Origin of the sequence: Dyadobacter sp. BE31, assembly GCF_031457695.1 — a bacterium.
In the GTDB taxonomy this organism is placed as follows: Bacteria; Bacteroidota; Bacteroidia; order Cytophagales; family Spirosomataceae; genus Dyadobacter.
Genome location: NZ_JAVDXA010000002.1, coordinates 403,699 through 461,369, shown reverse-complemented (window position 1 = coordinate 461,369; position 57,671 = coordinate 403,699). Strand labels below are relative to the sequence as shown.

51 protein-coding genes (2 of these 51 only partly in view) are annotated in these 57,671 nt (G+C 52.8%); 32 read left to right on the top strand and 19 right to left on the bottom strand.

Translation table 11 applies throughout. The features are described 5' to 3' along the window. From J2Y43_RS10810 to J2Y43_RS10795, 4 genes are all read right to left on the bottom strand, one after another. A protein-coding gene (locus J2Y43_RS10810) for a ferritin-like protein (protein WP_309982252.1) crosses the window boundary here: on the bottom strand, positions 1-787 show its 5' portion. The gene continues 692 nt to the left of window position 1, outside the view; 787 of the gene's 1,479 nt are visible here — the first part of the coding sequence; its start codon is at positions 785-787; its stop codon lies off the left edge, out of view. Positions 788-995: 208 nt separating this feature from the next. Then, entirely contained in the window at positions 996-3,002 is a 2,007-nt protein-coding gene (locus tag J2Y43_RS10805) for an ATP-binding protein (protein WP_309982250.1), read from the bottom strand. Between the two features lie 333 nt (positions 3,003-3,335). Continuing rightward, positions 3,336-3,929, bottom strand: a complete 594-nt coding sequence (locus tag J2Y43_RS10800) for an NAD(P)H-dependent oxidoreductase (RefSeq protein ID WP_309982248.1) — start codon at positions 3,927-3,929, stop codon at positions 3,336-3,338. A gap of 73 nt (positions 3,930-4,002) precedes the next feature. After that, positions 4,003-4,680, bottom strand: coding sequence for a flavin reductase family protein (locus tag J2Y43_RS10795; RefSeq protein WP_309982245.1), 678 nt, complete (start codon positions 4,678-4,680; stop codon positions 4,003-4,005). Between the two features lie 181 nt (positions 4,681-4,861). On the opposite strand from J2Y43_RS10795, the gene J2Y43_RS10790 reads away from it, so the two are divergent. Next, entirely contained in the window at positions 4,862-5,380 is a 519-nt protein-coding gene (locus J2Y43_RS10790) for a GNAT family N-acetyltransferase (protein ID WP_309982244.1), read from the top strand. Between the two features lie 4 nt (positions 5,381-5,384). Next, positions 5,385-5,807 (top strand): MarR family winged helix-turn-helix transcriptional regulator, encoded by a 423-nt coding sequence (locus J2Y43_RS10785; protein ID WP_309982242.1) that lies wholly within the window; start codon positions 5,385-5,387, stop codon positions 5,805-5,807. Positions 5,808-5,826: 19 nt separating this feature from the next. Here the strand turns inward: J2Y43_RS10785 and J2Y43_RS10780 are convergent, their stop codons facing one another. From J2Y43_RS10780 to J2Y43_RS10770, 3 genes are read right to left on the bottom strand one after another with little or no spacing between them, the layout of a single operon-like run. Then, on the bottom strand, positions 5,827-6,273 hold the full coding sequence (locus tag J2Y43_RS10780; protein ID WP_309982240.1) for a nuclear transport factor 2 family protein: 447 nt from the start codon (positions 6,271-6,273) through the stop codon (positions 5,827-5,829). Then, positions 6,270-6,698, bottom strand: coding sequence for a hypothetical protein (locus J2Y43_RS10775; RefSeq protein WP_309982238.1), 429 nt, complete (start codon positions 6,696-6,698; stop codon positions 6,270-6,272). The genes J2Y43_RS10780 and J2Y43_RS10775 overlap by 4 nt, the downstream gene beginning before the upstream one ends. A 26-nt stretch (positions 6,699-6,724) precedes the next feature. Next, positions 6,725-7,555, bottom strand: coding sequence for an epoxide hydrolase (locus J2Y43_RS10770; protein ID WP_309982236.1), 831 nt, complete (start codon positions 7,553-7,555; stop codon positions 6,725-6,727). A gap of 183 nt (positions 7,556-7,738) precedes the next feature. On the opposite strand from J2Y43_RS10770, the gene J2Y43_RS10765 reads away from it, so the two are divergent. The 6 genes from J2Y43_RS10765 to J2Y43_RS10740 all read left to right on the top strand — a co-directional run bounded on the left by J2Y43_RS10765 (position 7,739) and on the right by J2Y43_RS10740 (position 15,864). Beyond that, positions 7,739-8,248 (top strand): GNAT family N-acetyltransferase, encoded by a 510-nt coding sequence (locus J2Y43_RS10765; RefSeq protein ID WP_309982233.1) that lies wholly within the window; start codon positions 7,739-7,741, stop codon positions 8,246-8,248. A gap of 27 nt (positions 8,249-8,275) precedes the next feature. Then, entirely contained in the window at positions 8,276-8,755 is a 480-nt protein-coding gene (locus J2Y43_RS10760) for a group II truncated hemoglobin (protein WP_309982231.1), read from the top strand. A gap of 87 nt (positions 8,756-8,842) precedes the next feature. Beyond that, entirely contained in the window at positions 8,843-9,421 is a 579-nt protein-coding gene (locus J2Y43_RS10755) for a sigma-70 family RNA polymerase sigma factor (RefSeq protein ID WP_309982228.1), read from the top strand. A gap of 159 nt (positions 9,422-9,580) precedes the next feature. Then, entirely contained in the window at positions 9,581-10,588 is a 1,008-nt protein-coding gene (locus J2Y43_RS10750) for a FecR family protein (RefSeq protein WP_309982226.1), read from the top strand. Positions 10,589-10,752: 164 nt separating this feature from the next. Further along, positions 10,753-14,238 (top strand): TonB-dependent receptor, encoded by a 3,486-nt coding sequence (locus J2Y43_RS10745; RefSeq protein ID WP_309982225.1) that lies wholly within the window; start codon positions 10,753-10,755, stop codon positions 14,236-14,238. Positions 14,239-14,268: 30 nt separating this feature from the next. Then, positions 14,269-15,864 (top strand): RagB/SusD family nutrient uptake outer membrane protein, encoded by a 1,596-nt coding sequence (locus tag J2Y43_RS10740; RefSeq protein WP_309982223.1) that lies wholly within the window; start codon positions 14,269-14,271, stop codon positions 15,862-15,864. Between the two features lie 87 nt (positions 15,865-15,951). Here J2Y43_RS10740 and J2Y43_RS10735 read toward each other — a convergent pair whose 3' ends face one another. After that, positions 15,952-16,458 carry a DUF1569 domain-containing protein gene (locus tag J2Y43_RS10735; protein ID WP_309982221.1) on the bottom strand — a complete coding sequence of 169 codons (507 nt, stop codon included), beginning with the start codon at positions 16,456-16,458 and terminating at the stop codon, positions 15,952-15,954. A 127-nt stretch (positions 16,459-16,585) separates the two neighbouring features. Here J2Y43_RS10735 and J2Y43_RS10730 point away from each other — a divergent pair, with 127 nt between their 5' ends. The 9 genes from J2Y43_RS10730 (at position 16,586) to J2Y43_RS10690 (ending at position 27,565) form a co-directional block, all read left to right on the top strand. Beyond that, entirely contained in the window at positions 16,586-17,581 is a 996-nt protein-coding gene (locus J2Y43_RS10730; RefSeq protein WP_309982219.1) for a helix-turn-helix domain-containing protein, read from the top strand. 68 nt (positions 17,582-17,649) lie between these two features. After that, positions 17,650-18,024: a BlaI/MecI/CopY family transcriptional regulator gene (locus tag J2Y43_RS10725; protein WP_309982217.1), complete on the top strand. Its 375-nt coding sequence runs from the start codon at positions 17,650-17,652 to the stop codon at positions 18,022-18,024. Then, on the top strand, positions 18,011-19,489 hold the full coding sequence (locus tag J2Y43_RS10720; RefSeq protein ID WP_309982214.1) for a POTRA domain-containing protein: 1,479 nt from the start codon (positions 18,011-18,013) through the stop codon (positions 19,487-19,489). Before J2Y43_RS10725 ends, J2Y43_RS10720 begins: the two co-directional genes overlap by 14 nt. A 112-nt stretch (positions 19,490-19,601) precedes the next feature. Beyond that, positions 19,602-19,988, top strand: coding sequence for a BlaI/MecI/CopY family transcriptional regulator (locus J2Y43_RS10715; RefSeq protein ID WP_106593925.1), 387 nt, complete (start codon positions 19,602-19,604; stop codon positions 19,986-19,988). A 12-nt stretch (positions 19,989-20,000) separates the two neighbouring features. Continuing rightward, complete coding sequence (locus J2Y43_RS10710; RefSeq protein ID WP_309982211.1) at positions 20,001-21,647, top strand: M56 family metallopeptidase; 1,647 nt, start codon at positions 20,001-20,003, stop codon at positions 21,645-21,647. A 94-nt stretch (positions 21,648-21,741) separates the two neighbouring features. Then, positions 21,742-24,186 carry a TonB-dependent receptor gene (locus tag J2Y43_RS10705; protein WP_309982209.1) on the top strand — a complete coding sequence of 815 codons (2,445 nt, stop codon included), beginning with the start codon at positions 21,742-21,744 and terminating at the stop codon, positions 24,184-24,186. A gap of 20 nt (positions 24,187-24,206) precedes the next feature. Continuing rightward, positions 24,207-25,205, top strand: coding sequence for a 2-hydroxyacid dehydrogenase (locus J2Y43_RS10700; RefSeq protein ID WP_309982207.1), 999 nt, complete (start codon positions 24,207-24,209; stop codon positions 25,203-25,205). Positions 25,206-25,319: 114 nt separating this feature from the next. Further along, positions 25,320-26,117: an SDR family NAD(P)-dependent oxidoreductase gene (locus J2Y43_RS10695; protein ID WP_309982205.1), complete on the top strand. Its 798-nt coding sequence runs from the start codon at positions 25,320-25,322 to the stop codon at positions 26,115-26,117. A 326-nt stretch (positions 26,118-26,443) separates the two neighbouring features. Further along, on the top strand, positions 26,444-27,565 hold the full coding sequence (locus J2Y43_RS10690) for an alpha/beta fold hydrolase (RefSeq protein WP_309982203.1): 1,122 nt from the start codon (positions 26,444-26,446) through the stop codon (positions 27,563-27,565). Positions 27,566-27,581: 16 nt separating this feature from the next. On the opposite strand, the gene J2Y43_RS10685 is transcribed toward J2Y43_RS10690, so the two are convergent. After that, complete coding sequence (locus J2Y43_RS10685) at positions 27,582-28,766, bottom strand: thioredoxin fold domain-containing protein (RefSeq protein ID WP_309982202.1); 1,185 nt, start codon at positions 28,764-28,766, stop codon at positions 27,582-27,584. A 78-nt stretch (positions 28,767-28,844) separates the two neighbouring features. Here J2Y43_RS10685 and J2Y43_RS10680 point away from each other — a divergent pair, with 78 nt between their 5' ends. Then, the gene (locus J2Y43_RS10680) at positions 28,845-29,219 is read left to right on the top strand and encodes a hypothetical protein (protein ID WP_309982200.1); all 375 of its coding nucleotides are present in this window, start codon (positions 28,845-28,847) and stop codon (positions 29,217-29,219) included. A gap of 48 nt (positions 29,220-29,267) precedes the next feature. Here J2Y43_RS10680 and ggt read toward each other — a convergent pair whose 3' ends face one another. The 6 genes from ggt to J2Y43_RS10650 form a co-directional block, all read right to left on the bottom strand. After that, positions 29,268-30,992, bottom strand: a complete 1,725-nt coding sequence (gene ggt / locus J2Y43_RS10675; protein WP_309984264.1) for a gamma-glutamyltransferase — start codon at positions 30,990-30,992, stop codon at positions 29,268-29,270. 61 nt (positions 30,993-31,053) lie between these two features. After that, entirely contained in the window at positions 31,054-32,448 is a 1,395-nt protein-coding gene (locus tag J2Y43_RS10670) for a Gfo/Idh/MocA family oxidoreductase (RefSeq protein WP_309982198.1), read from the bottom strand. A gap of 68 nt (positions 32,449-32,516) precedes the next feature. Continuing rightward, entirely contained in the window at positions 32,517-33,299 is a 783-nt protein-coding gene (locus J2Y43_RS10665; RefSeq protein ID WP_309982196.1) for an NIPSNAP family protein, read from the bottom strand. Positions 33,300-33,312: 13 nt separating this feature from the next. Next, positions 33,313-34,488, bottom strand: coding sequence for a serine hydrolase domain-containing protein (locus J2Y43_RS10660; RefSeq protein ID WP_309982194.1), 1,176 nt, complete (start codon positions 34,486-34,488; stop codon positions 33,313-33,315). A gap of 102 nt (positions 34,489-34,590) precedes the next feature. Next, the gene (locus J2Y43_RS10655) at positions 34,591-35,769 is read right to left on the bottom strand and encodes a helix-turn-helix domain-containing protein (RefSeq protein ID WP_309982192.1); all 1,179 of its coding nucleotides are present in this window, start codon (positions 35,767-35,769) and stop codon (positions 34,591-34,593) included. Positions 35,770-35,973: 204 nt separating this feature from the next. Next, a complete protein-coding gene (locus J2Y43_RS10650) occupies positions 35,974-36,795 on the bottom strand; it encodes an AraC family transcriptional regulator (RefSeq protein ID WP_309982190.1) in 822 nt (273 codons plus the stop codon). Between the two features lie 100 nt (positions 36,796-36,895). Between J2Y43_RS10650 and J2Y43_RS10645 the strand changes: the two genes are divergently transcribed. From J2Y43_RS10645 to J2Y43_RS10635, 3 genes are read left to right on the top strand one after another with little or no spacing between them, the layout of a single operon-like run. After that, complete coding sequence (locus J2Y43_RS10645; RefSeq protein ID WP_309982188.1) at positions 36,896-38,314, top strand: TolC family protein; 1,419 nt, start codon at positions 36,896-36,898, stop codon at positions 38,312-38,314. 36 nt (positions 38,315-38,350) lie between these two features. Next, positions 38,351-39,403: an HlyD family secretion protein gene (locus tag J2Y43_RS10640; protein ID WP_309982186.1), complete on the top strand. Its 1,053-nt coding sequence runs from the start codon at positions 38,351-38,353 to the stop codon at positions 39,401-39,403. A gap of 4 nt (positions 39,404-39,407) precedes the next feature. Then, the gene (locus J2Y43_RS10635) at positions 39,408-40,991 is read left to right on the top strand and encodes an MFS transporter (RefSeq protein WP_309982184.1); all 1,584 of its coding nucleotides are present in this window, start codon (positions 39,408-39,410) and stop codon (positions 40,989-40,991) included. A 43-nt stretch (positions 40,992-41,034) separates the two neighbouring features. Here the strand turns inward: J2Y43_RS10635 and J2Y43_RS10630 are convergent, their stop codons facing one another. From J2Y43_RS10630 to J2Y43_RS10620, 3 genes are read right to left on the bottom strand one after another with little or no spacing between them, the layout of a single operon-like run. After that, on the bottom strand, positions 41,035-42,474 hold the full coding sequence (locus tag J2Y43_RS10630; RefSeq protein WP_309982182.1) for an efflux transporter outer membrane subunit: 1,440 nt from the start codon (positions 42,472-42,474) through the stop codon (positions 41,035-41,037). A gap of 2 nt (positions 42,475-42,476) precedes the next feature. After that, complete coding sequence (locus J2Y43_RS10625; RefSeq protein ID WP_309982180.1) at positions 42,477-45,620, bottom strand: efflux RND transporter permease subunit; 3,144 nt, start codon at positions 45,618-45,620, stop codon at positions 42,477-42,479. 27 nt (positions 45,621-45,647) lie between these two features. Further along, positions 45,648-46,781 carry an efflux RND transporter periplasmic adaptor subunit gene (locus J2Y43_RS10620; protein WP_310226484.1) on the bottom strand — a complete coding sequence of 378 codons (1,134 nt, stop codon included), beginning with the start codon at positions 46,779-46,781 and terminating at the stop codon, positions 45,648-45,650. A 319-nt stretch (positions 46,782-47,100) separates the two neighbouring features. Between J2Y43_RS10620 and J2Y43_RS10615 the strand changes: the two genes are divergently transcribed. From J2Y43_RS10615 to J2Y43_RS10570, 10 genes are all read left to right on the top strand, one after another. Continuing rightward, positions 47,101-48,195, top strand: a complete 1,095-nt coding sequence (locus J2Y43_RS10615; protein ID WP_309982176.1) for a histidine kinase — start codon at positions 47,101-47,103, stop codon at positions 48,193-48,195. Next, positions 48,192-48,947: a LytTR family DNA-binding domain-containing protein gene (locus tag J2Y43_RS10610; protein ID WP_309982174.1), complete on the top strand. Its 756-nt coding sequence runs from the start codon at positions 48,192-48,194 to the stop codon at positions 48,945-48,947. The genes J2Y43_RS10615 and J2Y43_RS10610 overlap by 4 nt, the downstream gene beginning before the upstream one ends. Positions 48,948-49,111: 164 nt before the next feature. Continuing rightward, entirely contained in the window at positions 49,112-49,360 is a 249-nt protein-coding gene (locus J2Y43_RS10605; protein ID WP_309982172.1) for an acyl carrier protein, read from the top strand. A 15-nt stretch (positions 49,361-49,375) separates the two neighbouring features. Then, positions 49,376-50,584, top strand: coding sequence for a cytochrome P450 (locus tag J2Y43_RS10600; protein ID WP_309982170.1), 1,209 nt, complete (start codon positions 49,376-49,378; stop codon positions 50,582-50,584). A gap of 6 nt (positions 50,585-50,590) precedes the next feature. Further along, positions 50,591-52,000, top strand: coding sequence for an MBOAT family O-acyltransferase (locus tag J2Y43_RS10595; RefSeq protein ID WP_309982168.1), 1,410 nt, complete (start codon positions 50,591-50,593; stop codon positions 51,998-52,000). After that, a complete protein-coding gene (locus J2Y43_RS10590; RefSeq protein WP_310226481.1) occupies positions 51,997-52,986 on the top strand; it encodes a hypothetical protein in 990 nt (329 codons plus the stop codon). Before J2Y43_RS10595 ends, J2Y43_RS10590 begins: the two co-directional genes overlap by 4 nt. Before the next feature lie 52 nt (positions 52,987-53,038). Then, positions 53,039-53,635: a sigma-70 family RNA polymerase sigma factor gene (locus J2Y43_RS10585; RefSeq protein WP_309982163.1), complete on the top strand. Its 597-nt coding sequence runs from the start codon at positions 53,039-53,041 to the stop codon at positions 53,633-53,635. Then, positions 53,632-54,111, top strand: coding sequence for a hypothetical protein (locus tag J2Y43_RS10580; protein WP_309982161.1), 480 nt, complete (start codon positions 53,632-53,634; stop codon positions 54,109-54,111). The genes J2Y43_RS10585 and J2Y43_RS10580 overlap by 4 nt, the downstream gene beginning before the upstream one ends. A 20-nt stretch (positions 54,112-54,131) precedes the next feature. Next, on the top strand, positions 54,132-54,554 hold the full coding sequence (locus J2Y43_RS10575) for a hypothetical protein (RefSeq protein WP_309982159.1): 423 nt from the start codon (positions 54,132-54,134) through the stop codon (positions 54,552-54,554). 22 nt (positions 54,555-54,576) lie between these two features. Continuing rightward, entirely contained in the window at positions 54,577-55,971 is a 1,395-nt protein-coding gene (locus J2Y43_RS10570) for a S41 family peptidase (RefSeq protein WP_309982158.1), read from the top strand. Here J2Y43_RS10570 and J2Y43_RS10565 read toward each other — a convergent pair. Next, a complete protein-coding gene (locus J2Y43_RS10565; RefSeq protein WP_309982157.1) occupies positions 55,938-57,290 on the bottom strand; it encodes a TlpA disulfide reductase family protein in 1,353 nt (450 codons plus the stop codon). The genes J2Y43_RS10570 and J2Y43_RS10565 overlap by 34 nt on opposite strands. 248 nt (positions 57,291-57,538) lie before the next feature. Between J2Y43_RS10565 and J2Y43_RS10560 the strand changes: the two genes are divergently transcribed. Next, positions 57,539-57,671: the beginning of a hypothetical protein gene (locus tag J2Y43_RS10560; RefSeq protein ID WP_309982156.1), read on the top strand. Its footprint extends 614 nt past the window's final position; 133 of the gene's 747 nt are visible here — the first part of the coding sequence; it begins with the start codon at positions 57,539-57,541; its stop codon lies beyond the right edge, outside the window.

Below are 57,671 nucleotides of genomic sequence, written 5' to 3'. Positions count from 1 at the left end.
CGCGCGAGAGCAGCGGCGCCACCAGCACGTCGGGGCTCCTGGTGAACCTGTCTTTCACACTTCCTCTCTCGCCACCGGCATAGCCCCGGCCCCATTCGTCGAATTTGGCCTGGTATGGATAAGTCCCCGGCTGAAACGCATCGTCCGGGATCACGTCGGGGTCTTGGATCAGTTGCAGCAAAACCTTGAAAAGCGCGCCCACCGTGTGCGGGTCCGAAGCTTGCGCGTGCACGGTCTCATTGATTTCCTTCGCCACGGGATCGTCGCTGCTCAGCCATTCCGCTGGCGCCTCGGCATATACGTACTTGGCCAGCGACCGGAGCGTGAATTTTTCCAATGTGAAAGGGAACGGATAAAAGGGTACATCCCAGGGATAGCTCTCGCGACCGAAGTTCAGCGGCGCCCCGATGATCTTCAATACGTTCTGAACGGATATAAAATGTCCCATCTCTTCCTTGGCGATCCCCAGCACAATATTCTTCCAGTTATGTACCCGCTCGCGGTATGTTTCGGGGATCTGCGGCCCGCCAATGCTGTAAGCCGCATACAGGTATTGCAGCATCAGCCCGTGTTCGATCTCCGCATCGACGTGCAGCAGCATGGTGATATAGTCTTTTCCTGTAAACTGCTGAGGCACTACAAACGGCATTTCCTCGGGCTCGGCGACAGCGTCAGTCGCTGAACTGTCTGTCAGGCCTTTGAGTCGGGGTTCGTTGCGTTTCTGATTGGCCCTGGCCCATTCCAGGATCGGATCCATGAAAGATTTTCTGAGTTGTTTTTCGTCCATGATGATAAATTTTGTGAAACAGGTAGGCAATACATTTCCAAACCGTTGCAGGTGCAACGGTTCACTGAAAAGGCAATCTGAAAGGAATTTAGTGGGGCGCTAAAAAAGCTACTTCGAAGTAATTCTATATGCAAAAAGCAAATAGTTACATAACCTACCCTTGAAAGACTATTATTTTTTAAAGAATGGAAAAAGGATTATTAAGCGGTCAATCCGGCAACTCCACGAAAAAGGTGGTTCCAATGCCGCTAATGGATTCGAACCAGATCTTGCCGCCGTGCGCTTCCACAATTTGCTTGCAGATGGAAAGCCCGATCCCGAAGGACTGCTCGCCAGCCGTCCCTACCCGCCTGGCATCGTTGGTCGAAAGAAAGATGTGCCCTTTGAGATCATCCGGAATCCCGATACCGTGGTCCTGAACGCTGAGCAACGTCAGGTTCGAACTCTTTTTCAAATTCACATTAATGGCACTTTCCTGCGGCGAAAACTTAACGGCATTGCTCAGCAGATTGGAAAACACGCGCCATATCTTTTCCCGGTCGACGGGCACCATGGCTTTCTCGTAATCGTAGTGGATCGTCTGCCGTTTTTCCTTTCCCTTGTAGCTCAGCATATCAATACAGGATTGCACAATTTCCGCCAGGTCTTCTTCGCTTTTGCTGATCCGCTTCTTATCCGGTCCCGACTGCAATATCTGCCCGATCAGCCCGAACGCCAGTTGGCCCGACTGCTGAATCGCGTTCACGAGCATGGCCTGCTCTTCGGACGGAGACTGGTCCCAGAAGAGTACATCCGCACCGGAAATCATCGCGGCAATGGGGTTCCGCAAATCGTGCGCGACGATCCGCAGCATTTTTTCTTTTTCCACCTCCGACTCTTCCAATGCATTGACGGTGTCCTGCAATGCGATATTGCTTTGGGTGATCACGCCGTTCAGTTTGGTTACCGCATGCAGGTTGGCAATGGCCTTACGGGTATTTCGCCAGATCAGGTACACAATAACGGCCATCGCAAAAGTGAGTAGTACCGAAAATTGGAGGATCAAATCTTCCCGTTCGTCCTTTTGGGCAGCCAGCTCTATCTCATGCTCGCGCTGAACCTGTTGCAGCAAATGCCCGACGTTATTTTTGCTTTGCGCATTTCTTTTCAGCTTCCCGTTGCGCTCCGCTTCCACATTGCCCAGGAGTAGTTTTGCCGCTTCCTGAAAATTACCGCGGCCATATGAAATAGAGGCCTGCATAGTCCGGTACAAACTGTTCGAAGCCGGGTTACTGGCAGCACCGGGTAACCGCCTCAGCGAATCCAGCTGGGCTTGTGCCTTATCATACTCCTTCGAATCGATGTAAATTTGCGCCAATATCTGGCGCGACTCCCGCTCGACGTCGATAGACCAGTCGATGTTCGGGTCGTGTTCGAGGCATTTTTTAATCAATCGCTCAGCGGTACGGTTATCGCCTTTCAATGCGTAGGTCTCTGCCTTGTTCCTCAAAATGACGATCCGTGCAAACCGGATAAAATTCTGCTCCTTCGGAAACCGCGCGGCATTCCGGGCGATAAACTTGTCGGCCTGGTTAAAGTAATCGAGCGCCTTTCCGGGTTCGTTAATCAGCATATATGCGATGCCGATATTCCGCATACTGCCCTGTTTTTCAATGAATTCCAACTGAAAGTTCTCGGGCTCCCTGCATTGCGCCAACTCCTCCAACTCGTGCTTCCAGTATTCAATGGCCTGATAGTAGTTCTCCTCCTTGAACGAAATATTGGCGATCCTGCTGCTATACCGCGCGCATTCACATATTTCTCCCATCGACAGCAGAAATGACTTGCCTTTGTAATAGTTACGGTAGGCTTGATAATACTCCTTCTGTTTCAGCAAATCATCTCCTTTTAACAGCAGGGCCTTCGAATAATCGATCGGATTTTGCTCGCGGACGCGCGTGGATGCGAAGAGGCCGAGCAGACTGTCGGTATAGGCGAGCGCAGCAGCGTCCATCGTGGAATCGCGGTGGCTCAGCACCTTCATGAATTTGAAATAGAGAATGCTGTCGTGAATGTTCTTTTTGGGGAGCGCGGCCATGAACGAATCGAGGCTGGCGATCGCTTCCCGGCTGCCGGTTATCCGCGAGGTACGGTCGAGGCTGTCGATCCAGGCTTTCAACTGAACGTCATGCCCGGTTTTCTCCGACTTCCGGCACCCCGTGAAGCCCGTGGTCAAAACAATAAAAATCAGAATAATCCTACACTGTAAACGGGGTAACAGCAGGCTACATGGGTTGTTCATCGCTTTCAGATAGGTTTCTCTTTTACAATGATACCGGGAGATACAAAAGCACCATGCGTTTTGTACAATTTACCCCTGTTTTCCAGTAAGTTGATGGACAGATCATGAGCGAAAAGTCAGCAAAAATCTACACAATTCGTACTGAAAAATTGTAGAAAGAATTCATTCCGGCAAGCAAATCAAAAGGCCGGCAGCTATCCCGAAAGTGGAATAACAGCCGGCCTTTTGACTACCGCTCTGATTATCAACTCTATGCCTCGCAGGAGCTTAAAGATTTTGCAAAATTGCCCCATAATCGATTTCGGGCATTCCCATCGCCGTACCTTCCACCCGGTAAGTGGAAACATCCGTAATGCCAGTGTAAGCACCGAGTACTGCTTTCACGTAGGATTCTATAAATTCGTGACCGTCAGGCCAAAACGCCTGCCTTCCACCCGATGCTATCGCCAGGTATACCTTCTTGTTCTGAAAGCAGCCTGTTCTTGAACCATCTTCGTTGAACCGGTAGGTAAGCCCCACGCGCACCAGCTGATCGAGCCAGGCTTTCAAGGGCGCGGAAATGCCCAGGTTATGCATCGGCGTGCTGATGACAATGATATCCGCCGCGTCGATTTCGCTGAAAATGGCGTCGGCATAATGCAGCAAATGCCTCCCTTCGTCCGATATCGCATCCGCAGGCTTGTAGAACTCCCCGATGAGCTTTTCGTCCAGAAACGGCGGGGGCATTCGGGTCAGGTCCCGTTCTGTGACCATGCCGATCTCCTTTCTGTCGGTTAGTTTTTTGATGATTGCTGCGCTCAGGCCCCGGCTGTACGACTGCGCGCCCCGCGCACTGGATGTAATGTGTAATGCCCTTTTCATTTTGTGATGACTTTTTATCCCCATGACGACCCGCATTTCGAAACGGGGACAAAAGAGCAGCCGGAAATACCGACTAACTCACCATCCCTGCCGCCAAGGCCGATTCCGTATCATTGGTCCGATACAACTGCTCCGGAACGGACGCCAGCTTGGAAGGGTGTACCTGCGCTCCCAGGCCGTAAAACTGCTGAAAGCTCATCATAAGCGGTCTCCATTTATCGGGATCAACATGATTGGGATTCTCGTCGGAGACGATCGACTCATCCAAATGAACCCGGAGAATTTTCAATTCGAGCGTCACGCTCCGGATGTTCCCGATACCTGTTTCGGCCGCAAAAGGATGAATCGCCACGAACGCGGCTTCCAAATGCACGGGGCATTCTAAAACCCGCGGCGCCTTCACGATCGTGGATGCGATGGGGGTCAAACCGGCCCTGCCGAACTTATCGGCTTCATGCTCGTAGCCCTTCAACACTTTCCCCGCGGGCACGGGGTTGCTTCCCGTCAGGAGCGCAAGCCTGTCGACCGCCCCCACCTGATCCACCGACGGAAGGTTAAGTACGCATTCCTTCGTCCGCAGGATGTTTTCCGTTGTCTTCGAATGGGCCGCAATGCCGATCATACAGCGGTAGCCGAGCCAGAACACCGATGAAATGGGGGCAAGGTTAAAGGTATCGTCGTCGTTGGTGGTGCCTACTAACACGACCGGCGTACCAAAATACAGAATGGACGGGTTGCTGATGTGATGCATTTTCTGGTTGTTTTTTCTTCAAAACAGGCCAATATTTTATCGCCTGCAAACCCGTTTCTTGCGGCAATTCCATTTCCATATAGTTGACTTTGTCAACTATATTCCTCTCCTTTGTACAGCCGAGCCAGTTTCCATTGGACCGTCGGCCAATTTTCAGCACAATTCCATGTTAATCAAACCAATGAATTCACCCCATTCAACAAATCCGCTTCTGTCGGATGTTACAATAAGAAACACGCTCAGGCCAGGCGACCTCGGGCTGATCGCTTCCATTCATGGTGATATTTACGCCGAAGAATGTGGCTATGGTTTGAATTTTGAGGCTTATGTTTTGAAAGGCCTGGGTGAATTTGCGCAGCAATACGACCCTGTAAAAGACAAACTATGGATTTGCGAGCACGAGGACCGGATTGTGGGTTGCCTGGTTGCGCAGCACCGAGCCGACGCCATCCAGCTCAGGTATTTCATTTTTTTACCCAAATACCGGGGTATCGGCCTGGGCAAGAGATTGATGGGCGAGTTTATGGACTTTATGACGTCCTCGGGCTGCAAACACGCTTACCTTTGGACGACGGAGGAGCAGCAATCGGCAGTAGCATTGTATGAGCGATATGGCTTTGTGCTTGCCGAACAAAAGCAGTCCAACGCATTCGACAAGGTATTGACCGAGCAGAAATACGAATTAATATTAAACCAATAGGACCATGACAAACCAGCAAATTCTGGAAATCAGGAGTTTCAACAGATTCTATACCGATTTGCTTGGGTTGCTCGACAGTCACCTGCTGGATAGCCCCTATTCGCTCGCCGAAGGTCGGATACTGTTTGAAATCGCTTCGCATGGCGAGTGCCGGGCGTCGGATATCATCGAAACGCTGAACATCGACAAAGGCTATCTGAGCCGCATCCTGAAAAAGTTCGAAAAAGAAGGACTGATTGAGCGAAAAGCATCCGAAAACGACAAACGCGCCTCGCTGCTTTCGCTCAGTCAGTCGGGAATTAAGGTTTTTAAACAGCTGGATTCCGCCTCCAACCAACAAATTGAAAAGATCGTCTCCCGTTTAGGTCAGCCGGAATTAGAAGCGCTGGTGGGATCGATGACGCAAATCCTGCAAATCTTACGGTAGGCTGTATTACCCTTTGTTCTCAGAGTACGTCGGTGATCATTTTATTAACCAGCAACCACTTTCCACCAATTTTGTGAAAGGAAAGGTATTCGTGGTATAGGAAATCGTACATTCTGACCCTTACCTCCGCTATGGCGATGGAGTTGGTAACCCTTATATCGAGAACCTCTCCTTGAAACGGCTTACCCGACGCTTTGGGACTCTGGCGATGGGCCACGCCATCCAGATATTCAGTCAGCGTTTTAGCATATGGTTGTCCTTTCACATCGCCCCACAGCAAGATCCCCGGGTGATATATGTCGCGAAGCTGTTCCACACCACCGTTATAAATTCCATTGAAATATTCGCTTTCCAATATTCTGGATATGATCAGTGAATCTTCTTTCGACGTTTCCATTTTCTTTTGTATTTGGGCCTCGCCGCTGTATTGCAACAGCAGCAAGGCGATGAATACTAACTGCTTCATTTTTCAGCTTTTCCGCGAAATGATTGAAAAGCATTGCGTAACTCCTCGGCAAAAACCTCTGGTTGCTCCCAGGCTGCGAAATGCCCGCCTTTCTCCAATTTATTGAAATAAATCAGTGTAGGATACGCACGTTCGGCCCAGCTCCGAGGCACAGCATAAATTTCATCGGGAAAGGCACTCACCGCCACGGGAATTTTCAAGCCTCTCGGATCGAAGAAACCACCCCTAGCGCCCTGGGAAGCCTCCCAGTAAAGCCGCGCGGACGAGATGCCGGTGCGGGTGAGCCAGTACAGGGTGATGTTGTCCAGGATATCATCCCGGGTAAGCCCCTCCTCTTTTCCGTCGAATACCCGTGCTATGAGTTTGTAGCTCCGGTCGTCGTGATCGAGCATCCAAGCTGCCAGACCTATCGGCGAGTCATCCATCGCGTACAAAGTTTGGGGCCGCAGGCTCATTTCGCTGGCGTAGCCCAATCCTTTTTTGTAAAAAAAATCCAGTTGCTGATAGGCGTTCCGTTCGTCTGCAGAAAGCCCTTCGGGTAGGGTGCCGCGACCAAGGCCTTCGAAATTTCGGCCGGGACGGTGGCGGCCATATTGGTATGGATGCCGAGCAGCCCCGGAGGAGCGATCAGCGCCATGTTTTCGGAGACTGCATTGCCCCAGTCGCCGCCCTGCGCTACGTATTCCTTATAGCCCAGCCGCTCCATCAGCGTGATCCACGCTTTGGCCACGCGAACCGGGTTCCATCCGAGTTCCGCAGGTTTGCCGGAAAAACCATGACCCGGGATCGACGGGATCACAACGTCAAACGCGTCTTCCGCTTTACCGCCGTATTGCACGGGATCGGTCAGCGGGCCGATGATTTTGAGCTGCTCAATCACCGAGCCCGGCCAGCCATGCGTAATGATGACCGGCAATGCATTTTTATATTTCGACCGGACGTGGATGAAGTGAATATCCACGCCATCAATATTGGTGATGAACTGTGGCAATGCATTCAACCTCGATTCGATGTAACGCCAATCGTATTTTGTCGCCCAATATCCGGCAAGCGCCTTCATGGTGGCGCGTTGCACACCCTGGGTTTCATCGGTAACGAGTTCTTTATCGGGCCACCTCGTGGCCTTGATCCGGTGTTTGAGATCCGTGAGTTCCGCATCGGGAATATGGATCAGATATGGGCGGACGGATGCATCATCAGATTGTCCTTTTTGGGCTGCGACCGGCGCCACTGTCACCAGCCCTGCGGCCAGCAATCCTGCGGCGATTATTTGCTTTTTCATATTGCTTCATGTCTAAATTGTGACACAAAGGAATAGTAGAAACACCGGCTCATTACGTGACCTATATCACAATTCTTTGACGCTCAAAAGCACTGGATTCCAGTCGGAACGGCTACTACCGATGCCGGATTTCCAGCACTACCGTGAGTCGATTTTGCCGCTACGAACGGAAAAGTGATACATTTGGAAGCTAAACGTTCCATTCCCGCTGAAATGACCATCCGTCCTTACCAGGCTTCCGATTATTCCGGGTGTATCCGGGCTTTCGAAGGCAATCATCCCGAGTTTTTTGCAGATCATGAAAAGGCTGAGTTTCAGGAGCTGCTCAATGGCCTTTCGGAGTCAAATAAAGAGGAGCCTGTTTGCTATTATGTAGTTGAAATAGAGAATCAAATAGCGGCTTGCGCGGGATTTTACTTTCCCGACAACCAACCTGCCACGGCCGGGCTTGTATGGGGTATGGTGGCTCGGGAGTTTCATCGGAAGGGCATCGGGAAGCAGCTGTTAACCTTTCGTTTAAACAAAATCCAGGAGCTTCGCCCGGGTGCGTCCGTCATCCTCGACACCACACAGCTGAGTTTTCCATTCTTTGAAAAGCTGGGGTTTCGCATTACCCAAATCACCAAAGATTTCTACGCACCGGGCCTCGACCGCTATGACATGATCCTGGCCCCCCCGGTAGTTCCTGTATAAGTAAAACAATACTCCCAATCATTTGCCATGACTCCAAACACCTCATCAATCCCCACCTTATTCGACTGGGCCGGCGGAATGCCTGTTTTCGAAAAACTGACTCGCCTGTTCTATCAAAAAGTCCTGAAAGACCCGGTTCTGGAACCGGTCTTCAAACATATGTCACCCGACCATCAGTTACACGTGGCGCATTTTCTCGCCGAAGTACTGGGTGGGCCGGAATGGTATAGCACCTCGGAAGGCAGTCATTTCAAAATGATCCAAAAGCATTTGGCCAAACATCTTACCGAACAACATCGCCAGCGCTGGGTTTCGCTGCTCTTGGAGACGGCCGATGAAATCAAGCTACCCGACGATCCCGAGTTCCGTTCCGCATTTGTCGCCTACATCGAATGGGGCACACGGATCGCGGTTATTAACTCAAACAGCGACGACCTGCAAATGAACCCCGACGAACCGATGCCTAAATGGGGATGGGGCGTGCCCGGAGGCCCCTACCTGGGATGATGGCTAACCTCGCAGAGATAAAATGTGAATATCAAACCAAAAAATATAACTTTGTCAAAAATGTAAACTTGACACCTCTTCACTAAAATGTCGGATAGCGGACGGGTCACTGACCAGCAGTTGCTGGAAGCTTTATGCTCAGGTCAGGAATGGGCATTTACCGCTGTTTACGACCAGTACTGGTATCCGATGTACAAGGCCGCCTTTCACAAAATCGGGCAGCGACACATTGCGGAGGAGATCGTGCAGGACATTTTTACACGCCTCTGGAACGAGCGTGCCAACCTCAGGACCACCACACTGAACTACTACCTTTTCTCCGCCGTGCGGTTCGAGGTTATAGACCACATCCGGAAGGCCGGGCCGAGAAGCAGGTACCTGGCCTATTATCAGGCATTTGCAAGCCAGCACGAACATTATACCGAAGACGAGGTCGCCTACAACGAGTTACTGCGCAACATCGACGAAGGCCTCAAACCGTTCCCCGCCAAAACCCGCGAAATGTTCAAATTGAGCCGGGTCGAAAGCTGGACCGTCGCCCAGATCGCAGAGTTCATGAATTTGTCGGAAAAGACGGTCGAGTACCACCTGGGAAAGGCTTCCAAGGCGGTCCGCGAGTACCTCAACGAAACCTTGCTCCTGCTCCTCCTCAGCATTTTCTCCTGATTTCCATTTCCAAAGGCGTTGCATTTTTTAAGGAACTTTGGCGCCCTACCATTCATTTTACATAAATTTTCCCAGTTATTTTAAAAACATTCAGGGACTATCCGTGATCAATACGGTTTAGGGATTGGATCAGCAAAAGCATCCTGAGCCCCTGAACCTATGAGCTACGACGAAATTGAAAACTTGCTTTTAAAGTACCGCGAGGGTAAATGCACTCCCGCGGAAAGAGACCGCATCCATGCCTGGTACGACCAGGTACAAAGCGGCGCACCGCAAACCGAACTCTCGGAGAGCGAAAAATCGGTCCTGAAAGCACGGATGTGGAGCGCTATCCAGCACGAAAGAAAAACGGCCGGACGGATCAGCGCATTTTTGCCGCGCTTGTCGCCCGCCGTGGTGCGTATGTTTGCGTCGGTTGCGGCGGTATTAATTATCTCGCTGTGGTTGCTCGAAACAAATCGGGAAGGCCCGGTTTCCGCCACTAACAATACCACCCGGCCGATGCTCGTCAAACTCGGCGATAGCAGTGAGGTAACTCTCGCTCCCGGAGCCGGACTCATTTACGCCCGTCAGTTTTCGGCCTCGAAGCGCGAAGTGCAGCTCAAAGGCGACGCTTTTTTTAGTGTTACCAAAGACAGCCTCCGCCCGTTTTTTGTGTACAGCGGAAAGCTCGTAACGCGCGTGCTCGGAACCAGTTTCTCGGTAAAGGAAGCAAAAAAAGAGCGCCAAATGCAGGTTGAAGTGGTATCCGGAAAGGTCTCCGTATTCGAAAACGAAAACGTCGGCACCAAAGAACCTGCCTCCCAAATGAAGCACCCGTTACGCAAAGGAGTCATTCTGACCCCGAACCAGCGCGTGACTTACTTTGAGAGGAGCGGAGATTTGACGACGAGCCTCGTGGACAAGCCGGTACTGCTCTCCACCCACACGGAGCTGCGCCCGGCGATTTTCAAGAACATGGTATTACCCCAAGTGATTCAGTGGCTGGAAGATGCTTACGGGGTAGATATCGTAGTGTCGGGCGAGGCCGTGAACGAATGCAGATTTACCGGGGACCTCACCAATATGTCACTGTTTGACCAGCTGGACCTGATTTGCCAGTCCAATGACGGCTCTTACCAGGTTCAGGGGACGCGCATTCTGGTTTCTGCTCCCGGCTGCAAGTGATTTTTGTTTAACCTAAATACCGTCGTATGCATTAAACCTGTCCCGAAGTCCAAAAAAAGAAACCGGCAGAAAGCTACCCTGCCGGTCAGTACTGTCCCACTGCCGGAAATCCGCCAAGATGCGGCAGCAGGGTATTCATTAGTTATAAAAAACCTTTCTAAACTATGAAAAAAAACCGATACCGAAAAAACCGGGCATCGCTTTGCTTGCTCATGAGAATTTCTTTGACTCAGCTTATCTTTTCAATCGTCTTTTCCAGTCTCACGTACGCCGCGCACACCAGCAAGGCGCAAGAGGTATTGGAACGGAACGTCACGCTTCACGCCGACAAGGTGGAACTGGCAACGATACTCGACCAGTTGGAGCAGAAAGCGAATGTAAAATTTGTGTACAGCAATAAGGCCATCCGCGCCGGCCGTCAGGTCGCGATCCACGTCGTCAACCAGAAACTGGCGGCTGCATTGCAGACCTTGCTGATACCTCTTCAGATATCCTACCACGTGACCCCGTCGGGACGTATCCTGCTCAAAGCCAACAAGGAACTGCAAACCAAAAGTGCCGGGCACCCCTCCGAACAAATGAAGGATATGCTGGCGCACGTGCTGAAAGGTAAGGTAAGCGACGAAAACGGCGGAGGCCTTCCGGGTGTGAGCGTGCGCCTGAAAGGCACTCAGCTCGGAACATTGACCGACGCTTCCGGCAACTTCGAGTTCGAGGTTGGCGATCAGGAAGCCGTACTGATATTCAGTTTTGTAGGCTATAAAACGCAGGAAGTCGCGACAGGCGACAGGGCGGTGATCAACATATCGATGGTCCCGGACGACAAGTCGTTGAACGAGGTAGTCGTAATCGGGTACGGAAGCTCGCGGAAGCAGGACGTGGTAGGTTCGGTGGATATCGTTGCTTCGAAAGACGCCGGCGCCACTACTGCTACCAACCCTTCGCAGCTGCTGATCGGAAAGTCGGCGGGTGTGCAGGTGCTGCAATCGAATGGAACGCCCGGCTCCGACGCCCAGATCCTCATTCGCGGTACGGGGTCTTTCACCGGTGTTGATCCTTTGTATGTGATCGACGGTATCCAGGGCAGCAAAACGATGTTCAATACGCTGGCAACGCAGGACATTGAAAACATTACGATCCTAAAAGATGCTTCGTCCACAGCCATTTATGGCTCGGCCGCTGCCAATGGTGTAGTGATCATCACTACCAAAAGAGGCAAATCGGGCGCACCGCGTATCAATTTCAATACGCAATGGGGCGTTGCCAAAGCCTGGAAGACGCTGGATTTGCTCAATGCTTCGCAGTACATCGACCTTTTGAAAGATTTCGCGGCTACTACCAATTCGGCCCTGCCCGCAAAGTTCAATACGTCGGAAGTAACCACCGACCGTACCGACTGGCAGAAAGAGATATTCAGATCGGGACTCGTTTCGCAAAACGATTTGAATATCAGCGGCGGCAGCGAAAAAGTGGCTTATAATTTTTCATTGGGTTATATCAAACAAAACGCCATTGTCAGAAACTTCTCCAACAGCAGGCTGAACGCCCGTTTCGCATTGGACGAAACCCTGGGCCGCTTCCATTTGGGGCAAAGCCTGAACATCCGCTATACGAAGGACGACGGCCAATTAGCCAGTATTTCCGACGCGGTTTACTATGCGCCCTACAAACCTATTTTTGATCCAACAATCCCGGGCGGCTACTCCAATACAACCAACGTCGACGATTTCAGCAATGGGAACAACCCGCTTGCGGCTATTAACCTGAACCACCCCATTAATACCGGGTTTGTGTTCTTTCCTCAGGTTTTTGCCGAAGTGGATATCATTGCCGGTTTGCGTTTCCGCACGCAGCTTTCGGCCGAGATCGGCGGCGGCAAGAGCCGGAGTTATCAATATGGCTACACTGGGGGTAACAACCTGACCAACCCGCAGCAAGCAACGCTGGGTTTCAGCAACTATTCCTTTTACACGCTCGAAAATTACTTTTCCTATAATAAGGTATTTGGAAAACACAGTGTTTCGGCAACGCTCGGTAACAGCTACCTCGACCCGGGGAATTCGTCGGGCCTGAATGCAACCGGCACCAAAATCCCGAACGACGCCATTCAGAACATCAGCGTAGCGCAGTCACAGGCCGTTACCGGCTCCAACTATGGCTATGCGCGCTCGTCGGTGATCTCCTACTTTGCACGCCTGGGCTATACTTTCGACGACAAATACATTCTTACGGGAAGCTTCCGCCGCGACGGCGCTTCGAACTTCGGTGCCAACAACCGTTTCGGGAATTTCTATGGGCTCGGCGCTGCCTGGCGCTTTGTGGATGAAGACTTTGTCAAGAACAGCCTCAATTTCCTGAGCGATGGCAAGGTACGGTTCGGATTGGGCAGAACGGGTAACAACACCATCCCGACCACCGGCGTCACATCCGTACTCACTTACAGCGGTGCCCCAAATGGTAACCTGGTGTATTCACTGGGCACCAATGAAGGATTTTATCCCGGTACGACCATCAACACGCTGTCCAACCCGAACATCCGCTGGGAATCGACCGACCAGACCGACATCGGCCTCGACCTCGGGTTCCTCAGCAACCGTTTGAGCGTTACCGTCGACTGGTACAACCGCAAAAGCTCCGGATTGCTTGTGAGCGTGCCGGTTTCCGGAAGTACCGGCGCATCCGCCAGCGGCGGGCAACCCAGCAAATATGCCAATGCAGCCAGTGCGCAAAACAAAGGCGTCGAGTTTTCGGTCGGCTACCGCGATCAGGCCCGGGGCGGGTTCCAGTACAATGTGAGCGCGAACCTGGCCTACAACAAAAACATCGTCAACTCTCTTGGAAGCGAATTTGCCGCGCCTATCCAGGCGGGCGCATTCAGCAACCTCCCTACATTTACCTACACGGCTGCGGGCTCGGCGATCGGGTCGTTTTTTGGTTATGAAGTTTCTCACGTAGCCAAAGACCAGGCGGAAATCGACGCATTGAATGCCAAAGCGGCTGAACAGGCCGGCGACGCCACTACCAAATATCAGGCGGGCCTGCTTCCCGGAGATTTTATTTTCAAAGACCTCGATGGCGACGGCAAGGTGACTTCCACCGACCAGAAAATCCTGGGTAACCCTATCCCGAAAATCGTGTACGGTTTCAATGCAGGTGTGAACTACAAAGGCTTCGATCTGAATGTGGTCGTCTCGGGTGTTTCCGGTTTGAAAATTGTGAACGCATTTAAGTTCGTGACGGAAAATGAATCCACGGGCCACAATGCTTCTACCGAAATTCTGAAAAGATGGCGCAAACCCGGCGATGTGGCCGAGCTTCCGCGTGCGGGACAGAGCGCTACGGGCGATGGTAACCTGCGCCCTTCCGACTGGTGGCTCGAAAACGGCTCCTACCTGCGCCTGCGCAACGTGACGCTGGGCTATACCCTACCCAAAGGCGTGATCGAAGGCATTGGCGGTGGCAAGGTGTTCAAAAGCATCCGCGTGTATGCGGCAGCCCAAAACCTTCTGACCTTCACCAAATACAAAGGGTATGACCCTGAGGTGAGCACCCAGAACGGCGGCAGCTTCATCTTCTCGCGCGGTATCGACGACCGCCAGCAGTTGCCGCAGCCAAGAACATTGCTTTGCGGCTTGCAGCTTGGGTTTTAATGGTTAGAAGAAAACTTACTTGAAGTGAACATGAAAAAGATCATATATTTTCTGACAGGACTGATTGCCGCTTTCCAGCTGGCCGGATGCGATGAATCCAAACTGGACCTGGAAAGCCAGAGCGCCTACGATTACAAAACCTATTTTACCTCGTCCGAAGGGCTTAATCAGGCGGTTATCGCCACCTACGCCACATTGCTGCACAATGGCCTCTGGGCGCGGGAGTACTACTTCATTTTCGATTTGCTCGGATACGAAGCCAAGAAAACGACCAACCTGCAAGGCGACATGGCCCAGCTGGCCGATTATTCGTTCGGCACAAGCCAGGCGCAGATCAGCCAGCTTTGGAATAGCCTTTACCGGCTGATCCTCCGGTCGAATGTAGTAATCGACCGGGCGGGTGTGTGGAACCCCACCGCCGCCGCCGACCAGCAGGCTGCGAAGCAATACATTGCCGAAGCACGGTTCCTGCGGTCGTACGCCTACTTCAACATTGTGAACTTGTGGGGTAAGGCACCGCTGATCACCGCTTACGACAGCACCGTTGCCAACAACTACCCTTCCCGGTCCTCGGCAGAGGCGATCTGGGCGACGATCGAAAACGACCTGAAACTGGCTGCGGCCGATTTGCCGGTGACTTACGATGCCGCCACCGGCCTCGGCAGGGCAACCAAAGGGGCAGCCGTAGCATTGCTGGGCAAATCCTATTTGTACCAGAAAAAATGGGCACAGGCCGAAACCACATTGGCGCAGCTGACAGCGGCTCCATTCACCTACTCGCTCGATCCGTCGTATGAGAACCTGTTCAGCTCGACGAACCAGAGCAGCCCGGAAAACATTTTCCAGATCATGAATGCCAAATGGACCGACTGGGGCATTGGTAACCAATACTACGTGTTCGGCGGACAGGAAACGTGGGGCGGCAAGGCCACCCACTCCGACCGTGCGCAGGAATATGGTTTCAAGGACTGGTTTAATGTGTATGTGCCTACCACGACCGTCAAATCATTCCAGTATCCCCACCCGGCCACCAGCGCCAACTACGTGGACCCGCGTGCGAAGTTTACGTTCTATGGCAGCAAGGAGAGCGGTGGCGACACGCAATACTGCCAGAAATGCGCAGGCGGCGCGATCGACTTTCCGTTCAAGGCGGACGATCCCCAGGGATATTATGTTTGGAAAAAATACCAGTATTACAATGAAGTAGCCTCCTACGGCGGGCCGCAAAGCTCGATCAACGGGCAGGTAATCCGCTTTGCCGATGTGTTGCTAATGCTGGCCGAGGCACAAATTCAGCAGGGGAAAACCGGCGCCGACCCGCTGGCACTGATCAACCAGGTTCGCAAGCGCTCGGGCGCCGTCGCGTACACGTCCCTGGGCGCGCAGGCCGACGCGATGAAGCTCATCATGCGCGAACGCCAGGTCGAACTTTGCGGCGAACAAAGCCGGTATTTCGACCTGATCCGCTGGGGAATTGCCAAGCAGACGATCAACGCGCAACGTGCCGCCGAGCCGGGTGACGGCAAGCAGCCTTTCCAGGACAAAAATGTCCTTCTGCCGATCCCCGACGTAGAGAAAAACTACAATCCCAACGTGGCCAAAGACATAGCTAACGGCTGGAACTAGTCGGTACACAATCCTGAAAAACCACAGTGCAAAGGAGCTCAGCTTCCCAAGCGCTGTGGTTTTTTATTGCCTATGGATCGGCATTGCTCATCGGGAAGCGAGCCCGGAAAGCTGGTGCTGGGTGGGATTTGTCAAAGGATCGACGGCGCCGAACTGCCGTAAATGGTGGTCCGAATGCTTGTAGGCAAATATCCCGATTTGCTCCCGCGTCATCTTGCCGAAAAAATCATGAATGAAATCCGGATTGGAAAAGTGCTCGTACGCGGTGATACACCGGATCCAGATTTGCTTTTGCCGTTCCAGGTCGCCGTCCAGCTCTTTGACGATAAAGTACCGGCTGGTCGGGGCGTTCTTTTGAATGGGCCGGTCGTCTTTCACGAACGTTTTCAGGGCCATTCTGCCAAAAATCCACCCGATTAATTGCTGTTTGTACTTCGGTTGGTGAACGCCCAGTACCCACTCGTCCCAGATGATACAATGCTTCGTCATTTGGTATACATTCATTTTACCCCATTGCGCCGCATTGCTTTTTTCGAGTGACTGGATCCTTCTGATCAATTCTTCCCGGGTGGCTGCATCAAAGATCGTTTTCATAGTTTGTTTTTGTTTTGTGATAATGCAAAACTAGCGGTGCCCGAAAAGTTGACGCGCGTGTAAAAATGACAATCAAGGGTGTATTTTGTGCCATCTTTGTCATAGCTTTGAATAAACCTGCTAACCTATGCGTACCAGACACATTTCCGTAATCGTGTATGAAGATGTGCTTTTGACGGCCCTGTCAAGCACCGTCGCCTTGCTGGCTGGCGCAAGGGATGCGGTCGTCAGGAGCGGCAAAATGGCCCCGTTTGAAATAGACCTGGTAAGTGTACACGTTCACGATGTGCAGCTCAATCTCCCTGTTCAATTTCATTGCGGGAAAACGCTGGCCGACGATTTTGAAACGGATGTGATCGTGATCCCGCCGATGAATACCGAGGGTGCCGATATGGACCAGCTGCTGCTTAAATACGGCAAGCTCACCAGCTGGCTGGCGAAGAAGTACCACCGCAAGGCACAGCTTATCAGCCTTTGCACAGGTGCCTATTTTGTAGCCGAATGCGGCCTGCTGAATGGTATGCCGGCCACCTCGCACTGGGGCGCGATGGACGACATGCGGAAAAGGTATCCCCTCGTCAATTTCAGGCCCGAACGGGTCGTAACCCAGTCGGAGGCCATTATTACGGGCGGCGGCGGCTTTTCGGCATTGAGCGCTATCCTGTATTTCATTGAAAAAACCTGCGGGAAAGAAACCGCCATTACATTGAGCAAGTACTATGCCCTCGACTACGGCCGCACTTCGCAAAGCATTTTCACAATATTCTCCGGCCACCGAGGCCATAGCGACCAGGACATTCACCGGGCACAAACCTACATTGAAAGCGAGTTTAAGGCCGACATTTCGGTGGAACAGATTGCCTGCGAGGTGAACATGAGCAAACGGAATTTCATCCGCCGTTTCAAAAGCGCCACTACCCTGAACCCGATCGAATACATCCAGCGAATCAAGATCGAAGCTGCCAAAAAATCCCTCGAAGCCGGCGAATCGAACATTGCCTACGTTACCTACGACGTCGGTTATAACGATCTGAAAACTTTCAGGACCATCTTCAAGCGGATCACCGGCCTCACACCTATCGAGTACCGAAACCGGTACAATACGGAGACTTTGCTGCGCTAAACTGAAAAATAAGTTTTATAACTTATAAATTAGTTGTAAAACTGAAATATCCGTTTTATGTTTGGGCTATGGAAACACTGACGAAGACGGAAGAGAAAATCATGCAGGTCATCTGGGATCTGAAACGGGGATTTGTGAAGGACGTGATTGATCGGCTGGGTGAGCCTGCTCCTCCTTACAACACGGTGTCTTCGCTAATCCGCATTCTCGAAAAAAAGGGTTTCGTGGGTTACAAGGCGTATGGCAAAACCCATGAGTACTTCCCGCTGATTTCCAAGTTGGCCTACCGCAGCTTTACATTCAGAAATTTCGTTGCCAACTACTTTGATGGAGCGTCGGGTAATGTGCTTTCGTTCATGCTGGAAGAGCAGGACCTTTCGCCCGAAGAAATTGAAAAGGCAATCAGGGAAATAAAAAAGACGAAAACCGATGACGCTCCATAACCCCGCCTTTTTTGCGTGGCTGCTCGCGGCTTCGCTTTCGCTGGTAATATTGTGGATTGTATTCACCTGTTTCTTCCGGAAATGGACGTTTTTTGCACTCAACCGTTGGATTCTCATCGGTGGTACTTGCCTGTGCCTATCGCTCCCCCTGCTGTCCCCGTACGTCACACGCACGCTGTTTGCCTCCGAGAGCGTCGTCCCGAATTTTCCATTAATAATGTCCTCACTGCCCGCATTGCAGGCTGATGCGGATCAATCCGTCGAAACTGCGGCGGCGCCGACGGCGCGATTAGGTTCCCCATGGCTATGGGCAACGCTCCTGTACGGAGCAGGTGTGGCACTGATGGCCGCCCGTTCATGGAGAGCAATAGCGCAACTGAAAAAGGTCAGGTCGGCGGCACGGTTACTAAGCAGCGGTTCCATCGCCAATGTGTGGGTGCAAAACCAGCTGCCCACATTTTCGTTCGGCAGGAACATTTTCCTGAGCACACATGCGCTTTCACTACCACCCGGGCAACTGGCGAGCGTGCAGCGTCATGAGGAGGCTCATGTCCTGCAAAAACACAGCATTGATAACATTTTCTTCGAAGTCGTTGCAGCCGTTTTCTGGTTTAACCCTTTTGTGCGAAAGTTAGCACGGCATTTGAGGGATGTCCACGAATTTCTGGCCGACCTATCGGCAGCCGGTAAGCACACCCACATCACTGAATACCAGGAACTCCTGGTGGCAATGGCTACCGGAACGCCCGGCTACCGCGTTGGCCATTCCTTTTCAGATTCTCAATTCTACCGCCGGATAGTCATGTTAAACAAACCAAAAACAAAAGCCATGGAAAGTGTAAAACTCTTTTTGCTTGTGCCCGCTTGCGCTGCCGCGATCTTCATTTCGGCCTGTGTCGATACCGACCGGAACGTTCCGGGAAACCCGCAGGGCATTGTGGCGGGATCGAATTCGGGTCCGGTTATTTCAAAAATCACCTGGACGGGCAACAAAGTGCATTCCAGCGCCGAGCTCGACGGTCTGCTCGGGGTAAAGGTCGGTGACAGGTACGATCGCAAGATGTTCGGGGAAATGCTTTCTCGCGGCACGCAAAACAACTCCGTCCTGAGCCTCTACATGAATGACGGCTATCTTTTCTTTTACACAGATGTCGACGAAAAGCTTATCGGAGAAAAAGTAGAACTTACCGTCAAAGTTTACGAACAGGACCAAGCCTGGATCAGGAATGTGATCGTCACCGAGAAAGGCGGCGGAAACACCTTCTCGCGGCATGTACGACCATTCCTGGATGTGAAGAAGGGACAGCTGTTTAACCGCTCTCTACTCATTACCTCCCAAGAGAAAGTGGCAAAAAGCGGCTTCGTTAATCCCGACAGCGTGATGATTAACCCCTACCCCGTTTCCAAAACGTCCGCCAATGCAAGCCAATACGTGGATATCGAGTTTGTAGTTCAAAAACCATAGTTTTCCGGCCCTTACCAGGCATTCATTCAAGGCTTTTTGAAATTAATTTACCTTACCACTTGCATCGTACGATTTTAATCGTACCTTTGAAAGGTACTTAATTTTCATAGCCATGAGTTCCGAAAAAGCTGAACCCACGAAAGCTGAGCTCGACATCCTGACCATTCTCTGGAAGAACGGGCCGTCCACCGTGCGCTTTGTGCACGACCAGCTGAATACATTCAAGGAGGTGAACTACACCACCACCCTCAAACAAATGCAATTGATGGCCGAAAAAGGCATGCTCTCGCGCGACGAACGCAGCATGAAGCATGTTTACGAGGCGGTCGAAGAGGAGCAAAAAACGAAAGGCCTCCTCCTCGACCGCTTTGTCGACCATTTATACGGCGGCTCGGCCAGCAACCTGGTCATGCAGTTGCTGGATAACAAGAAAGCTTCCAAAGCAGAACTGGATGAAATCCGCGCAGTTTTGGACCAATTGGAAAAAGGGAATTCCTAAATTAAATCAGCCATGAAAAATCTGCTCACTTCCGAAACCACCTACGCCCTGATCCGGCAGATCGGGGTGGCACTGGGTCATTCACTGTGGATCGGTGCTGCTACGGCGTTGCTGGCGGCGGCTGTGGTGGTTTGCACCCGCCGCAGTCGGCCGGAAATCCGCTATAACTTACTGACAGGCTTGCTTTTGCTCTTCATCGCGGGTACTGCTGTGGCATTTGTGCAGTCGGGTTCTGACGTCTCTGCGGAAACGCAGGTTCCGCCCGCTCCTGCAACCCATGTGGCTAATGACGCGGTGGTTTCCGTTCAGGCAACATCCCGTACACAAACCGTGTTCAGCATTGCGACAGGCTTTCTCATTCAAAACGTCTATGCGATTACGTGGCTCTGGCTCGCTGTGGTAATAGCCAAAATATCCGGGCTTACGCTCGGGCTTTACCGCCTGCATCAACTCAAAACGCAGCAGATTTACAGCATCGGCCGCCATTGGGAGCGACGCGTGGGAGAATTTGCCCAAACCCTGGGCGTTGCACAGCACGTGAAGATATTTCAGTCCGGGCTGGTGAAAGTCCCGACGGTACTGGGCCATTTCAGGCCCGTGATACTCGTCCCGCTGGGTGTGATCACGTCCATTCCGGCGGATCAGATCGAAATGGTGCTGCTCCATGAGCTCGCACACATCCGCCGCCTCGATTTTTTCGTCAATTTCCTGCAACGGCTTACCGAGCTCCTCTTCTTCTTCAATCCCGGCATTCTCTGGATTTCCAGGCTCATTCACGAAGAGCGCGAAAATTGTTGCGACGATATGGCCCTGAGGCATTCGGGCAACCAGGCAATCTACATCCGGGCCCTGCTATCATTCCGCGAGTACCAATTGAATGAAGACGTATATCAATTAGCGTTCTCTGGAAAAGGTGGGTTGGTACAACGTGCCAAACGCATTGCCTCACGCACGAACTCGACATTGGGAGCAGCCGAAAAAACGGTGCTGCTGGTGGCGATGCTGGCATTTTTTACATTTTCGGTGCTTTTCGCACAGTCTGGCGGACTGCAAACGGGCCCGCAAAAAACCAACGCAAAACAGGCCCGGCGCACTGGCCATACGCAAAACCCGGCAGCGGCGTCCAAGAACGAGACCTTCCGGCACCAAGCGCCAAACAAGTCAAACAATACTAATAATCAAATCATTAACAAGCCAAACACACAACCAAAACAGTCCATTCAAAATCCTGCGGGAGTTGCAAACTATCCCAATCTGACGCCGCCTGACACGCTTCAACCTTTGCAAAAAACAATGGGGCCGCTTAACCGGCTGTCTGCTCCGTTAGCGATCGATTCTTCCGCCAATGCGCGCCTGGCACCTGTACAATGGCAGCCTTACGCGCAAACCTACAAAGCGCAACCCTTGCAAACTTACCGGCACGAATACCGGCCCAACCCGGTGCGCCTCAAACGTCAGGCGATCAACGAAAAGATCCTGGACGCTATCGAGCAGCAGGGCATCGAGATTTCCCGTAACAACATCGATTTCAGGATCACCAACCATGAATTGATCGTCAACGGCGTAAAACAGCCTGAATCCGTGCTCAAAAGTGTGCTGGATGCAGTACTTCCGAAACCTGACGACGTGATCGACTTCACCTACGGAAGCCACCATTAATCCAGATCCATACAAGCATATTCCAAAAACTTACCTGGGGTAAGGCAGGCAAACTATGCCTGTCAGTCACGAAACACAACCTTAACATCACATCATGAAAACCATTGGCCGGGTGAGAACCACCCTGTGGATTGCCGTTGCCCTGCTGGCGGCATGGGGGAATGCGTTTGCCCAAATTAAAGGAAAAGTGGTCGGTACCGGCGATGCGCCACTGGAAGGCGCAGCTGTATCGGTACTTAATGCCTCGGATTCGAGTCTGGTGAAAACAGTGATCACCGCGCGGGATGGTACATTTTTAATCACAGGTATCAAAAACGGGCGCTACTTCACGACCGTCATGATGATGGGTTTTCAAAGTTTTAGCGGAAACCGACTTGATATTTCAGGCGAGCAAACGATTGACCTCGGTACCATCCCATTACGCCCCGCCGACATCAAGCTCGACGAGGTGAAAGTTACCGGGCAAAAGAATTTCGTGGAATACCAGATAGACCGGACCATACTGAATATCGATGCGTTGATTTCGAATGCAGGTGCCAATGTGCTGGAAGTACTGGAAAAAGCGCCGGGCGTGATGGTCGATCAGAGCGGTACTATCAGCCTCAAAGGCCAGCCGGGTGTGCTGGTACTCATCGACAACCGCCCTACCTACCTTTCGCAGGCCGCATTGGCAGCCTACCTGCGGTCGTTACCGGCCAATTCCGTCGAAAAGATCGAGCTGATCACGAATCCTCCGGCGCGCTACGACGCTGCCGGGAGCGCGGGGATTATCCATATCCGAATGCGTAAAAACAAAGTCCGCGGGCTGAACGGCAGCATTACCCTCAGCCCCGCAAGATCTAAATACTGGCGGCATAACGAGAACCTGAATCTCAACTACCGCAGCAACCGCTTCAATTTTTTTACCAACACCAGTTCCAATAGCACCGACCAATGGCGCCGGCTCGATATCGGGCGGAGGTACTACGGCGAAAACGATGCATTACGGTCGTCGTTTGACCAAACCACTCTTTTTTACCCCAAAAGCCGGACTACGAACCTGAAAACCGGGATCGATTTTTATGCCAATGAAAAGACCAGCTGGGGCCTCGTGTACACGGGCGCATACACGCAGTCGCGCGAGCAGAGGCCTGTGAGCAGCGTGGTCAGGAATGCCGCCGGCGTGATCGATTCCCTCATCCGGGCCGACAACAGCGACCGGAACCGCTTCCGGCAGCATGGTATCAACCTCAATTTCAGCCATCAATACGATAGCACCGGGAAACTGCTGACCTTCGACCTGGATTACATTAACTACCGCATCCGCGCCCGGCAGACATTCGTAAACGATTTCCTCGATGGTAGCGGTGCTTTCAAAAGGCAAGAAAAAATCACCACCGACCTCCCCTCATCCATCGCCATTTACTCAGCCAAAACCGACTATGAACATCCGCTGAAAAAGGCGCGGCTTGGGGCGGGCTTTAAAACCAGCCTCGTCCGCACCGATAATGCGGCCAACTACTTTCTGCACCAGGGGGAAACCATTTCGGTAGATTATGATAAAACCAACCGCTTTCGTTACTCTGAAAACATCAATGCCGCGTACCTGAATTTCAACAGGGATTTTAAAAGGCTTTCACTCCAAACCGGCCTCCGAGCGGAGAATACGAACGGTTACGGGCATCAGCTGGGCAATGCCGTAAAACCGGATTCGTCGTTTACATTGCATTACACCAGCATTTTCCCGACGGTTTTCGTCAGCTACAAGCTCGACACCAACCAAACCCACCTGAATTTCTCTTATGGCCGCAGGATCGGCCGCCCCTACTACCAGGATTTGAACCCTTTTGTTTTTTTGCTCGACAAGTTCTCCTACTTCGCCGGCAATCCGTACCTGAAACCCGAGTTCGGCAACAGGTTCCAGCTTTCATTCAACTATAAAAGCCGGTTCAATTTGTCGTTGCTCTACAACTACACCCGGAACATGCAGGGCGAGGTCATCGAGCAGACAGGAAATGTCTTCATCAGCCGGACGGGCAATATCAGCAGGCTCATCTGGGGCGGCATCACATTGACAGCCCGGCTCAAAGCAGGTAACTGGTGGACCTGCAATTTTTACGCAGAGCTCATCAGCAACAACTTCCGCGGCATGCCCGGCGACCCCGACCGCACCACCGGCTCAACCTACGGCTACATTAGCCCGAACAACCAGTTTCTATTCAAAAAAGGTTGGAGCGCCGAGCTGAGCGGGTTTTACATTACCCGCAGCCAGAGCGCTCAGTTTGACAAGGATGATCTGTTCCTCGTCAATGCGGCCGTGCAGAAAAAGGTGATGAAAGACAAAGGCATTGTTAAACTCTCGCTCCGCGACATTTTCAGCTCGCTCGAACCGAACGGTCGCATTCTCAACATTCCGAACGCCCGGGCCAGCTATTACAACGATGCCGACACGCGGGTGTTGGTAGCGTCGTTCACGTACAACTTCGCCAAGGGCACTTCCGGCAAGCGGAAACGGAACGTCGGTGGCTCGGGGAGCGAAGAACAGCGTGTTAAAAACTAAATATCTCCTATTTTTACGATATGAAAATCCTGTTCTTCTCCGCCAAGCCATACGACAAGCAGTTTTTTGATGTATATAACCGTCCCCACGGTTTCGAAATCGAGTACCTCGAAACACATTTGGGACCGCATATCGCCAATGCCGTGGATGGTCAGGAGGCGGTTTGCGTGTTCGTGAATGATAAAGTGAATGCGGAAGTAATAGCCATACTGGCCGAAAAGGGCGTGAAAGTGATTGCGTTGCGATGTGCCGGGTTTAATAATGTGGACCTGGAAGCCGCACGCATGCACGGGATACGTGTGTGCCGCGTCCCCGAGTACTCGCCCGAGGCGGTGGCGGAGCATACGGTGGCCATGCTGCTCACGCTTGTACGCAAGACGCACAAGGCCTACAACCGCGTGCGGGAACAGAACTTTTCATTGAACGGGCTGCTCGGTTTTAATTTACACGGCAAGACAATCGGGGTGGTTGGAACGGGTAAAATCGGCGGTGCATTTTGCAGGATTATGAAAGGTTTCGGCTGCAAAGTCTTAGCCTACGACTTGTACCCGAACCACGAGCTCCAACAGGCGGGAATCGAGTACCAGCCATTGGAAGAGGTACTCCGCTCGGCCGACGTCATTTCGCTGCACTGCCCGCTCAACCCCGCCACGCATTACCTGATCAACGAAAGCACCCTGACGATGATGAAACCGGGCGTGACGCTCATCAACACGAGCCGCGGCGGGCTGATCAACACCGCCCATGCGATAGAAGCCCTCAAAAGCAAGCATTTGGCGAACCTGGCGATCGATGTTTACGAACAGGAAGAAAAGCTTTTCTTCAAAGATCTTTCGGAGAGCATTATCGAGGACGATACCATCCAGCGGCTGATGAGCTTCCCCAACGTGCTGGTTACGGCCCATCAGGCATTTTTCACCGAAGAAGCACTGACGGAAATCGCAAAGGTTACATTACAAAACATCGACCGCCTGCTCCACGGACAGGAACCGGAGCAGGCAGGAGCGGTACTTATCTGAGCCCGTTTCCGTGCGCTTTTCAACAAAGTAAATTGAACTTCCCAGCAAAACGAAGCGGCTGCTGACCGGCGAATTTTGCATTCGCAATCAGTTACTCATTCAAAAAAAGCAAAAATGGATTTTCAATTAAGTGGAAAACGCGCGCTGGTGACAGGGGCGAGCTCGGGCCTGGGTGAGGCAATCGCCCGGATGCTCGCAGACGAAGGTGCGACGGTGGTTGTGCACGGACGAAACGAACAACGCGCCAATCAGGTCGCAGAAAACATCATCAAAGCGGGCGGCAAGGCAGAAGTGGCAATCGGCGACCTCGCGACGGACGAAGGCGCCGATGCGGTAGCCGCGGCGGCGCTGCAAGGCGGCGCCATCGATATTCTGGTGAACAACGCAGGCGTGGTGAGCCATAAAAACTGGTCGGATGCAATGCCGGACGACTGGATGGAGGTATACAATGCCAATGTGGTTTCTTATGTACGGATGATCCGCCGCATCGTGCCGCAGATGAAAGAGTTGGGCTGGGGCCGTGTGATCCATATCGGCGGCGGGCTTGCCATCCAGCCGATTAAGGAACAACCGCATTACAATGCGACATTGGCCGCACGGCACAATTTGTCGGTTTCATTGGCCCGGCAATTGAAAGAAACCGGTATCACCTCCAACGTCGTTTCGCCCGGGGCGATCATGAACCCGATGGTGGAAGAGTGGCTCGTGAATGCAGCCCCCCGATTTGGCTGGGGTACCGAACTGGATGAAATCAAATACAAGGCCGTGCAGGACCTGATCCCCAATGACACCGGGCGGTTCGGCTTTCCCGAAGAAATCGCCGGAGCGGTGCTATACCTCACCAGCCCACTCGCCAACTATGTAAGCGGCGCCGTAATCCGCGTGGATGGCGGAACAATCAGAAGTTTATAAAAGATATTACCAACCACTGAATTAAGCAATTTCAAAGGGTTTCAATAAGATCCGGACAGGCTGCTGAACGCCTGTCCGGATCCTTTATTTTTCACAAAGTGCGCAGTATTTCCTCACTATTCAATAAAGATTATCTTCTCTGATATTCGATTTTTAAGTCATCCAATCTCAATTCATTACCCGAAAATCCAGCACCCAAACTGAATTAACATCTTTTAACGAATTTAAAAAGCATTTATCTTTCGATTACAGATTTTGCGCCTTCTATCCGATTCAAAAAGCATTAAATTGACAGCAAAAATTTCAATAACAACAACAAGTATTGAATGGACAAAAAAATTACCCTTGCTGCATTTCTCGCTCTGATAATCGGGTGCGTTGCCTATATTCTTTTATCTCAAAAGACTGTCGCAAAAAAGTCACAGGAACCGGCACCACCGTTTCCTTATTATAGCGAAGACGTAACCTTTCAAAATATCGAAGCGGGCATTTCGCTATCGGGTACCCTCACGTTGCCGGATAAAAAGGGCAGTTTTCCCGCCGTGGTGCTGATCACCGGCAGCGGCGCGCAGGACAGGGATGAGACGGTTTTCGGCCATAAACCATTCCTTATCATCGCGGATTACCTCACCCGACAAGGTTTCGCTGTTTTGCGCTACGACGACCGGGGAACCGGCAAATCAACTGGCCATTTCCACACAGCCACATCCATGGATTTCGCCACGGACGCCGAAAGCGCAATTGCCTATTTGAAATCAAGAAAAGAGATTAGCCCCAATAAAATCGGGCTCGCCGGACATAGCGAAGGCGGACTGGTAGCGGCCATTGCCGCATCGCAATCCAGGGACGTCAATTTTGTTGTTTCGCTGGCCGGGCCGGGCGCTATCGCCTACGAGGTAATGGCGCTGCAAATGGAATTGATCGCACGCGCAGGCGGCGTGGATCAGGAGGGAATTGCATTCATTAGAGAGATCAATAACGAAGCGCTTGAAATACTAAAGAATTCACCGGACACCGTTGCATTGCGGGCCAACCTGAACGCTTACATGCTACCGAAAGCGAAGAATTATCCAAGCCGAATGCTCCCTCCGGGTCTCACAGCCGAACAATTTTTCAAACATCAAATTGATTCCATGTGTGGGCCATGGTATCAATATCTATATCAAATTAACCCCGCGTCTTTTTTTCAAAAAATCACTTGTCCGGTGCTGGCTTTAAATGGATCGAAAGATTTGCAGATAGACACACAGCAAAACCTGCCGGCGATTTCAAAAGCATTAAAGGAGGGCGGCAATTTAAATGTGACAATAAAAGAATTGCCGAATTTGAACCATCTTTTTCAGGAATGTAAGACCGGCCACCCCAGCGAGTATGCAGGCATTGATGAAACCTTTTCGCCCCAAGCATTAGCCGTCATGTCGGATTGGCTTACTACCCAAACCCGGTAGAACATCATGAAAGTACCTATTTATTCGTAACCGTAAGCTCGTTGATCAATTCCTGTGCATCACCGCCGCTTTCGCCTTGCTCCGTTGAAATTTTCAGCGCTTCCTGTGCTGCTTTCAGGGCCGGCTCTTTATTTCCCAATTTCTTTTGAAGCTCGGCATAAATGCACAAATGCTCATAGTTTTTGTGCAGATTCAAAACCTTGGTCATGATCTCGACACCTGTTTTCAATGCCTCAGGATCTTCGGCAAAGGTTTTAAGGTAAATACCCGTTTCGTACATGGTCTGCCAATCTGTTGCCCCAACGGTACTTCCGTATTGTAACGTCGACCGGCCGTAGCTGAGCCAGTCGCGGCGCCCGCCATAAAAGTAAATTTGCAGGAGCGATAACGTCTTAACACTGTCGGGAAAATGCTCAACGGCAACTTTTCTCAGTTCGCTCATCAATACCAGGTCGTTGGTCCGGCCAGCCATATTTGCGGTGCGGGTCATGATTCTTTGCGCCGCCTTTTCGACTTCTACCTTACCAAACAGGCCGACAAATTTCTGCTGATTTTGCAGGAGATAAAGCGTCGTCGGCGACTTAAAGCCGAGATCTGCTGCAAAAATGAACCGCAGATTCCGCTCCGATCCCAGTTCGTCAGCCGATTGCGTCGCCAGGTATTCCTCCATCACTTTCTCTTTCGGATTCGCATCCACCATGTAATGCGGTAATGCATGGCTCAAATTGAACAGCAACTCCGGCGACCTTCCGCCTTGTTCGTACCTGGCCAACATAGGAAACAATGCTGTATTAGGGTCGGAGGCATTCCGTCCGTCCCGGATGAAATCAGCCGCTGGCTTGGCGCCCGCGCTCTGGTGAAGTTTTTGCCCGTTTTTACTCAAAAACAAATAGGTAGGAAAACCCTCGATGCCGTATTGCTTCGCCAGTGCCGCCCCAGCCCCTCCGTCCTCGACATCGATTTTATAATTGATAAAATTCCCGTTGTAATAATCGATCACTTCCTGATTGACGAAAACCTCCTTCTCCATTTGCCTGCAATACCGGCAGGAAGTTGCGCGGACATACAAAAAGACCTGCTTTCCGCTTTTCTCGGCATTTTGAAGGGTTTCTTCCCAGGAAGTCCTGACAAAGTCAATTCCCTCGGCACGGCAAACAGACGAACTAAAAATCAGAACCATAAAGCAGAGGATCTTTTTCATAGGCAGGTATCAGACAATAAAATCAGGATTTCTTTTTATTTTAGAACGTCTTTCAAACTTCAAAACTTCTGATTCAAAATGAAAACAAAGTATTATTATCTCCTGATGGTTATCGCAATAGGATTTGTTTCCATTGCAGCGAAAAATGCGGCATTGCCGGCGGATATTATCGGTACCTGGAAATACCTCATCAGCGACGTTCCCCCGGAGTACGAATCGGGCTTTTTCACTTTTGAGCAAAAAGATAACAAAACTACCGGATATGTGGGCGACACCGAAAAACAAGAGATGAAAGAACTGACTGTGGATCAGGAAAAAGTAGCATTCACCGTCGAGAACCAGGCAGGGGTTTTCAAATACAGTTTCATGCAAAAAGGCGATACATTAAGCGGTATCGTGTCGTCCCAATACGGCGATTTCCCGATCAAAGCCGTGAGAGAACCTAAGAAATAGTGGAAGTTGGCGGCGGGGAACGTTTATAGAGCAACGTTCCCCGGCACATCAATATCCGGCAACCTGCCCGTCCTTCCGCATTTCCGACGCGCCGTGGTATACCTTCTCCGCCTGATCGACCAGGATCGCCTGGTACCCCCCGAAAAAATCTTTATCCGCCAGCTGGTGCCCTTTGCGTACCAATGCATCCCGGACCTCCGCCGGAATGCCGCTTTCGAGCGCCACTTTCCCCCCTTCCGACATCACAGTACCGGTCGGCTCGCTGCTGCCTGAATGCGCAAAACGAGCGGCATCGCCGGCTTCCTGCACATTCATACCAAAATCCAGAATATTGCACAGGATCTGCAAATGCCCCTGCGGCTGCATGGCACCGCCCATCACCCCGAAGCTCAGGAACGGCTTGCCGTCTTTGAGTACAAAACCGGGAATGATGGTATTGAATGGCCGCTTCCCGGGCGCATACACATTGGCGTGGCCGGGCGTGAGGCTGAAACTGCTGCCCCGGTTGTGCAATACGAAACCCAGCCCGTGGGGTACCAAACCACTGCCGAATTCGAGCATATTGCTCTGGATAAGCGACACCATATTGCCCTTGGCGTCGGCCACGGTGAGGTACACCGTGTCGCCGTCTTTCAGCACCGACTGGCTTGGGTAGATTTTCGCAGAAGCCCTGTCCGGGTTGATCAGGTCCCTGCGCTCGGCGGCATATTGGTCGGATAGCAAGGTCTGCAACGGGATCTTGGCAAAATCCGGGTCGGCGTAATAGCGGGCCCGATCCTCGAATACCAGTTTTTTGGTCTCGATCAGCAAATGCAGGTACTCGGCACTGTTATGCCCCAGCCTTTTGAGATCGTACCGTTTCAGGATATTCAGCATTTGCAGCACGGAAATGCCCTGGCCGTTCGGCGGCAGCTCGTACACGTCGTAGCCACGGTAGTTAACAGAAACCGGCTCCACCCAGGTACTTTTCGTCGCAGCCAGGTCTTCTTTTCGGATCAACATGCCCGTTTTACGCGCATAGGCGTCGATCCGGTCGGCTATTTCGCCTTTGTAAAATACATCCCTCCCCTGCTTCGCGATTTTTTCATAGGTAACGGCCAGGTCCGGGTTTTTAAAAACCTGCCCATGGCGCGGCGCGGCGCCGTTAATGAGAAATGTTTTACCAAAATTGTCAAATTCTGTAATATCCTTTTGCTCTTTCAGGCGCTTGTAGGCGACATCCCACGAGTAGGCGATCACCTCGGGTACGGGCGCGCCTTCCCGCGCGAATGCGATCGCGGGTGCGAGGACCTCCGCCATTGTCAGCTTGCCGAAGCGCTGGTGCAATGCGAACCAGCCGTCCACAGCCCCAGGCACCGAAACCGACGCCGGCCCATAAAGCGGCATTTGCGTCCGGTCGCCCAGCGCAGTTTTCAGTTCTTCGTAGGTAAGCCCTTTTGCGGAGCGGCCGCTTGCGTTCAGTCCGTAGAGTTTTTTATCCTTCGCCGACCACACGATCGCGAACAAATCGCCGCCGACGCCGCAGTTGTTGGGCTCAATTACACCCAAAGCAGCGTTCACCGCAATGGCGGCATCCATGGCCGTGCCGCCTTTTTTGAGGATATCGAGCCCCGCCTGGGTGGCGAGCGGGTGGCTCGAAGCCACCATGCCGTGCATAGCGAGCACCGGGCTGCGCGATTCGAAATTGGACCCGCTGATGCGGTCGCCCCGGCCCGTCTGCGCCGACGTGCTCGTCAGAAAGATGATCTGGGACGCCAGCAGCGCCCCGATCATCCGGAAATTCATTCTAGTCATGGATAGTAAAATTGAGGCGATTACGTGTCGGGAAGGGCGGTCAGGATACTTTACCGAGTTTCATCGTTTCAGGATCCCAGTTCACTACCGTATTCTCGAAATAGCTCTTGTTGGAAAGCAATGCCGGGCCCGCGGCGCGGAAACCGAAAACGGCGTCTTCCAGCACTTTCTTATTGTTGCGCATGGCATCGAAGAATATCGCGAAGTGATCCAGCCGGTCGTCGTAGCCTTGCGGCGCCTTGTATTCCTGCATGTCGGGTTCCGACATTTCGGGGCGCGCCGGGTACTTGTTGTTGTATTCCACCAAAAACTTATCCTGCAATGCTTTCGGGAACGTATCGATCGTATAACCCGGTGCGGCCGCCATTTTTTTCCGCTTCACCGTTACCGTATTCCCCGAGAGCGTAATCTGCCCGTCGGTACCTACGAACCGGAAGCCCGATCCGCCACCGGAGCCATCGGCAAAATTCACCCGCAGAGTGAGGTTGAATGCCGGATGTGAGGCCGTTTTGGGATAATCGTAAATGCCCAGCATAACATCCGGCACGTCGCGTCCGTCTTTCCAGTAGCGCAAGCCCCCGCTGGTCATAATGCGCGTCGGGCCTTTGGAATCGAGGATGTAATGCATGCCCGAAAACAAATGCACGAACAAATCGCCCGCCACGCCGGTGCCGTAATCCTGGTAGTTGCGCCATCTGAAAAAACGCAGCGGATCATAAGCCATCTTCGGGGCCTTGTCGCTCAGGAAGCGGTTCCAGTCCACCGTTTGCGGCGAAGCGTCGGGCGGAATGGAGTATTGCCAGGCACCCTGGGCAGAATGGCGGTCGTAATACACTTCCACGAAATTCAGCTCGCCGATGGCGCCCGACTGGTAGAGTTCTTTGGCTTTGGCATAAATAATAGAACTCACGCGCTGGCTGCCGACCTGGAACACCTTGCCCGAATCCGACGCCGCCTTGATCATATCATACCCCTGCTCGATCTTGTGCACCATCGGTTTTTCGCAGTAAACGGCTTTTCCGGCCTTCAAAGCCTGGATACCGATCTGCGAATGCAAATGGTCTGGCGTGGCGAGGATGATCGCATCGATGTCCTTGCGGCTGAGTATCTCGTTGTAATCGCGGGTCGTTTGGATATCGTCGCCAAACAGTTCTTTGGCACGCACGAGGTGGCCGTCGTACAAGTCGGCAACCGCCATGAGCTTCACACCGGGTACTTTCAGGGCCGTGCGGGTGTCGCCCATTCCCATAATGCCCGTACCGATGCAGGCGATCTGGATATTATCATTAGCGGCGAACCTGAGCTTCTCCCACGGGAGCTCCCGCGAGAAGATGCGCTCGCCTGCAAACAGGGGCCCGGAAGCGGCGGTCAGCAGGGCGCCGCCGGTAAACTTCTTGATAAAACCTCTCCGGTTGTTGTCATTGTTGCTGGACATGATGCTGAATAAGTTAGCGTTCAGGAAATCACTTACAAAATGCCGAGCATACGGGAATTTACCCGCTCCTATACCTGCGAATACGCGGCAGGCACGAGGAAACTGTTGCTGATTTTGGAGATTGTGTTTGCATATTGCGGGTCGCCGACGAGTTTTTTCCAGGCGGGATCTGCGATAAATGCGGTCCAGCCCTTGTCGCGTGCCTCCATGCTCTCGCAGGTGAGCAGGTAGGTCAGGCGCGGGAGTTTGTCGCCGGCAATAACATCTCCGAAGAACACGGGATTGAGCCCTGCGCGCTGGAAAATAGGAAATTCGCCATCATGGAACATTTTGATTTTCCGTGTAACGGCTTCTTCGCTGTAACCTTCATACGTCCTCAGCTCAAATACCCGCGGTGTGGCGGATGGGACCGTTATGGCAGGCCAGCCTTCAAATGCCAACATCAATGAGGACGTGAAACGACTGTACAATGCCTTTTCGACCGGTATGCCGTTATATGCCGCACTGTTTTTGATGTATTCCTGGTCTGCCTTCAATTTTTCATGGACGGTCATGCGCTGCTCCAATGAACCATAGGGTATCAACGCAAAGAATTTGGCAGGATCCGACGCGCGCCATTCGCGGAAAACGCCCACCGATTTCACCCCGGCCCTGTTCAACGCCGGAATGAGCGCCGTTTTGAAATAGTTTTCCAGCTGCGACTGATCCGCCCCGAAGCGGAACTCGTATTCCCGCCATTCATATATTTCCCTGCTTGCGGCAGGCGCATTACCCGTAATTGCGTTGCTGGTACCAACGGCCGTGCCAGCTGTGGCCGCTATGGATGATTGAAGAAACTTCCTGCGTTGCATAGAATATGTATTTTCAAAATAATAGGTTAAAAGTACTTTTTGCATTGAGTACCGCCACGCTGGAAGGGGACCAGCCATTGAGCAAAATCGCGATAGTCGTCTGATGCTCGGGAAGATAGAACACTTTTCCCACAAACCCATACACGTGCCCGTCGTGGCCGATGGCGGTACCATGGTCCGTTTCGATTTTCATTAACCCTAAGCCGTATTGCTTGTAATATTTCAACTCGTCGGGCAATGTACCCGGGTCGATGTCCTGGTAGGTCTGCATGAGTGCGAGCGAAGCGGGCGACAGGATTTTTCCGGTCAGTAATGCTTCCAGAAATGCGGCCATATCGCCGGAAGTGGAGATCATCCCGCCATCGAGCTGCCCCTCGCCGCCTACCGCGTTGTTATCCACCCAGGTCACTTCCTGCATCACCCCGTCGGTTTCGAAGTAAGATTGCGTAAGCGATGCCGGCAAAACCACGCTGGCGGAAGTATTGCGCAGCCCGAGCGGCTCTATCGCCTTTTCGCGGACAATATGATAGGCACTTTTCCCGCTTACAGCCCGGATAATCTCCGAAAGCAGCAGGTAATTGGTGTTGCAATAATTGCCCTTGCCCAGCGGAAAATCCGCCGGCTTGTCGTACACGAGCGCGAGATTCTGTGCGGCCGAATACTTCACAATGCGTCCGCCGGCAATGCCTTCGATCGTCTCATCGCCGAGGTATTCACGGATGCCCGAGGTGTGGTTCAGGCATTGCTCGATGGTCGCCTCGCCGGCGTTGGCAATGCGGCTGGTCACTGCGGCCGGCAGGTATTGGCTGATCTTGTCGGTGATCGACAGCCGCCCTTCCTCCTGCAACCGGAGAATGGTGACCGCCGTGAATACCTTCGACATGCTGCCGATGCGGAGCGTATTTTCAGGGGTCATGGCCATCCCTTTGCCTTTGTCGGCATTCCCGCCTGCGCCGTGCCAGATGCCCTTCGGCGAGCGAACGGTCACACTCACGCCCGAGGCGCCCGCCTCCATGAACCGGGTAACGATGCGCTGGTACTTCTCCGCGTCGGGATGATCGCCTGGGGGGACGTGATCGGTGGTGCAGGAGAGCGTCCATATCGCCAGCATGGGGATGAGGAAAGCGGCCTGTAATGCGGTGCGGATGCTCCGGGGCCGGGCATGCCGGCGGGTAGTCTGGTTTTTCATCTTTGTTGATTAAATGTTCGGGACAAAGATGAAATCCGGAGCGCCTGGTATCGCCCCGTCGTGTAGGATGGCACGAAGTTGGGCGCCGGGCCCCTTTGATTCCTATTGAAGGTGGATATCCTGCCGGGCCAGGAACTCACTGGGTGCCAGGCCGGTACGCTTCTTAAAATTGCGATTGAAAGAAGTTTTGGAATTAAACCCGCATTCGAGGGCCAAATGCAGCAAAGTGTACTTCTGGTTTTCAGGCAACCCGGCAATCCTGGTAAATTCGGCGATCCTCAGCGCATTGACGTAGTCGTAGAAGCTCTTGTTACCTACCATATTGAGCACCTGCGAGAGGTGGTTGGCATTGGTACCGAGCTTCTCCGACAACTGCACCAGGGTGAGCTCGGGATCGGTGAAAAGCCGCTCGCGCACCATTAAAGCTTCCAGGTTTCCATAAATCAGCAAAGCTACATCCCGGCTCAATCCCGACCTCGCATACTTCGATTTTACAACGGTATCCTGTGCTGCATTGCCTGCCCCGGCAATCGGTTCCTCAGGCCCGGCCGTCTCCGCCGCCAGCGACGCAGCTGCGCCATCCGGCGCAGCGTTCCCCTGCTCCCAGGCGAGCTGCGATTGATCGGTAAAAATCCCAGTTTGCCGGATCCCGAAATAACCGATGAAACACACGAATGCTACCACCGCCCCAAAAATATAGGCTTCGTTGTCGAGAAAGATCGTCAGCCAGATCACCGATATTCCGACGATCAGATACCGCAGCCAGGCCAGGTTGATTTTTTCGGTATTGGAAAATTGCGCATCGATCCGCCTTCGATGCCTTTGCAGCCGGAGCCACGAAGCCCATGCATACGACACCCCTGAAAGTACGATCGCACAGAGCAAGAGCAGCTGCGGCTCGCGAAACCCTTCCCCTTCATGCTGGTAAACCCAAATCTTGCGCCCGGGTGTAAGCATATAAAACGGGATAATGTAGAGATAAGCCAGCGCCAGGGGTACGAAATGGAGCAACCGGTATCGCCGCTTGTGCGTAAGCCGGGTAAGTTCGGAGGTGTAGAGGTACAGCAGCGGCCCGTAAGCCAGCGGAAGCGGGATTTCGACACCCAGCAAATAGGGAAATTGCAGGTATTTCCCGCTCGCGACGGAATAGTAAAGCCCCAAATGCACCCCAATCAGCAGCAGCCAGACCAGCAACACATAATCGGCACTGGTTTTATGGTGCTTACCCCATAAAATAACGGCCAGAAAGAAGGTTATTGCCAGCCCTATCAGACTCAACATATGCAACAATGGAAATGGGAACGCGGTTAGTGCTGGCTAACTTAGCGATTTTTGGAGGAATCCTGTTAAATCACATCCAGCGAAAAAATCTTCTCCAACTGCTTCTGATTGACCCGTGCAGGCTACTGCCTCATCTTTCCCCCGGAAAATGCCGGACTTGCATATGGTGTATTCAGGGAATGGCCAAATTAGCCAACAGCGCTCTTAAAACAGCTTTTCGTGCGACAGATCATTCATTTTTACATAGTCGGACGGACGGATGCCGATGATTTTGTAAAAGGTAGTGCTGAATGTCGGGACACTGTTGTAACCCACCAATGCCGCCGCCTCTTTCACCGGCATATGCTCTTCCAGCAGAAACCGCAATGCCCGCATCATCCGCTGAATGGTCAGGTACTGCACGAACGACATCGCCACGTCTTTATGAAACAACCTCGAAAGGCTGCGTTCGCTGAAACCGAAGCGGCGGGCTAGTTCAGGGAAAGCGATCGGCTCATGCAGGTTGTTCTCCATAAAACGTATCACTTTATCGAGGCGCTTGTCCTTCGCGTAGGGCAATGCAAGCGGCAGGTTATAAATGCTGATTTCCGGTAAAATGTATTTCAATGCCATCGCGAACAGGTAACTGCTCTTGTCGGCCTCGTGGATATCCCCGCTCCATTGGTTACTGAAAATCACCATTTGCAAAAGCAGGTCGTTTACGGGATAAATGCCCGTTTCGAAATAGAAAGGCTGGTCGCCGGGCTCTACCGGAAAATACAAATTCCGCATGATCACGTCCGGCGAGCCCGGATGAATGCTGTGCTCCACCCCGGACGGGATCCATATATAATGCCGGGCAGGCAGAAAATAGGTCTTCTGCGGTGTCACCACATGCACGATCCCGCCCTGCGTGTAAAGGAACTGGCCCTTACGGTGCGTATGCGGGGCCACATCGTTTTCGCCCATCAGGTCGTGCATGCAGTAAATGCTGCGGGGCTGCTTGTCGACCTCCGTGAGGTAATACATCCGGTCGATTTTAGACATGGCGTAAATGGATAAATGTTTGACTTTGCAAGATAATAAAGCCACTTCAAAACGTCGCACCTTTGCTTCACAATTTAAATCACCCATAAGTCCTATCACAATGAGACCTGCGGCCACGTTCTGGCAGTTCACACTCAGCAAAGTGCAATTCCGAACAAAACCATTCCCGAGAAGTCATTACTCATTATCAACCCCTTACAAACCCGGGTCTGTAACAGCCAGCGCGGTATTTGCGGGCGCATTGCTGCTCTCCTCCGCAACGCAGGCGCAAACTTCCCGGCGGCTGTCACTGCCTGAGGCATTGCAAATCGCGGTGGCCAATAACCGCGACATCCGCCACGCCCGGATCGAGCGGGCGGTCACCGAAGCCGACATCGACGAAAAGAAGGAGCTCCGCCTCCCGGAAATTGACTTTCACGCATCCTATGCCCGCATTACCGATCTGACGGAGTACCGCCACGGCCTGGGCGACAAGGTTGTGACGCACACGATCCCCGTCATTGCCGACCTCACCGGCTCCGCGAAAATGCCGCTTTACACCGGCGGAAAGATCCGGTATGCGATCCGGAAAGCGCAGCAGCAGGATGAGATTGCCTCGCTGGCCGTGCTGAAAACGGAAAACGACGTTAAAATGGAAGCGACGGAGCTGTTTTTCAGCGCTTATAAAATGATGGAGCTCGATAAGCTGCTGCAAGAACATATCCGGGAAGAGGAAGACCGGCTTGCCGAAGTACGGTCGTTCAAGGCGCACGGTGCCGTCACCCGCAACGAAGTACTACGGGCCGAATTGCAACTTTCCGATATACGCCTCTCGCGCACGACCAACCGCAGCAACATCGAAATCGTGCTGCATGATTTGCACACTTTGCTGGAAATGCCGGAAGAGGTTGCCCTGGAACTCGACACGGCCCGCCTGCTGGACGCCGCCGTACCGGTTGAAGACCTGCATTCCTACCTCCACGCAGCGCTCAGCAAAGATGAAATGCGCATATCTGAAAAGATGGAAGCCGTTTCCGAAACTGAGCAGCGGATCACACGGGCTGCTTACCTACCTAGCATTCACCTGTTTGCCTCCTATGGGTTCAACTATCCCAACTACATGTTTTTTCCGCCCGATCCGTACCTCTATACATTGGGGCGCGTGGGGGTGGAAGCGACTTACGGCCTTTCCAATTTGTATAAAAACAAGACACGCACGCACATCGCCCGCATGCGTACGGAAGCGCAGCAGGCGCAAACGGGCATCGTTAAAAACCGGGTAATGGACAATGTATTCAAACACCACACCGAACTGAAAGACCTCCTCGAAACCATTCCCGTGAAAGAAAAGGCCGTCACCCAGGCGACCGAAAACTACCGCATTGTAAAACTCAAATACCTCCACCAGCTCGCGTTGATCACCGAAATGCTCGACGCCGACAATGCGCTTCTTCAAGCGCGTTTCGATCTGCTGACTGCCCGCATTAATGCTACCGTCAAACACCGGCGGTTGTTGTACGCGTCCGGTCAGCTGCCCTGAGGCCTTTTTAACCCCAACATATTTCAACACATTCTCATGAAAATCCGTAAAATCCCGGCCGAACACGGCCCGTTCCATACCGCTATAACCGTCATTGCCAGCGTGATCGCGTTGGCCGGCATTGGACTGGGCATATGGTTCTTGATCATTTACAGCAACTACGAAGAAACGAACGACGCGCAGGTGGACCAGTACGTAACACCCGTTGCCACCCGCATTACCGGCTACGTACAGCAGGTACGGTATGCCGAAAACCAGTTTGTACACCGCGGCGACACGCTTATCGTGATCGACAACCGCGAATACCGGGCGCATTGGGGTATGGCTACGGCCGAAATCAGCAATGCCAGGCACCACGTTTCGGCAGCACGCAAAAATGCCGCGTCGACCCAAAGCCATGTAGCCGTGGGGCAGGCGCAACTGGACGCCGCCCGGACGCTGGTTTGGAAAACAAAACTGGAATACGAACGCTACGAAGCCCTGCTGCAAGAAGAAGCGGCTACCGAACAGCAGGTCGAAAAAGTACGGGCCGATTACGAATCCGCTCGGGCACATTACGAAGAAGTGAACAGGAACATCCGGGCATCGGAATTGGCGACTTCGGAGGCGCTCGCTCAGGTACCCGTGGCCGAGTCGATGATGGAGGTCAGGAATGCGGCAGCCGATAATGCGGCATTGTATTTGTCGTACACGGTCATTACGGCGCCCTACGACGGCTGGGTAGGCCGGAAAACCATCCAGCCCGGGCAGCTCGTGAAGGAAGGCCAAACGCTGGTATCGGTGGTGAGCCGCGAAAAATGGATCACGGCGAATTTCAAAGAAACGCAGATCGCCGATATGAGGGTGGGGCAATCCGTTACTTTCAAAGCCGACGCATCCCACGGCCGCACTTTCAATGGCCGGATCGAGTCGTTTTCGCCGGCAAGCGGCGCCCGGTTCTCCATCCTGCCGCCCGACAATTCCACCGGCAATTTCGTGAAGATCGAACAACGCATTCCGGTACGCATTGCCCTTACCGATCCCGGTTCGCAGACGGCCTTTCTCCGGGCCGGTATGAACGTCACCGTTACCGCTGCTCACCAGCATTAGTATCGTGAACAAGCAACCTGTTTTCAAAAGTTGGGTACCCGATTGGCTCATCAAATCGGTGCTGATATGCTGTATGCTGCATACGATGGTGCTGCTTGGATTGTACACCAGCAATATGACCTACTCGGCCAGCTTCCTGGACGTCGAACCCGAGGATTTGCAATTTGCGATGAGCGTCACCTACGGAACATTCCTGGCGACGTTGCTCGTCGAGAACCGCATTTTCCGGTATTTCCCGACCCGGAATTACTTTATCGCCATTTACGCGCTCGCCGCGCTCACATTCATCGCCTCCGCATACACGCACGATTTTGTCCTGTTCCTCATGCTGAGGGCGGCGGAGGGCGTTCTGATGGCCTTGCCGTGGGTGCCGCTGCGCATTCTGCTGCTTACCCGCTTCAAATCGAGGAATGCGACCATCATCGTATTCTCATTCACTTATGGAATGCTGCTGATGGCCTCTCCGTTCATCATGAACATCGCCGTGTGGCTGCTCGAAAATTACGACTGGAACTACATGGCTTACGGCTCCGCATTTTTCCAGCTTTTGTGCGTCGCATTGGTATTGCTGGTTTTCAACGGGCACCGTTTCCACCGCAAAACACCGCTCTTCCAGATCGACTGGGCGAGCCTCGTGCTGGTACACGCGGCCATTCTGTGCGGGGCGTTCGTGCTCGTGTACGGAGAGAAAAGATACTGGTTCGAATCGCCGCTCATTGTTGCGGCCTGCGCCGGTGCGGCCATTACCTCCGCCCTGTTCATCTTGAGACAACAGCTCGTAAAGCGCCCTTGTTTCGATTTTGCGGTGTTCCGCTATGCCAACCTTCGCACGGGCCTGCTCCTGTTTGTTGTTTTTTATGTTTCGAGGGCCACGCTCAATCTCTGCCATCAGACCATGACAAAAGTGTGGAACTGGGAGCCCGTCAGGGTCGCGCACATCCAGTATCTGAATGTGGCCGGTAATGCAATCGGAATGCTGATCGCCGCGGCTTGTATGTCGCGTTCGGTTGCTACCCGGTACATTTTCATGCTGGGCTTTTCGGTATTGGCCATTCACCACCTGTGGTTCACGTTCCTGTTCGTACCGGATGTATCGCTGGCAGACATTGCCATTCCATACCTGCTGCAAGGTGTCGGTGTGGGTGTGCTATTCGTGCCGCTGGTATTGTTCACCGTGTCTTCCACGCCTTCACATCTGGCCCCGTTTTCCGGGACGGTCGGTGTCACCGGCAGGTTTTGGGGCAGCACATTGGGTTTTTGTGTGATGCAAAATGCGTTGATTGTTTTGCAGCAAAAGCATTACAGTAAATTACAACAGATACTAACCCCTGAAAACGCCGAAACGCAGCATTGGCTGGCCGGCTCGACGGCCGGGTTCGTCACGAAAGGCTTTTCCGAAGATCAGGCGACGGGCCTTGCATTCCGCCAGCTCAGCCAGCGCCTCACCACGCAAACGACGCTGCTGGCCGAAATGGAAATTTTCACATACGTCGGCTACGCACTGCTGGCCGCCGTGGTGCTGATGATGTTGAATGGCCATTTGCGGCAGACATTCGATATTTTGAAAAACCGGATTTGGGGTACTTAGTTAAAAAAACCAGGCGGCCGGTTGAATGCCGGCCGCCTGATTACTATTGCTCGTCCCCGCCGCCGAGCGCCCGGTAAAGGTCCGTCACGGCATTGAATTGCTCCCGACGGATATTGATGGCTTCGAGATCGTTCTGCAATGCATTGTTCTGCGCCGTGATCACTTCCAGGTACGTGGCCATTCCGCTCCGGTAGAGCACGAGGGCGTCCTGGTTGGCTTTCGTCAGCGACTCCTTCTTTTCGCCCACCAGCCGGAGCCGCGTTGCCACGTGCTCCGATTTGGCCAGGGCATCCGAAACCTCTCCCACGGCCGTCAGTACCGACTGCCTGAACTGCACCGCCGCCTTTTGCTGCTCGATCTGCGCAATCTCGTGGGCCGTTTTCAATTGCTTTTTCTGGAAAAGCGGTTGCGCGATATTCACCGCCACGGCTTTCACCATTGAGCCCGGCAAATCGAACCAGGTATTAAACTTAAAAGAGTTCGCACCAATAGACGGCGTGAGGCTGATCGCCGGGTACATGGCCGCTTTGGCCAGGCCCGTCTGCGAATTGGCTGCGATTACGGCATATTCCGCGGCCTTCACATCGGGCCGGCGGCTCAGCAGGCGCGCCGGAACATCCCCGGGCAAAGTCATGCCGGAAGCCAGCGCCAAAGCTGCGCCGGAGCGCTGAACGCTGTCGGGATAGCTGCCGCAAAGAATGCTCAATGCATTTTCCTGCACCGCAATATCCTGCAATGCGGCCGGTATGAGCAACTCGGCGGTTTTCTTTTGTGCCACGGCCTGCTCCAATGCCAGCGAGTTGACCTGCGCCGACGCATATTGCAAGCGGATCATATTCAGCGTACTATCGCCGAGTTCCACATTGCGCCGCGCTATTTTCAGCTGTTCGTCGAGCGTTACGAGGTTGTAATATGCCCGCGCTACCTGCACCACAATGCGGGTACGCAATGCCGAAAGGTTTTCTTTTTGGGCAAAATAACTGGCCAATGCGCCCTCGCGCTGCATGCGGGTTTTACCCCAGATATCAGCCTCCCAGCTCAGCCGGATGGTCGCGCTGTAATCGTCCATATAGCTCGTGCCCAGGAACTGGTCGCTGAGGGAACCGTTGAGCGAGTTGGTGGAGAGCCAGGTACGGTTAGCCCCCACGCTGAGGTCGGCGGTAGGCAGCAGGCCCAGCTTCGCCTGCCGGTAGGTCAGGTCGAGCTGCTGCATGTTCATCATCGCCACGGCAATGTCGTTGTTGTGAACCAATGCCTTATCGATGAGCGCAGCAAGGGTAGTATCCCTGAAAAACGCACGCCAAGAAAGCTTCACCGAGTCCGCCGTGAGGGCGATCGGCTGCGCTACCGGCGACTCGCCGGATTGCCGGTATTTCTCTGGCACGTTCAGATCGGCCCGGCTGTACTCCTTCCCCACCCTGCAAGCCGAAAGGGACAGTGCCAGTACCAGGCCTGTTATGATATATCGATTGAATGTTCTCATTGTTATCCGTTTACTATTTCAACTGGCCTTTTACCCGACGCCTTTTCCTGCAAATACTGGAAGAGCATATACAGCAGCGGGATCACGATCACCCCGAGCACCACGCCACTGAGCATACCCATGGCGGCACCGGTACTGATCGACTTGTTGCCCGAAGCCGAGCCGCCGGTAGCCAGCATCAGCGGTACCATCCCCACTATAAATGCCAGCGAGGTCATGATAATCGGCCGCAAACGGGCCCGCGCCGCATCCAATGCCGATTCCACTATCGACAGCCCCGCGCGCCTGCGCTGCACGGCGAACTCCACGATCAGGATCGCATTTTTGGCCAGCAAACCGATGAGCATGATCAGCCCGACCTGTACATATATATTGTTGTCGAGCCCGATGGACTTGATCCCCAGGAACGCTCCGATGATACCTGTCGGGATCGAGAGCAGGACGGCCAGCGGAAGCAGGTAACTTTCGTATTGCGCCGCAAGCAGGAAGTATACAAACAGCAAACTGAGCGCGAGGATCAGCATGGTTTGGTTTCCCGAGGATTTTTCTTCCAGGCTAAGCCCCGTCCATTCGTAGCTGTAATCGCCGGGGAGCTTGTTCAGCACATTGGTTTCGAGGTTATCCATGATCGCCCCGCTGCTGGCACCTGGCGCAGCCACCACATTGATCGTCAATGAATTGTAGAGGTTATACCGGCTCACCGATTCAGGCCCGTACACTTTTCTGAGCGTTACCAGCGATTTGACCGGCACCATTCCGCCCTGGTCGTTGCGCACGAATATCTCGTTAAACGCCTCCTGGTCGGTACGGAAAACACCATCCGCTTTCACATTCACGCGGTAGAACTTCCCGAAACGGGTAAAATTCAGCGACTGGTCACCAGCGAAATAGGTCTGGATCGTCCCCAGCATACCATCCACATCCACGCCCATTTGCGTTGCCTTTTCCTCGTCCACTTCCAGTTCCAACTGCGGATAGTCGGCGCGGAACATGGTGTAGGCGTATTGCACACCCGGCTGCTGCATAATCTGCCCCATTACGCTGTCGGCCATCGCTTTAAGCGCGGCGGGGTCGCGGCCCATACGATCCTGCAACACGATTTCCGCTCCGCTGGTGATCCCGTAACCTTCCACAGGTGGGGAGCGGAATGCCATGGCCGTACCTTCTTTCACGGTGGCGAGCTTGCCGGAGATAATACCGAGGATTTCATCGATATCCTGCACCTTTCCGCGTTCTTTCTGCTCTTTTAATTTCACAAAGCCAGTGGCATAGGCAGCGCTTGCATTACCACCCAGGATATTGAAACCGGTAATGCTCGTGTTGCTTTCAATTGCCTCGATATCGGACAGGAGCTTGTCGATCTTGTTCGCGGCTTCGGTCGTGCGGGAGAGGGCGGTACCCGGAGGCATGCCAAGGCTGTACACGATAAAATTGTCGTCCTCCATCGGCACGAAGCTGCGGGGTGTGGTGGTCATGAGGTAAACCGCGAAACCGGTGATCGCCGCAACAATTCCGGCAGCCAGCCATCTTTGTCCAGCCAGGAAACGGACGCCTTTCACATATCGGCCCGTCATGCTGTTGAAACCCGAGTTGAATGCCGCAAAGAAGCGCTGACTGAAATTCATCGGCTTGCCGTGGCCGCCTTCCGCGTGGGTGTTTTTCAAAAGCAATGCGCAAAGCGCGGGTGTCAACGTCAACGCGTTGATCGCCGAAATGATGATCGCGATGGCGAGCGTGTAGGCAAACTGCTTGTAGAACAGCCCCGAGGAGCCGGTCATAAAGCCGATTGGAATAAACACCGCCGACATCACGAGTGTAATGGAAATTACCGCGCCCGTAATCTCGCCCATTGCGCTGTGCGTGGCCTCGCGCCCGCTCATATGCGAGCCTTCCATCTTGCTGTGCACCGCTTCCACGACCACAATCGCGTCGTCGACCACGATCCCGATCGCCAGTACCAATGCAAAGAGCGTCAGGATATTGATCGTAAACCCGAATGCGAGCAGGAAGAAGAAGGTCCCGACAATGGCGACCGGCACCGCAATGGCCGGAATGATCGTTGACCTGAAATCCTGCAAAAACAGGAATACGACGATAAATACCAGTATAAATGCCTCGATCAGTGTGGATTTCACCTGGCTGGTACTTTCATCGAGCCGGTCTTTGGTACTCATCAATGTTGCGTAACTGATGCCCGGCGGAAACGAGCGGGATGCTTTTTTGATCTCGTCTTTCACACCGATCTCGATCTCGTTCGCATTGGAACCGGAAGTTTGCAGGATGGCTACGGATACTGCATTACGGCCGTTGTCCTTGTTATTACCGCTGTAACTGATCGACCCGAACTCGACCCGTGCGACGTCTTTCAGCCGCACCAGCTCGGTACCGTTCCTTTTCACGATGATATTCTCATATTCCTCGGGCAAATTCTTCTTGCCTTTGTACCGGATCACAAATTCGAGCGCAGCATCCGATTCCTCCCCCAGCTTGCCCGGCGCGGATTCGAGGCTCTGACGGCCGATGGCCGATGTCACATCCGACGGTATCAGCCCGTAACCTGCCATTTTCTGCGGGTTCAGCCACACGCGCATCGAGTAGTCCTTCGACCCGAACACCTGCGCCTGGCCTACGCCCGGCACCCGCTTGATCTGCGGGATCAGGTTGATATTCACATAGTTTTGCAAAAACAGCTCGTCGTATTTGGCATTATCTTCCGCATACACGTTGAAGATCATGATCATACTGTTCTGCTGCTTGGAAGTCGTAAGCCCCATCCGGATCACTTCCTGCGGGAGGATCGGCGTGGCTTGCTGCACGCGGTTCTGCACGTTCACCGCGGCCTGATCGGGGTCTACGCCCTGCTTGAAAATCACGCGGACGGAGAATGTACCGTCGTTGCTGGCCGTGGACGAAATGTATTGCATGTTCTCCACGCCGTTGATCTGCTCTTCGAGGGGTGTCACCACCGAGCGTAGCACCGCCTCGCTGTTACCGCCGGGGTAGCTGCCGCTCACAAGCACGGTAGGCGGCGAAATGTCGGGAAAACGCGTAATGGGAAGCCGGGTAAGGCCGATAATCCCCAGAATGACGAACACGACGGAGATCACCGTTGCCAGTACCGGCCGGTCTATAATTGATTTTAACATGACTTGATTTCAGTTGTTGATGATGCTTTACTTGCCTGTCGCGTCCGCTACACCCGTCTTACCCGGTTCTACCGGCATGCCTTCGGTGAGGACGTCGATGCGGTTCAAAGCGATGCGGTCACCTTCTTTCAACCCGCTTTTAATGATGTAATGGTTTTTTGCCCGGCCGCTGACTTCGATGGGCCTCATCGCCACCTTGTTGCTATCGCCGAGGGCAAATACAAAATAGCGGTCCTGAATGTCTTTCACACTGGCAAGCGGCACGGTGAGCGCGTCCGTTAGGGTCCTTCTCAAAACTACCTTCCCGGTTCCGCCCGAGCGCAGCACTTTATCGGGGTTTGGGAAAACGGCTTTCAGTGGAATGCTGCCGGTTGCACGCTCGATATTACCGCTGGCGATTTCGACGCGGCCTTTTTGTGGATACGTCGTGCCGTCGGCCATGATCAGTTCCACTGTATTCAGGCCTTCGTCGGTCTTGCGGTCTTTCATGAAAGATATGAAGTCGGATTCGCTGAGCGAGAAATACACAAACACGTTATTAATCTCCGAAAGCGTGGTCAGCGGGGCGGCGTCTGCCGGCGTTACCAGGTTGCCGATCCGGTTCGGGATACGGCCAATGTAGCCGCTCACCGGCGCTTTGATGAGGCTGAAAGCGGCATTGATCTGCGACGAGCCCAATGCCGCTTTCGCCTGGGCAACCTGTGCTTTCGCAGATGCATAATTCGACTCTACGGTTTGCAGCTGCACCGGCGACATGACCTTGCCCTGTACGAGCGGCCTCATCTTTTCCAGTTCTATCCGCGCACTTTCCTCGGCGGCCAGCGCGGCTTTCAACGCAGCGTCGGCGTTGTTGACCTGCTCCTGGAACACATCGCCCTTGATGCGGAACAGCGGCTTGCCTTTTTGCACGTATTCACCTTCGCGCACGTAAATTTCATCGAGGTAGCCCGATACCTGCGCTTTGATATCGACATTCACCGAACCCTCGATCGAGCCCGGATATTTCTTTTCCACCTGCGCCTCCGATTGCCGGATCTCCTGGAAATCGACGCTCACGGGTGCATTCTGCATAGGCGGCTGCTCCTGTTTCGGTCCGCAGGACGATACCCACGCGACCAGCCCGATGAGGAGAACCTGTCTTGTTTTTTCACGGCTTAACATGAATCCCTGTGTCATTTTTAGAAGTTGATTTTTGTGCAAAAAAATGCAGATTTCGTGCCTATGACCGGTTTAAACTGACCGAACCGTTGATTTTCGCGACCGAAACGAAGAATGGCCCTACCGAATCCGGGCGGGGAATCCGGGATGCGGGCCGGCGCCGTTTCAGTCGCGTGCTCGTGCGGTTCGGTACCCGATTTCCACGCATTGGATCAATTTTCGGCGGGTATCGGGCGGCGCGTTTTATTTTTGTAGTGAAATAATGCAAGCTGCCCTTGGTTAAAGGCTGGAAGCGCATTTCATCGGAAACCTGACAAATGGAATGGCCAACGGAAGAGACGCCTATTTTTTGAACAATAAAGGGATACGCATCCTGGTGGCGGTGCTTGCGTTCCTTGCGTCGTACCTGGTATCCTACATCCTGGATCCTTTCGCGGCCTACTGGCAGCATTATTTCGAACGCAAGCCGCTCCTCATTCTCGGCGACTGGCTGGTATCTTTCCTGTACTGCCTTTCGATCTCCGAGATCAACATCGCCATCGGTATGCGGCTCAACAGGCTGATGTCCTGGAAAGAACACCCCGGCAAGCGGCTTATCCTCGAAACCTGCTTCAATCTGATTGCCGTGCTGCTGCTCAACCTGCTGATCAACATCGCATTCATTTACCTTTCCGATGAAAAACAGCTGCTGCTCCTCGAATCGGGGATGACGATCGAAGAAACGCGGGGTATTATCCAATGGATGGTGGTGAGCACGATCATCGCGATCATGATCATGGGCATCAACATCGGCAATTACCTGATCATGAACTGGCGCAATGAGGCCATCCAGGTGGCGCAGCTCAACCAGGCCGCTATGGAAGCGGAATTACAATCGCTCAAATTGCAGATCGACCCGCATTTCGTGTTCAACAACCTCAGCGTACTTTCGGAACTGATCCTCGAAGACCAGCAGCTGGGCTATGAGTATGCCGAGAATTTCTCGCGCATTTACCGCTATATGCTGGTTAATTCCAAAAAAGATGTGATCCCGCTGGAAGACGAACTGAAATTCCTCCACTCGTACATGTTCCTGATCGAACACCGTTTTGGAGAAGGAGTATTATTTGAAATCGACGTCGACCCCGCACACCGCCATTTGCTGATGCCGCCGCTGACACTGCAACTGCTCGTGGAAAATGCATTGAAGCACAACCGCACCAGCAAAAAGGAGCCCCTGGTCGTGCGGATTTTCAGCAACGAGGACAAGGAGCTGATCGTCGAAAACACGCTGCTGCCGCTCGAAAAACCCATTCAGTCGTCGGGCATCGGGATAGCGAACATTGTGCGAAGGTTCAACCTCCTCTCCCATCGCCAGCCCGTCATTGAAACCGACGACCGCACATTCAAAGTGATTATCCCATTGATAAAAATATGATTGATACCATTCTGATCGTCGAGGACGAAAAGCCCAATGCCGACCGCCTGCGCAGGCTGATCAAGGCCATCCGGCCCAAAGCCGAAATCGTGGGCGTACTCGAAAGCATTACCGAAACCGTAGAATGGCTCGGCCAGCACCCGCACCCGGACCTGGTGATGATCGACGTGCGGCTCTCCGATGGCCTGAGTTTCGAGATCTTTGAAAAGGTGCGGATCGAATGCCCCGTCATTTTCACCACTGCCTACGACGAATATGCCGTGCGGGCATTCAAATACAACAGCATCGATTACCTCCTGAAACCCGTGGAGCAGGACGAGCTGGAAAATGCATTCGCCGAAGCCGAAAAACTGACCCGCCGGCTCGACTTCAGTTCGCTGGAAGGGCTTCTGAATTTCGTCCAGCCGAAGGAATTCCGGAGCCGGTTTCTGCTGCCTTTTAAAGACGGGTACAAAACGGTGCTCGTGAGCGACGTGATTTATTTTCACTCCGAATTCAAGATCACACGCGCCTGTCTCGCGGATGGTTCCGAAGAAGTGCTGGTACAGACGATGGAAGAGCTTGAACAGCAGCTCAACCCGAAGGAGTTTTTCCGTGCCAACCGGCAGTTTATCATTCACATCGATGCCATCGCCCGCATTCACCATCATTTCAACGGAAAACTTAAAATCGATATCCGCAATCATCCGGAAGTAGAAGTTCTTGTAAGCCGCGAAAAGGCAAATGTGCTGAAAGCGTGGCTGGATTATTAAACGGTGGTTCAAAAAGGTGCGTACAGCAGTAGAAACAAGTCTTTTACCGGTTACTAACTTATTAGCGTCAAAATTACATTATCCGGCGTCACGGCTTTTTTTGCCCGATTTTTGATAGTACTTTACTCAATTATTACCATTTGTACACCCTACTTGACGCCTTCATGCCCAAGACTTTTACTGAAATCTCCGAGTGGATCGCCGCAAACATTTCGAAACACGCGGGAATAGATCCTTCCGAAGCAGCACTCGACACCGACATCGTTAACTTTCGGTTAGATTCCCTCATTCTCGTCAACATTACAACAGAGCTGGAAGAATACATCGGGATGGAATTAAGCCCTTCCATTTTTTGGGAGATGCGCACCATCGCGGCCACCAGCCAATGGATTGCAGAAAACCAGGAAATATAAAACCCCATTTCCGTCATGCAAACCCCGCTCATGTCTGCGACGTCGATATGGTCGTCGAAAACCGAGGTTAACCAAAATTATACCGGGCTCATCGCCGACATCCGCCAGTCGGACCCGCTTCATTTCAATATGTTCGGTGACCTGGTGGCGATGGACTACGCCAACGTGAAAAAGATCCTGTCCGATTCGGAGAACTTCAAGAACTTCGACTTTACCGAAAGGTTCAAAATCGTGTCGGCGCTCTCGAATAACGACCCCGGCCTGCTGGAATTCGGCGAAAGTCTGCGGTACTGGTTATTGTTCATGAATGGCGAAAAGCATGCAGAACACCGCCGCTTCGTAAACCAGAAGTTTTACCAGGCCGATTACGAGAAGATTACGCTCGACGCGATCCGGGAGGTTATCGCCGGACTTGACGGAAAAGAAGAAACAGACATCGTGGAAATGGCGCGTCAGTTTAGCTTTCTGATCATCAGCAAGATTATCCAATTGGAAAAAGCGGATTACGATTTCATCCAGAAGTTTTCCTACGTCATCACCTTTATTTTCGAGAAAACACTGTCCGTCACCGAATTGCTGGAATGCGCGGCGATGTCGCGGGAGTTCCACGGATATCTTTCCGAGACATTTACCCGCCAGGAAACCGAGGCTACCAACAGCCTTTTGCTCGAAATGAGGGAGATCATGGGGAGCGACAGGGCCCCGCAGCTGATCGGCACCTGGGAGTTCCTGGTTAATGCCGCCACGGAAACTACTACCCTGCTGCTGACCAAAAGCATTGCGGCTTTGATTGAAAACCGCGACCAGGTGATCAACTGGAACGCCCATAATGAATGCGCCATCGCCGTAGAAGAACTGATCCGCTACGTAAGCCCTGTGAACTGGATCCCGCGGCAGGTGGCACACAGCATGGAATTTGAGGGTTTGAAACTCAGAAAAGGCCAAACCGTGCTGTTGGGCCTCGCTTCCGCCAACCGTGACCCGTCCGTTTTTCAAAACCCGGATACCTTCATGCCTACCCGCAAGCCTAACCCGCATATCGGTTTCGGCTTTGGAATGCATCATTGCCTCGGCGCGCGCCTATCCAGGTTCGAAATGCAGAAGTTCCTGCCCCGCTTCATGGCTGCGTTCCCTGATATCCGTTTACACCCTAGCAAAAGCCCTGAATGGGATTCCAAAATCTTTTTCAGAGGGTACAAGCGCTTACCCGTGCTCTTAAAATAAAAGGGCATGATCAAATTCACGGATTTCTCCTATTTACTTTTACTATCTCTCGTTGTTGCCGCTTATTATAAGGTACCCGAGGCCAAAAAATGGGTTTTTCTGCTGGTCGCCAGCTTGTTGTTCAATCTCAGCTGGAGTGGGGAATACCTGGCCGTTTGGCTCGTCCTCGTCCTGATCTGCTACGCATCCGGGAAGGCATTGGCCAACCAGGCCTATTCCAAAAAACACCGGAAAGCATTGCTATCGCTCTCGATCGTGATCTGCCTCTCGCCGCTTTTGTTTTTCAAATACCTGGTACCGGTCCATAACTCAGTGTCCCTGGTAGCGCTCAACTGGATTGCACCCATCGGGATTTCGTATTACACGTTCCTGATCATCGGCTACCTCTACGACGTTTACCGCCGGTACATCAAGCCGGAGAACCACCTGGGCTATCTGATGATCTACCTCGGGTTTTTCCCCACATTGCTCGCAGGCCCGCTGGAACGTACGCGTCAGCTCGTCCCGCAGCTCAGGGCCCCGAAACCGTACGAGGCCGAGAACATCAAGGCAGGCATTTACTTCATTATCTGGGGATTGTTCAAAAAAATCGTCCTCGCAGCCAGGCTTGCCGACATTACCAGCCCTGTTTTCGACCGGCCGGATGCCTACACCGGCATTTCCGTCACACTGGCCATTCTGCTGTTTTCGGTCCAGCTCTACTGTGATTTTTCGGGCTACTGCGACATTGCCACCGGCTCGGCGAGGTTGCTGGGGATCAGGCTAAGCAAGAACTTTTCGAACCGCTACTATTTCACCCCGTCGCGGACGGAATCGTGGAGCGCCTGGAATATCACGGTCACGTCCTGGTTCCGCGACTATATCTTTTTCAATATCAGCAAAGGGGTTACCAGCCAGAAACGGCTTGAATTCAACCGCCTGCTCACCTTCATCATTACCGGGCTCTGGCATGGGCCAAGCTGGTCGTTCGTGATCTGGGGATCGCTGCAATGGGCCTATATCAATTTTGAAATGCGTACGAAAGGTTTCTGGCAGCGGTTTTATGCCAAACTCCATCTTCCCACGGGCACGCAGGCGCATTATGTGTGGCGTGTGGTCGTGAGGCTCCTCACGGGCACTCTCATCATGGGTTGGTTCCGTGCCGCGGAGCTGGGCAGCGGCGTCCGGCTGTACAGCAGCATGTTCGGGTTCAGATCCGGCAGTACGTCCTTACTGACATCCAGCTTGTTGCTGACCGTCGCATTGTTTCTCGTGATGGATTTTTTCAACTACAAAATGGGCGAGAAAGAGGATATTGCTTCCTATATGCTGAAGAAAAGCACGTTGTACCGGACATTGTCGGTGCTCCTGCTCGTTCAGCTCGTGCTGATATTCGGAAGGCCTTCGGTAGGTAATTTTTATTACATCCAGTTTTGATTAACCCTTACGCGACACCCGGCATCATGACCGTCAAAATCACCAAATGGCTCCTGCTGCTTGTCGCCTTCAAGGTGGTGGTGATGCTGGTCGTCGCGCAGTTTTACACCGACCCGCGGCGCGACATCACGGCAAGGGAGCAGCTTTGCCGGGCGTTCAATCCGAATACCGTTTTCATCGGCACCAGCCGCACCCAGTACGGAATCGACCCGGCGCTTTTCGACGCATTGAACCGGCAGAAAACGCGGAGTTATAATTTTGGCATATTCAGCCTCTCGCCTTATAGTTCCATTCAAATCGCGGACGATATGCTCTCGGCGAATCCGGCCGTAAAAACGATCTACATCGAACTGAGCGCGCTCGATTACAGCACCGTGGCATTGCCGCCGCAGCAGGTGGTTCAGGATGCCGTTTTCCGGGCCCGTTTGCTGGCCGGCTGCCCCGACATCGGTTTGCAGGAAAAAACCGGCAGCTTCCTGGCGGGCCTCAACACCACATTGTTTCAAATGGTGTCCATTGCCCCGCAAGTACTATCCGCCAAGAAAGCGCTCACCCCCGGCACCGACCCGATCGAAGGCGGCGCCAACCTCCTGCCGAATGGCTACCAGTCCGTTACCACAGCTCTTTCCAAAACGAGCGACCGCATTGCGGCAAACAAAACCTCGACCGAACAAATGCTGGCGGTTCGCCCGCAGACGCAACGAAATACCTATTACATTTCCCGGATCTGCCAGCTGATCGCCCGCGCCGCACAGCAGGACAGGAAAGTGATTTTTTATTATCCCAACAACATGACCCGCGGTGAGCAGCTGATCCTGTCGCAAGTAGCGCCGTTTCTGCCGGTTGAGAACCTGATCCAGCTGCCGGAACAACCCCTGTTCGATGCGCTTTTCAAACCCGAAAACCTGTTCGATGCACACCATCTGAACCGGAAAGGGGCAGCGGTATACACCCGTTTTTTGCAGGAAGAGTCCGCCAGACGATAGAACTCTGGCAATTTTGCAACTTTTTAAGACCATGGCTGTCCAATCAGTAGCAATGGATCATAAAGAACATCATAAGCCGACCGACCGCGTACTGGTGGAACGGGTGCTCAGTGGTAACACAAGGGCATTCGGATCCATTATCAGGGACACTGAAGGGCTCGTCGCGCAGATCGTGTTCAAGATGATCCCCGACCGGGAGGAGCGGCGGGATATTGCCCAGGACATTTACCTGAAAGTCTTTCAAAAGCTGGATAGCTTCCGTTTTCAGTCGAAACTCTCCACCTGGATCGCGAGGATCGCTTACAACACCTGCATTAACCAGCTGGAAAAGAATAAGGCCTCGCCCATTGGAAACGAGCATCCCGCACCAACCAACCCGGAGGACGAATACCCGCAAGAGTATCCCGATGCGCACGACTTGGAAGAAAATCTCACGGACGCCGAATTGAACGGCCTGCTCGAATCGGAAATCGAAAAACTCCCAGCCTTGTACAAGCTGCTGATCACGCTCTACCATCGTCAGGAGCTGAGTTATGCGGAGATTGCACAGATCGTCGCCTTGCCCGAGGGCACGATTAAGAGCTACCTGTTCAGGGCACGGAAAATACTAAGGGAGCGCATACAAATGATTTACAACAAGGGCTTATGAACATAGCAGATCATTTATCAGACATCGAAATTCAGCAACATGCGCTGGATGCAGGAAACTCGGGCATGGCCGCGGCAACACATATTGCACAATGCCCGCATTGCTCGGGGCGGGTCGCATTCTATCAAAAAATGGCCCGCGGCATGTCCGTGGTACCTATGGAAGAGTTTGATTTCAACCTCACAAAGACCGTACTCGCGCAGCTTCCGGCGCGAAAGCGCAGTCATGCGCCCGAGCGGGCATTCATCGCGTGCGTGTCGCTCGTGGGCGTATTCGCAGCGATTGGTGTGTTTTGTTATCTGAATACGGGGCTGCTGAATGACCTGCTCGGGAAGAGCGACGTCATTAGCTACGGCACAGCTTGCTGCTTACTTTTTGCTTTCCTGCTGACCAACCTATGGAGCGAGAACGTCGGCAAAATTCGCCGGATCAATCTTCCGGAAAGTTTGCAACATTTCCCCGGTGCGGCGGTCTAATTCACAAACGGCTATCAAACATGAAAAAGATATTATCAGTCATTCCCCTCGCCTCCCTGCTCACCCCCGCGAGCGCGCAGGCGATCACAAATACCTACGTAGATCGCGACCAGGTGGCATTGGGCGTAACTGTATTACTGGTGGTATTAATACTGGCCTTCCTGCTGGAACTTACCCGGCGGTATTTTCAGTACCGGCTCAGAGAAAAAGTACTGGAATCGGGTGCGGGTGAAGAACTTGCAACCCTCCTGTTGCAGCCGGACCGCCAACAGAACTTGCAAACCTGCGTTAAATGGCTTGCCATTTTTGTGGGTATAGCGGTGGGTTCTACCATCATAGCGCTCACGGATCTCGTACCCTGGGCGGCGCTTGCAGTACTATCGTTTTGCCTTTCGGGTAGCTTTGCCGGCTATTATTTCTTCCTGAGAAAATCGGGTAACTAGAATTCTCTAAATCAACCTAATTATGCATTTTCCAAAAACACCCATTCGCTGGGCAGGGACCCTTATTGCCCTTACCATGCTATTCACCATCACCATCGCGTGCAGCCAGGTTGCGCCTCAAACCGATTTCGACCAGCCTTTGAACGCCTCGCTGCTCCGGGAAGATTTTCAGGCCTTTCGGAAAGCACTCGCTGAAAACCATCCGGATATGTACCGTTACCGGTCCCGCGAGTCGCTCAACCGGCTGCTCGACAGCTGCGAGGCCGCCATCGATGGCCCGATGACCCTGATTGAGTTCGGAAATCTGGTCCGGCTTGCCGTCAGCGCGCTGGAATGCGGGCATACCAGCGGCAGCTTACCCGGTGAAATCATGGAAAGATATGCCGCGTCTGTGCCGATGTTCCCGCTGAAAGTCTGGTTTTCCGGCGGCGATCATGCATTTGTGCTTTGCAGCAGGAGCGAAAATGTGCCCGCCGGAGCCGAAATTTTGTCGATAGACGGAGTATCCATGGCGCAGATCCACCGCAGACTTATGCAATACCTCCCGTCGGACGGCAAAATCCAGACCAAAAAGAATGCGACTTTGAACAACGACGCATTCCTCTTCCTTTACAACTTTATTTATGGCCCCAAAACGACCTACAACGTCAAGCTGGTCACGCCCGAAGGCCGATCACGCGACATTGTCTTAGAACCCACACGTTTTGAAAACACCGGGTGCCCTGCCTACAAAACCGGGAGCGGCGCGAGGCCGCTCGACATCACCTACCCGGGCCAATCACGGGCCCTGCTGACGATCCGCACATTCAGCAAGCAGCGAATCATGAATGCGGGCCAGGATTTTCCTGCTTTTCTGGAAACGACATTCAACGCATTGCGCCAGAAACAGGTAGAAAACCTGATCATTGATTTACGTGGAAACGGAGGCGGTGACGACGTGTACGGTGCATTGCTGTATTCGTATCTGACCGGCGAGCCATTCCGCTATTTCTCGGATTTGCGGTCGCTGTCCAAGCCAGTGATGACGCCCGACGACCACCCCGGCCTGGCCGTGCAGCAACCTTCCGGGTTACATTTTCAGGGAAATGTGTATGTGCTGACAGACGGGAGGACATTCTCCACCGCCGCAGACTTTTGCGCCATTGCCAAGAGCAATGCGAGGGCCGTTTTCATAGGAGAAGAAACCGGCGGGGGTTACGAAGGAAACAATTCGGGTGGCACAGTGAGGGTTAATCTTGCGCATTCGGGCATACAGGTCGCGGTACCTACCATCCGGTATTCGAACGCCGTGAAACCTGCCCGCGAGCCGGGTCGCGGCATTCTCCCCGAATATCCCGTTGTCCCGTCCATTTCGGATATCCTCGCAGAAAGAGATCCCCAACTTCAAAAAGCGCTTGACTTGGCTGCCGGTAAATGAGCGCCGGAACGGCGGGCGGCCAACATCTCGCTGATAACTGCCGCCGTTTCCGGCTGTGAAGGGGGCATTGCGTATGCCGACTTGATATTGCCGAGGTGGTCTATCAACAGGTAATGCGGGATTCCCGTAACGCGGTATGCGTCTGCTACGGAAGGGCTGTCCCTGTCCGCAATCACATGAACGCCCTTCATTTTTTTCTCCCGGAGAAATTCCTTCCATTTCCGGGTATCCCTGTCAAAGGACACAAACAGGAACACCATCCCGTCGTCGTTCCCAAACTGGCGGATCAGCTTTCTGGAATGGAGGAATTGCTCGATACAGGGCCCGCACCATGTCGCCCAGAAATCCACGTAAACGACCTTCCCTTTCAACTCCGACAATAGAAACCGCTTGCCATCTTCTCTAAAACCATAAATTTCCTTGGCAGGCTCTCCGCTGCTGAGCGATTTCGATTCGGCAAACTGGCGTTCCAGCGCAGGCGCGAAGGTGGAGCTCGGGAAACGCTTCCTGAACTGGTCGTACAATTCCACGACGGACGGTGTGACGGCCGTCTGACGCAGGCAGTGGTACAAGTTTTTCGCCAGAAGCAGCTCGGAAAAAGGTTCAGGAAAGCCGGCCCTGGTGATCACCTGTGCGCAGCGCAATCCGATCGTTCCGTCGTCATAATCGGCCCCGGACTCATCCAGGTGAAATTCAATCGGACGCCACAGGTTTTGCAAGAGTTCCAAATTGACCAAATAGAAATAGAAATGGCCGTCGAAAACGCCTTGCGAGGCTACGGGTGTCGTTTTGAAAAAGTCGGGGGCATAGCCGTTGGCCTCATTCCCATTCTTTCGCCAATGCTCGTAGGTGGCGTCGTCGGTAACCAGCCGGAGCGACCCATCAAACGACTTGCTGAAATTTTGCGCGCCAAAAACAAGCACTTCCTTATGCTTAGGCGTCAAGTCGTTGTCTGCTTTCACAAGTCTTTCATAACGCGTGACAGGCAAGCGGGCCTTTTCAAGAAATGCTTCGTTTTCATCTTCCTGGATCATGTCTCCACTCGTAAGGCGTTGTTCCCTCAGGGCGTCGAGGCTATCCACAATCAGCTTAAAATCAGCCAGGTATTGATAAAAATGACTATTCGCACCTTTGAAGCGAGGGGTTTTGCCCGCGTAGACGATTTCGGTTTTTTCACCGGCAAAAAAATACATTGCACGACGATCAACGCTATCAATTCCAAACGAAAGATAGCGGTCATTGGGAATATTAAATTGAAGTGTAACCTTTCCATTGGAATCGAACCGGCCCTTTGCTATTTCGATATTTTTCGGCTCCAATAAATCGGGCGATGTTATTTCAACCGTTTTTCCAATGCATTCACTGCATTCAATTTCCACGGACGTTATATCAGACCGAACCCGGCAGGCACTCATCCCCACCAACACCATCGCACTAATGGTCCAAAACAATTTCACAGGCGTGGTTTTTTATTTAATTGAATACAAATACCGGTCGTAATCTAATTCTATTTCCATAACAAAAACAAAATTTCACCGTTACATTTTAAATTTAAACCACGCTGCCTGTGTTCGTTAAATCTACGGTATTTCCTTTCCGCCATTCACAATTCATCCGGTACATTTCCGGGATCATGATGTTCTTTCTCATCGCTTGCGAAAAGTCGGAGGAGTTCGTACCCATCCCAACCTATTTCCCGA

Excerpts from the sequence above, each read along its gene's own strand:
- J2Y43_RS10800 (WP_309982248.1), bottom strand. The coding sequence starts at position 3,929 with ATGAAAAGGGCATTACACATTACATCCAGTGCGCGGGGCGCGCAGTCG.
- J2Y43_RS10795 (WP_309982245.1), bottom strand. The coding sequence starts at position 4,680 with ATGCATCACATCAGCAACCCGTCCATTCTGTATTTTGGTACGCCGGTC.
- J2Y43_RS10790 (WP_309982244.1), top strand. The coding sequence starts at position 4,862 with ATGAATTCACCCCATTCAACAAATCCGCTTCTGTCGGATGTTACAATA.
- J2Y43_RS10785 (WP_309982242.1), top strand. The coding sequence starts at position 5,385 with ATGACAAACCAGCAAATTCTGGAAATCAGGAGTTTCAACAGATTCTAT.
- J2Y43_RS10780 (WP_309982240.1), bottom strand. The coding sequence starts at position 6,273 with ATGAAGCAGTTAGTATTCATCGCCTTGCTGCTGTTGCAATACAGCGGC.
- J2Y43_RS10775 (WP_309982238.1), bottom strand. The coding sequence starts at position 6,698 with ATGGATGACTCGCCGATAGGTCTGGCAGCTTGGATGCTCGATCACGAC.
- J2Y43_RS10770 (WP_309982236.1), bottom strand. The coding sequence starts at position 7,555 with ATGAAAAAGCAAATAATCGCCGCAGGATTGCTGGCCGCAGGGCTGGTG.
- J2Y43_RS10760 (WP_309982231.1), top strand. The coding sequence starts at position 8,276 with ATGACTCCAAACACCTCATCAATCCCCACCTTATTCGACTGGGCCGGC.
- J2Y43_RS10755 (WP_309982228.1), top strand. The coding sequence starts at position 8,843 with ATGTCGGATAGCGGACGGGTCACTGACCAGCAGTTGCTGGAAGCTTTA.
- J2Y43_RS10750 (WP_309982226.1), top strand. The coding sequence starts at position 9,581 with ATGAGCTACGACGAAATTGAAAACTTGCTTTTAAAGTACCGCGAGGGT.
- J2Y43_RS10745 (WP_309982225.1), top strand. The coding sequence starts at position 10,753 with ATGAAAAAAAACCGATACCGAAAAAACCGGGCATCGCTTTGCTTGCTC.
- J2Y43_RS10740 (WP_309982223.1), top strand. The coding sequence starts at position 14,269 with ATGAAAAAGATCATATATTTTCTGACAGGACTGATTGCCGCTTTCCAG.
- J2Y43_RS10735 (WP_309982221.1), bottom strand. The coding sequence starts at position 16,458 with ATGAAAACGATCTTTGATGCAGCCACCCGGGAAGAATTGATCAGAAGG.
- J2Y43_RS10730 (WP_309982219.1), top strand. The coding sequence starts at position 16,586 with ATGCGTACCAGACACATTTCCGTAATCGTGTATGAAGATGTGCTTTTG.
- J2Y43_RS10725 (WP_309982217.1), top strand. The coding sequence starts at position 17,650 with ATGGAAACACTGACGAAGACGGAAGAGAAAATCATGCAGGTCATCTGG.
- J2Y43_RS10720 (WP_309982214.1), top strand. The coding sequence starts at position 18,011 with ATGACGCTCCATAACCCCGCCTTTTTTGCGTGGCTGCTCGCGGCTTCG.
- J2Y43_RS10715 (WP_106593925.1), top strand. The coding sequence starts at position 19,602 with ATGAGTTCCGAAAAAGCTGAACCCACGAAAGCTGAGCTCGACATCCTG.
- J2Y43_RS10710 (WP_309982211.1), top strand. The coding sequence starts at position 20,001 with ATGAAAAATCTGCTCACTTCCGAAACCACCTACGCCCTGATCCGGCAG.
- J2Y43_RS10705 (WP_309982209.1), top strand. The coding sequence starts at position 21,742 with ATGAAAACCATTGGCCGGGTGAGAACCACCCTGTGGATTGCCGTTGCC.
- J2Y43_RS10700 (WP_309982207.1), top strand. The coding sequence starts at position 24,207 with ATGAAAATCCTGTTCTTCTCCGCCAAGCCATACGACAAGCAGTTTTTT.
- J2Y43_RS10695 (WP_309982205.1), top strand. The coding sequence starts at position 25,320 with ATGGATTTTCAATTAAGTGGAAAACGCGCGCTGGTGACAGGGGCGAGC.
- J2Y43_RS10690 (WP_309982203.1), top strand. The coding sequence starts at position 26,444 with ATGGACAAAAAAATTACCCTTGCTGCATTTCTCGCTCTGATAATCGGG.
- J2Y43_RS10685 (WP_309982202.1), bottom strand. The coding sequence starts at position 28,766 with ATGAAAAAGATCCTCTGCTTTATGGTTCTGATTTTTAGTTCGTCTGTT.
- J2Y43_RS10680 (WP_309982200.1), top strand. The coding sequence starts at position 28,845 with ATGAAAACAAAGTATTATTATCTCCTGATGGTTATCGCAATAGGATTT.
- ggt (WP_309984264.1), bottom strand. The coding sequence starts at position 30,992 with ATGATCGGGGCGCTGCTGGCGTCCCAGATCATCTTTCTGACGAGCACG.
- J2Y43_RS10670 (WP_309982198.1), bottom strand. The coding sequence starts at position 32,448 with ATGTCCAGCAACAATGACAACAACCGGAGAGGTTTTATCAAGAAGTTT.
- J2Y43_RS10665 (WP_309982196.1), bottom strand. The coding sequence starts at position 33,299 with ATGCAACGCAGGAAGTTTCTTCAATCATCCATAGCGGCCACAGCTGGC.
- J2Y43_RS10660 (WP_309982194.1), bottom strand. The coding sequence starts at position 34,488 with ATGAAAAACCAGACTACCCGCCGGCATGCCCGGCCCCGGAGCATCCGC.
- J2Y43_RS10655 (WP_309982192.1), bottom strand. The coding sequence starts at position 35,769 with ATGTTGAGTCTGATAGGGCTGGCAATAACCTTCTTTCTGGCCGTTATT.
- J2Y43_RS10650 (WP_309982190.1), bottom strand. The coding sequence starts at position 36,795 with ATGTCTAAAATCGACCGGATGTATTACCTCACGGAGGTCGACAAGCAG.
- J2Y43_RS10645 (WP_309982188.1), top strand. The coding sequence starts at position 36,896 with ATGAGACCTGCGGCCACGTTCTGGCAGTTCACACTCAGCAAAGTGCAA.
- J2Y43_RS10640 (WP_309982186.1), top strand. The coding sequence starts at position 38,351 with ATGAAAATCCGTAAAATCCCGGCCGAACACGGCCCGTTCCATACCGCT.
- J2Y43_RS10630 (WP_309982182.1), bottom strand. The coding sequence starts at position 42,474 with ATGAGAACATTCAATCGATATATCATAACAGGCCTGGTACTGGCACTG.
- J2Y43_RS10625 (WP_309982180.1), bottom strand. The coding sequence starts at position 45,620 with ATGTTAAAATCAATTATAGACCGGCCGGTACTGGCAACGGTGATCTCC.
- J2Y43_RS10620 (WP_310226484.1), bottom strand. The coding sequence starts at position 46,781 with ATGTTAAGCCGTGAAAAAACAAGACAGGTTCTCCTCATCGGGCTGGTC.
- J2Y43_RS10615 (WP_309982176.1), top strand. The coding sequence starts at position 47,101 with ATGGCCAACGGAAGAGACGCCTATTTTTTGAACAATAAAGGGATACGC.
- J2Y43_RS10610 (WP_309982174.1), top strand. The coding sequence starts at position 48,192 with ATGATTGATACCATTCTGATCGTCGAGGACGAAAAGCCCAATGCCGAC.
- J2Y43_RS10605 (WP_309982172.1), top strand. The coding sequence starts at position 49,112 with ATGCCCAAGACTTTTACTGAAATCTCCGAGTGGATCGCCGCAAACATT.
- J2Y43_RS10600 (WP_309982170.1), top strand. The coding sequence starts at position 49,376 with ATGCAAACCCCGCTCATGTCTGCGACGTCGATATGGTCGTCGAAAACC.
- J2Y43_RS10595 (WP_309982168.1), top strand. The coding sequence starts at position 50,591 with ATGATCAAATTCACGGATTTCTCCTATTTACTTTTACTATCTCTCGTT.
- J2Y43_RS10585 (WP_309982163.1), top strand. The coding sequence starts at position 53,039 with ATGGATCATAAAGAACATCATAAGCCGACCGACCGCGTACTGGTGGAA.
- J2Y43_RS10580 (WP_309982161.1), top strand. The coding sequence starts at position 53,632 with ATGAACATAGCAGATCATTTATCAGACATCGAAATTCAGCAACATGCG.
- J2Y43_RS10575 (WP_309982159.1), top strand. The coding sequence starts at position 54,132 with ATGAAAAAGATATTATCAGTCATTCCCCTCGCCTCCCTGCTCACCCCC.
- J2Y43_RS10570 (WP_309982158.1), top strand. The coding sequence starts at position 54,577 with ATGCATTTTCCAAAAACACCCATTCGCTGGGCAGGGACCCTTATTGCC.